53 protein-coding genes, 1 other RNA gene and 2 pseudogenes are annotated in these 57097 nt (G+C 66.0%); 27 read left to right on the top strand and 29 right to left on the bottom strand.

Features of this window, described 5'->3' with window-relative positions:
• Positions 1-27: 27 nt before the first annotated feature.
• On the bottom strand, positions 28-1104 hold the full coding sequence (locus tag ACLQI9_RS04630; RefSeq protein WP_442381972.1) for a glycerate kinase family protein: 1077 nt from the start codon (positions 1102-1104) through the stop codon (positions 28-30).
• A 160-nt stretch (positions 1105-1264) separates the two neighbouring features.
• On the opposite strand from ACLQI9_RS04630, the gene ACLQI9_RS04625 reads away from it, so the two are divergent.
• From ACLQI9_RS04625 to ACLQI9_RS04605, 5 genes are all read left to right on the top strand, one after another.
• Positions 1265-1948 (top strand): DUF3043 domain-containing protein, encoded by a 684-nt coding sequence (locus ACLQI9_RS04625; RefSeq protein WP_442381925.1) that lies wholly within the window; start codon positions 1265-1267, stop codon positions 1946-1948.
• 28 nt (positions 1949-1976) lie between these two features.
• Entirely contained in the window at positions 1977-2510 is a 534-nt protein-coding gene (locus ACLQI9_RS04620) for a bifunctional adenosylcobinamide kinase/adenosylcobinamide-phosphate guanylyltransferase (RefSeq protein WP_442381927.1), read from the top strand.
• Positions 2511-2512: 2 nt separating this feature from the next.
• A complete protein-coding gene (gene cobT, locus ACLQI9_RS04615) occupies positions 2513-3571 on the top strand; it encodes a nicotinate-nucleotide--dimethylbenzimidazole phosphoribosyltransferase (RefSeq protein ID WP_442391182.1) in 1059 nt (352 codons plus the stop codon).
• Positions 3568-4311, top strand: a complete 744-nt coding sequence (locus ACLQI9_RS04610) for an adenosylcobinamide-GDP ribazoletransferase (RefSeq protein WP_442381929.1) — start codon at positions 3568-3570, stop codon at positions 4309-4311. Before cobT ends, ACLQI9_RS04610 begins: the two co-directional genes overlap by 4 nt.
• A gap of 130 nt (positions 4312-4441) precedes the next feature.
• The gene (locus ACLQI9_RS04605) at positions 4442-4849 is read left to right on the top strand and encodes a hypothetical protein (protein ID WP_442381931.1); all 408 of its coding nucleotides are present in this window, start codon (positions 4442-4444) and stop codon (positions 4847-4849) included.
• A 24-nt stretch (positions 4850-4873) separates the two neighbouring features.
• On the opposite strand, the gene ACLQI9_RS04600 is transcribed toward ACLQI9_RS04605, so the two are convergent.
• The 3 genes from ACLQI9_RS04600 to gcvT all read right to left on the bottom strand — a co-directional run bounded on the left by ACLQI9_RS04600 (position 4874) and on the right by gcvT (position 8891).
• Positions 4874-6490, bottom strand: a complete 1617-nt coding sequence (locus ACLQI9_RS04600; protein WP_442381933.1) for a zinc ribbon domain-containing protein — start codon at positions 6488-6490, stop codon at positions 4874-4876.
• Positions 6491-6664: 174 nt separating this feature from the next.
• Positions 6665-7771 (bottom strand): branched-chain amino acid aminotransferase, encoded by a 1107-nt coding sequence (locus ACLQI9_RS04595; protein ID WP_442381935.1) that lies wholly within the window; start codon positions 7769-7771, stop codon positions 6665-6667.
• A 22-nt stretch (positions 7772-7793) separates the two neighbouring features.
• Entirely contained in the window at positions 7794-8891 is a 1098-nt protein-coding gene (gene gcvT, locus ACLQI9_RS04590; RefSeq protein WP_442381937.1) for a glycine cleavage system aminomethyltransferase GcvT, read from the bottom strand.
• A 44-nt stretch (positions 8892-8935) separates the two neighbouring features.
• Between gcvT and ACLQI9_RS04585 the strand changes: the two genes are divergently transcribed.
• Together ACLQI9_RS04585 and ACLQI9_RS04580 are read left to right on the top strand one after the other, a co-directional pair.
• Positions 8936-10021 carry an adenylate/guanylate cyclase domain-containing protein gene (locus ACLQI9_RS04585; protein WP_442381939.1) on the top strand — a complete coding sequence of 362 codons (1086 nt, stop codon included), beginning with the start codon at positions 8936-8938 and terminating at the stop codon, positions 10019-10021.
• Between the two features lie 25 nt (positions 10022-10046).
• On the top strand, positions 10047-11591 hold the full coding sequence (locus ACLQI9_RS04580) for a leucyl aminopeptidase (RefSeq protein ID WP_442381941.1): 1545 nt from the start codon (positions 10047-10049) through the stop codon (positions 11589-11591).
• A 30-nt stretch (positions 11592-11621) separates the two neighbouring features.
• Here ACLQI9_RS04580 and ACLQI9_RS04575 read toward each other — a convergent pair whose 3' ends face one another.
• Both ACLQI9_RS04575 and ACLQI9_RS04570 read right to left on the bottom strand, forming a co-directional pair.
• Positions 11622-12362 (bottom strand): hypothetical protein, encoded by a 741-nt coding sequence (locus tag ACLQI9_RS04575; RefSeq protein ID WP_442381974.1) that lies wholly within the window; start codon positions 12360-12362, stop codon positions 11622-11624.
• Between the two features lie 23 nt (positions 12363-12385).
• Positions 12386-12751: a hypothetical protein gene (locus ACLQI9_RS04570; protein WP_442381943.1), complete on the bottom strand. Its 366-nt coding sequence runs from the start codon at positions 12749-12751 to the stop codon at positions 12386-12388.
• Between the two features lie 379 nt (positions 12752-13130).
• Here ACLQI9_RS04570 and sucB point away from each other — a divergent pair, with 379 nt between their 5' ends.
• Together sucB and ACLQI9_RS04560 are read left to right on the top strand one after the other, a co-directional pair.
• Entirely contained in the window at positions 13131-14909 is a 1779-nt protein-coding gene (gene sucB, locus ACLQI9_RS04565) for a 2-oxoglutarate dehydrogenase, E2 component, dihydrolipoamide succinyltransferase (RefSeq protein WP_442378139.1), read from the top strand.
• Between the two features lie 14 nt (positions 14910-14923).
• Positions 14924-15832, top strand: a complete 909-nt coding sequence (locus ACLQI9_RS04560) for a TIGR01777 family oxidoreductase (RefSeq protein WP_442378138.1) — start codon at positions 14924-14926, stop codon at positions 15830-15832.
• Positions 15833-15874: 42 nt separating this feature from the next.
• Here the strand turns inward: ACLQI9_RS04560 and ACLQI9_RS04555 are convergent, their stop codons facing one another.
• Entirely contained in the window at positions 15875-16756 is an 882-nt protein-coding gene (locus ACLQI9_RS04555) for a TIGR03854 family LLM class F420-dependent oxidoreductase (RefSeq protein WP_442378137.1), read from the bottom strand.
• A 113-nt stretch (positions 16757-16869) separates the two neighbouring features.
• On the opposite strand from ACLQI9_RS04555, the gene lipB reads away from it, so the two are divergent.
• The 3 genes from lipB to ACLQI9_RS04540 are packed head-to-tail and all read left to right on the top strand — an operon-like array spanning position 16870 to position 19291.
• The gene (gene lipB / locus ACLQI9_RS04550; RefSeq protein WP_442378136.1) at positions 16870-17568 is read left to right on the top strand and encodes a lipoyl(octanoyl) transferase LipB; all 699 of its coding nucleotides are present in this window, start codon (positions 16870-16872) and stop codon (positions 17566-17568) included.
• Entirely contained in the window at positions 17565-18512 is a 948-nt protein-coding gene (gene lipA / locus ACLQI9_RS04545; protein WP_442378135.1) for a lipoyl synthase, read from the top strand. Before lipB ends, lipA begins: the two co-directional genes overlap by 4 nt.
• Before the next feature lie 26 nt (positions 18513-18538).
• Complete coding sequence (locus ACLQI9_RS04540; protein ID WP_442378134.1) at positions 18539-19291, top strand: DUF4191 domain-containing protein; 753 nt, start codon at positions 18539-18541, stop codon at positions 19289-19291.
• A 105-nt stretch (positions 19292-19396) separates the two neighbouring features.
• On the opposite strand, the gene ACLQI9_RS04535 is transcribed toward ACLQI9_RS04540, so the two are convergent.
• Positions 19397-19861, bottom strand: coding sequence for an RDD family protein (locus ACLQI9_RS04535; protein WP_442378133.1), 465 nt, complete (start codon positions 19859-19861; stop codon positions 19397-19399).
• 200 nt (positions 19862-20061) lie between these two features.
• Between ACLQI9_RS04535 and glnA the strand changes: the two genes are divergently transcribed.
• Complete coding sequence (glnA, locus tag ACLQI9_RS04530; RefSeq protein ID WP_442391180.1) at positions 20062-21498, top strand: type I glutamate--ammonia ligase; 1437 nt, start codon at positions 20062-20064, stop codon at positions 21496-21498.
• 6 nt (positions 21499-21504) lie between these two features.
• Here glnA and ACLQI9_RS04525 read toward each other — a convergent pair whose 3' ends face one another.
• A complete protein-coding gene (locus tag ACLQI9_RS04525; protein ID WP_442391177.1) occupies positions 21505-21738 on the bottom strand; it encodes a hypothetical protein in 234 nt (77 codons plus the stop codon).
• A gap of 123 nt (positions 21739-21861) precedes the next feature.
• On the opposite strand from ACLQI9_RS04525, the gene ACLQI9_RS04520 reads away from it, so the two are divergent.
• From ACLQI9_RS04520 to ACLQI9_RS04510, 3 genes are all read left to right on the top strand, one after another.
• Positions 21862-23709, top strand: a complete 1848-nt coding sequence (locus ACLQI9_RS04520) for a fatty acyl-AMP ligase (protein ID WP_442380675.1) — start codon at positions 21862-21864, stop codon at positions 23707-23709.
• A 79-nt stretch (positions 23710-23788) separates the two neighbouring features.
• Positions 23789-25243: an aldehyde dehydrogenase family protein gene (locus tag ACLQI9_RS04515; protein WP_442380677.1), complete on the top strand. Its 1455-nt coding sequence runs from the start codon at positions 23789-23791 to the stop codon at positions 25241-25243.
• A 35-nt stretch (positions 25244-25278) separates the two neighbouring features.
• On the top strand, positions 25279-25743 hold the full coding sequence (locus ACLQI9_RS04510; protein WP_442380679.1) for a DoxX family protein: 465 nt from the start codon (positions 25279-25281) through the stop codon (positions 25741-25743).
• 8 nt (positions 25744-25751) lie between these two features.
• On the opposite strand, the gene ACLQI9_RS04505 is transcribed toward ACLQI9_RS04510, so the two are convergent.
• From ACLQI9_RS04505 to ACLQI9_RS04465, 9 genes are all read right to left on the bottom strand, one after another.
• Positions 25752-26879: an epoxide hydrolase family protein gene (locus tag ACLQI9_RS04505; RefSeq protein WP_442380681.1), complete on the bottom strand. Its 1128-nt coding sequence runs from the start codon at positions 26877-26879 to the stop codon at positions 25752-25754.
• Positions 26880-26979: 100 nt separating this feature from the next.
• Complete coding sequence (locus ACLQI9_RS04500) at positions 26980-27213, bottom strand: hypothetical protein (RefSeq protein WP_442380683.1); 234 nt, start codon at positions 27211-27213, stop codon at positions 26980-26982.
• A gap of 59 nt (positions 27214-27272) precedes the next feature.
• Positions 27273-28133, bottom strand: coding sequence for a TIGR03619 family F420-dependent LLM class oxidoreductase (locus ACLQI9_RS04495; protein WP_442380684.1), 861 nt, complete (start codon positions 28131-28133; stop codon positions 27273-27275).
• Positions 28130-28741 (bottom strand): PaaI family thioesterase, encoded by a 612-nt coding sequence (locus ACLQI9_RS04490; protein ID WP_442380699.1) that lies wholly within the window; start codon positions 28739-28741, stop codon positions 28130-28132. The genes ACLQI9_RS04495 and ACLQI9_RS04490 overlap by 4 nt, the downstream gene beginning before the upstream one ends.
• Positions 28742-28863: 122 nt before the next feature.
• Positions 28864-31842, bottom strand: coding sequence for a bifunctional [glutamine synthetase] adenylyltransferase/[glutamine synthetase]-adenylyl-L-tyrosine phosphorylase (locus ACLQI9_RS04485; protein WP_442391175.1), 2979 nt, complete (start codon positions 31840-31842; stop codon positions 28864-28866).
• An 85-nt stretch (positions 31843-31927) separates the two neighbouring features.
• Complete coding sequence (locus tag ACLQI9_RS04480) at positions 31928-33265, bottom strand: glutamine synthetase family protein (RefSeq protein ID WP_442380688.1); 1338 nt, start codon at positions 33263-33265, stop codon at positions 31928-31930.
• A 48-nt stretch (positions 33266-33313) separates the two neighbouring features.
• The gene (locus ACLQI9_RS04475; protein ID WP_442380701.1) at positions 33314-34876 is read right to left on the bottom strand and encodes an alpha/beta hydrolase; all 1563 of its coding nucleotides are present in this window, start codon (positions 34874-34876) and stop codon (positions 33314-33316) included.
• 90 nt (positions 34877-34966) lie between these two features.
• Complete coding sequence (locus ACLQI9_RS04470; protein WP_442380690.1) at positions 34967-36541, bottom strand: alpha/beta hydrolase; 1575 nt, start codon at positions 36539-36541, stop codon at positions 34967-34969.
• 44 nt (positions 36542-36585) lie between these two features.
• Positions 36586-37977 carry a WS/DGAT/MGAT family O-acyltransferase gene (locus ACLQI9_RS04465; RefSeq protein ID WP_442380691.1) on the bottom strand — a complete coding sequence of 464 codons (1392 nt, stop codon included), beginning with the start codon at positions 37975-37977 and terminating at the stop codon, positions 36586-36588.
• A gap of 183 nt (positions 37978-38160) precedes the next feature.
• Here ACLQI9_RS04465 and panB point away from each other — a divergent pair, with 183 nt between their 5' ends.
• Positions 38161-38991 (top strand): 3-methyl-2-oxobutanoate hydroxymethyltransferase, encoded by an 831-nt coding sequence (gene panB / locus ACLQI9_RS04460; RefSeq protein ID WP_442380693.1) that lies wholly within the window; start codon positions 38161-38163, stop codon positions 38989-38991.
• Between the two features lie 60 nt (positions 38992-39051).
• Entirely contained in the window at positions 39052-40548 is a 1497-nt protein-coding gene (locus ACLQI9_RS04455) for a CYTH and CHAD domain-containing protein (protein ID WP_442380695.1), read from the top strand.
• A gap of 681 nt (positions 40549-41229) precedes the next feature.
• Here ACLQI9_RS04455 and ACLQI9_RS04450 read toward each other — a convergent pair.
• The 4 genes and pseudogenes from ACLQI9_RS04450 to ACLQI9_RS04435 all read right to left on the bottom strand — a co-directional run.
• A pseudogene (locus ACLQI9_RS04450) lies at positions 41230-41565 on the bottom strand (DUF742 domain-containing protein); the annotation flags it as partial.
• A gap of 132 nt (positions 41566-41697) precedes the next feature.
• Positions 41698-42216 (bottom strand): annotated as a pseudogene (locus tag ACLQI9_RS04445) (peroxiredoxin); the annotation flags it as partial.
• A 389-nt stretch (positions 42217-42605) separates the two neighbouring features.
• Positions 42606-42991: RNase P RNA component class A (gene rnpB, locus ACLQI9_RS04440), an RNA gene on the bottom strand.
• A 48-nt stretch (positions 42992-43039) separates the two neighbouring features.
• Positions 43040-44326, bottom strand: a complete 1287-nt coding sequence (locus tag ACLQI9_RS04435) for a DUF222 domain-containing protein (protein WP_442380640.1) — start codon at positions 44324-44326, stop codon at positions 43040-43042.
• A 97-nt stretch (positions 44327-44423) separates the two neighbouring features.
• Here ACLQI9_RS04435 and ACLQI9_RS04430 point away from each other — a divergent pair, with 97 nt between their 5' ends.
• The gene (locus ACLQI9_RS04430; protein WP_442380638.1) at positions 44424-45140 is read left to right on the top strand and encodes a 2OG-Fe(II) oxygenase; all 717 of its coding nucleotides are present in this window, start codon (positions 44424-44426) and stop codon (positions 45138-45140) included.
• Positions 45141-45180: 40 nt separating this feature from the next.
• Here the strand turns inward: ACLQI9_RS04430 and ACLQI9_RS04425 are convergent, their stop codons facing one another.
• The 5 genes from ACLQI9_RS04425 to cobC are packed head-to-tail and all read right to left on the bottom strand — an operon-like array spanning position 45181 to position 50179.
• Positions 45181-46110: a DMT family transporter gene (locus ACLQI9_RS04425; RefSeq protein ID WP_442380636.1), complete on the bottom strand. Its 930-nt coding sequence runs from the start codon at positions 46108-46110 to the stop codon at positions 45181-45183.
• Positions 46111-46144: 34 nt separating this feature from the next.
• Positions 46145-47251 (bottom strand): bifunctional RNase H/acid phosphatase, encoded by a 1107-nt coding sequence (locus ACLQI9_RS04420; protein WP_442380648.1) that lies wholly within the window; start codon positions 47249-47251, stop codon positions 46145-46147.
• A gap of 5 nt (positions 47252-47256) precedes the next feature.
• The gene (locus ACLQI9_RS04415) at positions 47257-47991 is read right to left on the bottom strand and encodes a zinc ribbon domain-containing protein (RefSeq protein ID WP_442380634.1); all 735 of its coding nucleotides are present in this window, start codon (positions 47989-47991) and stop codon (positions 47257-47259) included.
• Complete coding sequence (locus ACLQI9_RS04410; RefSeq protein WP_442380632.1) at positions 47988-49127, bottom strand: Nif3-like dinuclear metal center hexameric protein; 1140 nt, start codon at positions 49125-49127, stop codon at positions 47988-47990. The genes ACLQI9_RS04415 and ACLQI9_RS04410 overlap by 4 nt, the downstream gene beginning before the upstream one ends.
• Positions 49124-50179: an Rv2231c family pyridoxal phosphate-dependent protein CobC gene (gene cobC, locus ACLQI9_RS04405; RefSeq protein WP_442380630.1), complete on the bottom strand. Its 1056-nt coding sequence runs from the start codon at positions 50177-50179 to the stop codon at positions 49124-49126. The genes ACLQI9_RS04410 and cobC overlap by 4 nt, the downstream gene beginning before the upstream one ends.
• 180 nt (positions 50180-50359) lie before the next feature.
• Between cobC and ACLQI9_RS04400 the strand changes: the two genes are divergently transcribed.
• The 3 genes from ACLQI9_RS04400 to ACLQI9_RS04390 all read left to right on the top strand — a co-directional run bounded on the left by ACLQI9_RS04400 (position 50360) and on the right by ACLQI9_RS04390 (position 52381).
• On the top strand, positions 50360-50992 hold the full coding sequence (locus ACLQI9_RS04400) for an HAD-IA family hydrolase (RefSeq protein ID WP_442380628.1): 633 nt from the start codon (positions 50360-50362) through the stop codon (positions 50990-50992).
• Between the two features lie 88 nt (positions 50993-51080).
• Positions 51081-51560, top strand: a complete 480-nt coding sequence (locus ACLQI9_RS04395; RefSeq protein WP_442380646.1) for a low molecular weight protein-tyrosine-phosphatase — start codon at positions 51081-51083, stop codon at positions 51558-51560.
• Positions 51560-52381 (top strand): SURF1 family cytochrome oxidase biogenesis protein, encoded by an 822-nt coding sequence (locus ACLQI9_RS04390; protein WP_442380626.1) that lies wholly within the window; start codon positions 51560-51562, stop codon positions 52379-52381. The genes ACLQI9_RS04395 and ACLQI9_RS04390 overlap by 1 nt, the downstream gene beginning before the upstream one ends.
• Here ACLQI9_RS04390 and ACLQI9_RS04385 read toward each other — a convergent pair.
• Positions 52353-53309 (bottom strand): cobalamin biosynthesis protein, encoded by a 957-nt coding sequence (locus tag ACLQI9_RS04385; protein WP_442380624.1) that lies wholly within the window; start codon positions 53307-53309, stop codon positions 52353-52355. The two genes, ACLQI9_RS04390 and ACLQI9_RS04385, sit on opposite strands and share 29 nt — an antisense overlap.
• 63 nt (positions 53310-53372) lie before the next feature.
• On the opposite strand from ACLQI9_RS04385, the gene ACLQI9_RS04380 reads away from it, so the two are divergent.
• Positions 53373-54188 (top strand): oxygenase MpaB family protein, encoded by an 816-nt coding sequence (locus ACLQI9_RS04380; RefSeq protein ID WP_442380622.1) that lies wholly within the window; start codon positions 53373-53375, stop codon positions 54186-54188.
• 3 nt (positions 54189-54191) lie between these two features.
• On the opposite strand, the gene ACLQI9_RS04375 is transcribed toward ACLQI9_RS04380, so the two are convergent.
• A complete protein-coding gene (locus tag ACLQI9_RS04375) occupies positions 54192-54338 on the bottom strand; it encodes a hypothetical protein (RefSeq protein WP_442380620.1) in 147 nt (48 codons plus the stop codon).
• A gap of 137 nt (positions 54339-54475) precedes the next feature.
• On the opposite strand from ACLQI9_RS04375, the gene ACLQI9_RS04370 reads away from it, so the two are divergent.
• From ACLQI9_RS04370 to ACLQI9_RS04355, 4 genes are all read left to right on the top strand, one after another.
• Entirely contained in the window at positions 54476-54871 is a 396-nt protein-coding gene (locus tag ACLQI9_RS04370; RefSeq protein WP_442380618.1) for a VOC family protein, read from the top strand.
• 73 nt (positions 54872-54944) lie between these two features.
• Positions 54945-55637: a cutinase family protein gene (locus ACLQI9_RS04365; protein ID WP_442380616.1), complete on the top strand. Its 693-nt coding sequence runs from the start codon at positions 54945-54947 to the stop codon at positions 55635-55637.
• Between the two features lie 9 nt (positions 55638-55646).
• A complete protein-coding gene (locus tag ACLQI9_RS04360; RefSeq protein ID WP_442391173.1) occupies positions 55647-56651 on the top strand; it encodes a zinc-binding dehydrogenase in 1005 nt (334 codons plus the stop codon).
• A 91-nt stretch (positions 56652-56742) separates the two neighbouring features.
• Positions 56743-57097 (top strand): metal-dependent hydrolase (locus tag ACLQI9_RS04355; RefSeq protein ID WP_442391171.1); only part of this gene is annotated, 355 nt, incomplete at its 3' end.

Genomic DNA, 57097 nt, shown 5'->3' with positions numbered 1-57097 from the left:
TTCACCCCGATGAAAAAACCCACCTCTTCAAAGGTACCTTGTCGGGCCTCTATTCCCGAGTCGCGCCGCTACGTAGGAGGCCAGGCCCATGAGCTGGTTGGCGGCGTCGGCCAAAGCCAGCCGCGCCGAACCGGCGTAGTCGGCGATCGCGTAGGCCGCCAGAATGCCCGCCGATCGCACCGCCAGACGGTCGAGTTCTACCTGACCAGCCATCACCACGATCGGTATGTCCTGCGATCGCGCCGCCTCGGCCAACGCGCCCACCACCTTGCCGTGCAACGACTGGTCGTCGAACCGGCCCTCGCCGGTGATCACCAAATCGGCGGCGGCAATGTCGTCGGCCAACCGCGTGTGCTCGGCGATGATCGACGCACCCGATTCACACCGGCCGCCCAGTGCCAGCAGCGCCGCGCCGATGCCCCCGGCGGCCCCTGCGCCTGCTTGTGCGCTGACCGACCGCCCGGCGGCTGCGTCCAGCTCACCGGCCCACTCGGTGAGCCGCTGTTCGAGCATGGCGACGGTGGCCGAATCCGCTCCCTTCTGTGGCCCGAATACCTCCGCGGCCCCCCACGGCCCCAGCAGCGGGTACTCGACGTCTGACGCGGCGATCAGCTCCACTCCGGCAAGCCGCCGCTGGCCCGCACTGAGGCCGCCCAGCTCGTCGACCAGTCCGCGGCCGCCGTCGGTACTGGCAGTGCCGCCTAAGCCAACCACGATCCGCGCGGCCTCCGCCCGCACGGCAGCGGCGATGAGCTGGCCAACTCCCCTGCTGTGCGCGGACAGCGCCGTTTGCGGCGTCGGCGGGCCACCGAGGCGGGCCAATCCGCACGCCTGCGCGCATTCCAGGTATGCCGTCGCCGAGTTGAGGTCCAGCACCCACTCGGCCTGCACGTTTTCGTCCAGCGGGCCGCATACCTCGAGTTGCCGTCGCTCCCCGAACCGGCTGGCCAGCACCTCGACAAAGCCTGGGCCGCCGTCGGATTGCGGCGCAATGGTGTATTGATCGGCGGGGCGCACGCGGTTCCAGCCCGTCGCAATCGCGGCGGCGGCCTCGACCGCGGTCAGGCTGTCGCCGTAGCAATCGGGGGCAACCAGCACGCGCAGGGTCGGCACCAGGTCCGCGGCGGGTGCGATACCGCCGACGTCAGCCGCCGACCCGCTCATCTCAGCCAGCGTAGGGCCCGCTGGGGAAAGGTGCACCCTCGCCAGATCAGGGTCCGCACCGTCTACCAGACAACATCCGGTGCGAAGTAACCTGGCGAACGTGAAACTGCTGGGTCGTAAGAAAGATGTGGACGCCGCCGGTGACCAGGCCGGTGGCCAGACGCCGGCGGAGGCGGGAGAAGCCTCCGAGTCCGCGTCCCGTGGTTCGCAGACAACCGCCCCCAAGGGCCGCCCCACGCCGCGACGTAGCGCCGCCGCCCGCCGCAAGGGCCCGGTCGCTCCGGCGCCGATGACCTCCTCGGAGGCCCGCGCACGGCGAAAGTCGTTGGCGGGGCCCAAGCTCAGTCGTGAGGAACGCCGGGCTAACAGTGCAGCGCGTCGCGCGCAGATGACGGAACGTCGGGAGCGCATGATGGTCGGCGACGAGCGCTACCTGCTGCCCCGCGATCAGGGCCCAGTGCGCCGGTTCGCCCGGGATTTGGTGGACGCCCGCCGCAACGTGCTCGGGCTCTTCATGCCTTCGGCCCTGACTTTGCTGTTCGTCATGTTCGCCGTCCCACAATTGCAGCTGTACATTTCACCTGCAATGACGTTGCTGATGGGTCTGATGATGCTCGACGGGATCATCCTGGGCCGCAAGGTCACCAGACGGGTCGACGAGAAGTTTCCGGACAACACCGAAAGTCGTTTGAAGCTGGGGCTTTACGCAGCCGGCCGAGCTTCCCAGATGCGCCGGATGCGAGCGCCGCGGCCCCAAGTCAAGCACGGCGCCAGTGTCGAGTAAACGTCGTCGGAAAGCCGCTTGAGCTGCCGTGCGAACCCTGGTGCTCGGCGGAATCAAGTCGGGCAAGTCCCGCTGGGCGGAGACAGCCATCGCCGAGTCGCTGGGACCGGTTGAGCCGGTGCGCTACCTGGCGACCGGGTCGGTAGCGGACACCGACCCGGCTTGGTTGCGACGGATCGCGCAGCACCGGGATCGGAGGCCCGGGCACTGGTCAACGGTGGAAAGCAACGACATTCCAACACAATTGCGCCAGTCATCGGCCGCGCCCACCCTCGTCGATGACGTCTGCGGCTGGCTGACCGCCACTTTGGACCGCCGCGGATGGGAGCACGGCTCGGTGTCGGGGGACGTCGACGAGATGCTGGCCACGGTGGCCGCGTTCAATTCGCCGCTGGTCCTGGTCAGCCAGGAGGTCGGGCTGACGGTCGTGTCGGCGACCGCGTCCGGCCGCCGGTTCACCGATGAGTTGGGCGCACTCAACCAGCGGCTGGCCGCCTTATGCGATCGGGTGGTGCTGATGGTGGCCGGGCAGCCGTTGTGCATCAAGCCGCCGAGGATCTGACGATGTTTCCAGCGGTCGTGCCGCCCGATACGGCTGCCGCCACGGCCGCCCGGGGCCGCCAGGACACGCTGACCAAGCCGCCGGGCGCACTGGGCCGTCTCGAAGATCTGTCCGTCTGGGTGGCATCGTGCCAAGGCAATTGTCCGCCAAAGCAATTCGAGCGCGCGCGAATTGTGGTGTTCGCCGGCGATCACGGGGTCGCCCGATCGGGGGTATCGGCCTACCCGCCAGAGGTCACCAGCCAGATGGTCGCCAACATCGCCGCCGGCGGCGCCGCTATCAACGCGCTGGCTGACGTCGCCGGGGCAACGGTGCGCGTCGCCGACTTGGCCGTGGACGCTGACCCGCTCTCACAGCAGATCGGCGCGCATAAGGTGCGGCGTGCCAGCGGCGACATCACGAAAGAGGATGCGCTGACCCACCAGCAGACCGTCGACGCGATTAACGCCGGCCGGCAGATCGCCGACCAGGAGGTCGACGCCGGGGCGGATCTTCTCATTGCCGGTGATATGGGCATCGGAAATACCACTGCAGCAACGGTTCTGACCGCAGCGCTGACGGGTATCGAGCCGGTCGCGGCGGTCGGCTACGGAACCGGAATCGACGACGCCGGGTGGTCCCGCAAAACGGCGGCGGTGCGCGATGCGTTGTTCCGGGCCGAGCCGGTGATATCCGATCCGATTGCGCTGCTGCGGCGTTGCGGCGGCGCTGATCTGGCGGGAATCGCCGGCTTCTGCGCGCAGGCCGCGATCCGGCGTACCCCACTGTTGCTCGATGGCATGGCGGTGACGGCTGCTGCGCTGATCGCCGAGCGCCTGGCTCCAGGAGCCCGGCTGTGGTGGCAGGCCGGTCACCTCTCGACCGAACCGGCGCACGCGCTGGCCCTGGCCCAGCTCGGGCTCGATCCAATAGTGGATCTGAGAATGCGGCTGGGCGAGGGTACCGGCGCGGCGGTGGCGCTGCCGGTGCTGCGGGCCGCAGTAGCCGCGTTGACATCAATGGCCAGCTTTGCCAGCGCGAACGTTTCCAACCGCGTCGACCGCTCTGCCCCCTCATCGTGATCGGCTCGCTGGCAACGGCTTTCGCGTTCGAGACCGTGGTCCCCCTGCCCCGCGCATCGGACCGGCCGCTAGGCGGCGGGGCGATGACCGCGCTGCCGGTCGTCGGCGCGGCACTCGGTGCGCTGGGCGCGGCCGTGGCATGGGCGAGCGCGCTGGTGTTCGGCTCAGGCAACCCGCTGACCGGCCTGCTCGCGGTAGCGGCCCTGCTGGCGGCGACCCGTGGCCTGCACATCGATGGCGTGGCCGACACCGCCGACGGGCTGGGTTGCTACGGGCCGCCGGAACGCGCGCTGCAGGTGATGCGCGACGGGTCGACCGGACCGTTCGGGGTGGCCAGCGTCGTGTTGGTGATCACACTGCAGGGGCTGGCTTTTTCGGCGCTGCACGCGGCCGCGATCGTCGTCGCCGTTTCCGCCGGCCGGGTCGCCGCCGTGCTGGCCTGCCGCCGGTCGTTGCCGGCGGCTCAGGGCAGCACGTTGGGCGCTGGGGTCGCAGGCACCCAGTCGGCGCCGGTGATCGCGGCCTGGGTCATCGTGCTGCTCGCGGCGGCTCTGGCCGCAGGTCGGCAGCCGTGGCAGGGGCCGGTGGCGGTGCTGGTCGGGCTCGGTTGCGGTGCGGCGCTGATCGGGCATTGTGTGCGCCGTTTCGGCGGCATCAGCGGTGACGTGCTAGGCGCCGCAATCGAATTGACCACGACAGTGACTGCGCTGCTGCTGGTCGGATTGGTCCGCTTCGACTGACGGCACGTCTGACACAAGGCCGCGCGGAGCGCGGCTAGAATTACCACCACAATCGAGTCTTTTGCACTTGGCAAATTGGCACAGCCCCGCTGAGACTGCTCAACGTGGCGAACCGCCGTAGGGGGTCGATGTGGGTTCACATCCGGTATGGCAGCCGTTCACCCGGGTCGGAACGGTCGCCGCCGAACAGCGAAACACACCGTGGACATGGACGTCGCAGTCGGGTCAGACCATGCAGGCCAACCCCGGGGACTGGCAGGTCGAGGCGGGCGGGCAAACGTGGTCGGTACGCGACAACATCTTCCAGAACAGCTACGAGCATATCGATGGCAACCAATGGCGAAGGCGCGGAAACGTTTTCGCTCGACCAGCGCAGCCGGGCGAGACAATCGAAACCCTGGAGGGACCCGCGACAGCCTTTGAGGGCGACTGGGTAGTGCGAGGCGCCGACGGTGAGGAATGGCCGGTTCCCGCGCGCGAGTTCGCGGAGCGGTATGCCGAACCCGACGCACCCGCAACCGCGACCGCGGACCCGTAGCCCTGGTGTCGACGAACCGGGTCGCTACTGCATCGACAGCATCATTTGCGCGGCGTCCGGAAGGGCCGCTTTAAACGTGGCCTGACTCCCGGCGTAGAGATTGAAGAGGCCCGACACGCCGGTTACGGTGTTGTACAGCGTCACCCATCCGCCGTAGATCTGGTCCGTACCCTGGTTGGTTTGGAGACTGGCGGTGTAGTCGACCTCGAACAGCTGATTGAAGTTCTTGCCCTGCAACGGCTCCGGCTCCGCCGGGGTTTGCTTGACGTTGGTCAATCCGGAGCTCTGGATGTTCTGGTTGATGAGGAAGGTGGATTCTTGTCTGACGTCCGAAGTGTTCTCGCTACCCGCGTCAACGAACAGGCCCGCGCTTTGGTCGCTATTAATGAGGTCGGCGGACTGCTGACCTTGACGGGTGACTGTCCAGCCGGGAGCCACGGTCATATTGATTCCGTGCACCAGGTTGACGGTGGTGGCGGCGCCGGCCGCCAGCGATCTGGTGGTCGACGCCAAAGCCACGCTGCCCCAAGGGCTCTGACCAGGTCGGCCAATCGTGCGGTGGATAGACCCGGCCGATGAAGCACTGTGCGGAGCGATCCTGCTGCTGCCGTCCTGACCCGGCGGCGTGGGGTGCGTTGCCGCACCGCTCATTACCACCACCGCGCTGACCACCGCAGCGATCACGACGACTATCGCTACGATCCCGGCGGCCAACCCGGCATGCAACCGGTGCTCAGCGTGGCCGGTCGCCGGCACACCCGCATCCGGCCCAGTGTCAGCGAGCAACGCCTCGTGCAACCCATCACGAGCCGCGGCCAACCCCGCTCCCGCTAGCACGAACGCCGCCAAGGCGGTCAACACGATCCCGCGTGTCCCATACGGCTGCAACAAGGTGGTCGCCAACTCATAGGCCACCACCAACACCAATCCCTCGATCACGCCGGCGACCGGGCTGACCCCCAGCCGGCGCAACCCCAACACACCGACGGTGGCCGCCGTCGCCAGCACAATCGGCTGCAAAAAACCCAGCGTCAAAGAAATAAACGCCACGTGCGCCGGATCCCCAGCCGTGGCCTGCACATGAGTGAACGCGCCGTGCTGGACCACCACACTGAGCCCCAACGACAATGCCGCACCACTGAGCGAACAAGCCACCACGGCATCCATCGGATGCCGGAATGCCGAGCGCGCGCTGACCACCAGCGGGGCGATCAGCACCGCCACAAACGCCGCCACCGGTACCAGCAGACCCAGCTCGAGAATCCGAGGAACCGGCGGCAGGTGATAGCCGGTCGAACCCGCCGCCACCAGCTTGATGAAATGGGTTTCCAGCAGCCCGACCCCGACGCCGAGCAGCAGTGAAAGCGCAAAGGACACAGCGATCACCGTCAGCGGTTCGTCGTGCCACAACCGGTGATCGTGGATGTAAACCAGCACCGCCGCCGGCAATGCCACTGCCGTCAACACCAACGCGACCGGCAGCGAGCCCAACGCTGCTGCGATCAACGCGGCCAACAACGCCAATGCGGTGACATTGCGGTACACATGATGACGCCCCGGATGCAGGTGCGGCATCAGCGTCCCGATCACCGCCACTTGGCGACGCGACCCCTGCGGCGTCGGGCTACTCGGGCTGACCATCTCATACCTCCGGCGATAATTGGCGGGCCGCTCACCGCGCTAGCGGGAGCGCATACGCAGCCGCCAGGGGCGGATTTGCGCGCAGAAGCTTACGGCCAAATTCGGCGCAATACGGCCAAATCATGTCATCGACCAAAATCGTTGCCCCGTGATCGAGTCCGGGCAGCCCGGCTTTCAGCCCAGCCGCGACATCCAGCCGTGGGTGTCGGCGAACGTTCCGCGCTGGATCCCGGTCAACGTGTCGCGCAGCGCCATCGTCACCTCACCGGATTCGCCATCGCCGATGGTGAATTCGCCTTCGCCGTACTTCACGTGCGAAATCGGAGTGATGACCGCGGCAGTGCCGCAGGCGAACACCTCGGTGATCTCGCCGGCGGCGGTCTTCTTCTGCCACTCGTCGATATCGATCTTGCGTTCCTCGATGGCAAAACCGGCATCAGTTGCCAACTGCAGCAATGAATCCCGGGTGATGCCCGGCAGCAGCGAGCCGGACAGCTCAGGGGTGACCAGCCGGGCCGATCCGCCGCTGCCGAACACGAAGAAGATGTTCATGCCGCCCATCTCTTCGATGTAACGGCGTTCGACGGCATCCAGCCACACCACCTGTTCGCAGCCGTTGTCCGCGGCTTCGGCTTGCGCCACCAACGACGCGGCATAGTTTCCGCCGAACTTCGCCGCACCGGTACCGCCCGGGCTGGCGCGCACGTATTCCGTTGACACCCAGACGCTGACGGGTTTGATGCCGTTCTTGAAATACGCACCGGACGGTGAGCCGATCACGAGGTAGCGATACCGCTTGGCCGGGCGCACCCCCAGCCCCGGCTCGGTCGCGAAGACGAACGGCCGCAGATACAGCGACTCTTCGCCACCGGCCGGCGGAACCCAGGCTTTATCGACGGCGATCAGTTGCCGCAACGACTCGATGAACAGTTCGTCGGGCAATTCGGGGATCGCGATCCGCCGCGCCGAGGACCGCATCCGCGCAGCGTTGGCCTCGGCGCGGAACGACACGATCGACCCGTCCGGCCACCGGTAAGCCTTAAGCCCTTCGAAGACTTCCTGCGCGTAATGCAGCACGATCGCCGACGGATCCAGCTCGATCGGGCCGTACCCGATGACCCGCGCATCATGCCAACCCTGCCCATCGGTGTAATCGATCGACACCATGTGGTCGGTGTGATATCTGCCGAAACCAGGGTCGGCCAGCATCGCTTCGCGTGCCTCGTCGCTAGTCGGGTTTGCGGTGCGTGAAACCGCAAACTCGAGGACGCCGCTGGTCATCATGCGATTGTATAACCGGGCGCTAACGGGTTTTTGGATCGACAAACGGTGGGCGCACCACTTCGCATTCAACCGCGCGGCCCCGAACATCGACCGCGACGTGCTGGCCGTCCTCGACGCCCGCGTCGGTGTCGATCAGCGCCAGTGCGATACCGGTTTTCAACGTCGGAGAAAACGTGCCCGACGTGGTGACCCCGACCTTGGTGTCGCCGTCGAGCACGGTCAACTCCGGCCGCAGCACACCGCGACCCACCGCGCGCAGGCCGCGCAGCAGCCGCCGCGGACCCGCCTCCTTCTCGGCCAGCAGCGCGTCACGGCCGAAGAACGCGCCCTTCTTCCACCCGATTGCCCAACCACATCGAGCCTGCAGCGGCGAGATATCGGCCGAGAGTTCGTGACCGTGCAACGGATAACCCATCTCGGTTCGCAACGTGTCACGCGCCCCCAGACCGGCAAGCTGCCCGTCGGCTCGCGTCACCGCGGCAGCCAGCGCGTCGAACACCACACCGGCGGATTCCCAGGGCGGCAGCAGCTCGTAGCCCTGCTCCCCGGTGTATCCGCTGCGGCAAACCCGCACCGGCACGTCCGCGAACGCCGCGTCGGCATAGCCCATATAGTCCATATCGGTCGGCAGCCCCAATTCAGCCAGAACCTCCGCCGACCGCGGCCCCTGCACGGCCAACACTGCGTAAGAGCGATGCTCGTCGGTAATGGTGAGCCCCGCGGGCGCAGCTTTTTGCAAGGCCGCGACCACCGCCGCGGTGTTGGCCGCATTGGGTACTAGAAAGATCTCGTCGGGTCCGACGTAGTATGCGATCAGGTCATCGATCGCACCGCCAGATTCGTTGCAACACAACGTATATTGCGCTTTTCCCGGCTCGATGCGGTTCAGGTCGTTGGTGAGCGCGGAGTTGACGAACTCTGCGGCGCCGGGTCCGCGGACCAACGCCTTGCCGAGGTGGCTGACGTCGAACAAGCCGACGGTGGTGCGGGTTGCGGTGTGCTCGCTGACAGTCCCGGCGTACGACACTGGCATCAGCCAGCCGCCGAATTCGGCGAAGCTCGCGCCGAGCTCACGGTGGCGGTCCTCGAGTGGTCCGTGCAATAAGTCATTGCTCACGACATTCGACCCTAATCCGGCTCGTCACTGGCAGACTTGGCCAGGTGGTCGATGTAGAGGCGCTGGAGGCCGCCGGAATCGCCGACGCCCGCTCGCGTGCAGGTCTGATCGAGTATTTGACTGGACTCGGTTTCACCACGGACGAGATGGTCGAGGCCGAGCGAAACGGCCGCCTGTTCGGGCTTGCCGGTGACGCCCTGTTGTGGTCCGGTCCCCAGGTCTATACCCTGCGGACCGCCGCAGATGCGATCGGTGTTGCTTTGGCGGACGTCGAACACGCTTGGGCCATGCTCGGCTTGACCGTCGCAGATCCGGATACCCCGGCGTTGAGTCAGGCCGATGTCGACGGCCTGGCGACCTGGGTGGCGATGAGGATGCAGATGGGCCCCGACGCCGCGGATGGTTTCTTGCGGGTCCTCGGAGCGAACGTGGCCCGGGTGGCCGAGGCCATATCGTCGATGATCCGGATGAGTCAGCCCAAAATGTGGCTCGGCCTTACTGGGGACGAACTCACCACCGCGCAGGTCTACCGCGAGGCCGCAGAGTTCGTCCCCCGCCTCGGGGCAATGATCGACGCCGTCTACCGCCACCATCTGGTCAGCACTCGAACGTTCATCGAGGGCGTGGTCAGCGGCCCGTCGGCGAGTCTGGAGTGCGGCGTCGGTTTCGCGGATCTCTCCGGCTTCACTGCGCTAACCCAAATGCTGACACCCGCGGAGTTGTCGACAATGCTCACCGAGTTCGGCGCCACCGTCAGCGACGTGGTGCACGCCGATGGCGGGCGGGTGGTGAAGTTCCTCGGCGACGCCGTGATGTGGGTGAGCTCGAACCCGGAGCGGCTGGCGAAAGCGGCCGTCGACCTCGTCGACCATCCGCGCGCACGCGAGGCGGGACTACAGGTCCGCGCCGGCCTCGGCTACGGCCAGATCCTGGCCATCAACGGCGATTACTTCGGCAACGCGGTTAACCTGGCGGCCAGGCTCGTCGCCGCGGCGGGACCGGGGCAGATCCTCGCCGCACCGGAAGTCCACGAGCAATTGCCCGACTGGCCGGCAATCACCCAGGATCCGTTGATACTCAAGGGTTTCGACGAACCGGTGACCTGCTACGACCTCAGCCGCGGCCGATGACCGCCAATCGTTATGGTTAATGCTTGTGAGCACACAACCCGGTTATCTCGCCCCAGCTGTCACCGTCGCCTCCTCGTTGCCGCGTCGCGGCGCCGGGTCGGCGGTGTTGATCGTCCCGGTGGTCTCGTCAGGTCCAGAAGGCACAGAGGATCAGCCGGGGGCCGTCGTCGCCGCCGCTGAGCCTTTTCTGCCGGTCGAGGCGGTCGCCGAAATCGAGGCAGGCTTGCGGGCGCTGAACGCCACCGGCGCCAGCGAGCAGGTGAACCGGCTGGTGGTGGACTCGCTGCCGGTGGCCAGCGTGCTGACGATCGGCCTGGGTAAGCGGCGCGATGAGTGGCCCGCCGACGTGATTCGCCGTGCGGCCGGCTCGGCGGCGCGCGCGCTGGGCAGCGCCGAGGCCGCCATCACCACGCTGACAGCCTTGGACCTGGAGGCAGCGGTCGAGGGGCTGATTCTAGGCAGCTACCGGTTCACCGCGTTCCGCACCGACAAGACCGCCCCCAAAGACCCCGGTCTGCGCAAGATCACCGTGTTATCCACCGACAAGGGCGCCAAAACCCAAGCCGCCCATGCAGCGGCGGTCGCGACCGCCGTCGCCACCGCCCGCGACTTGGTCAACACCCCGCCCAGCCACCTGTTTCCGGCTGAATTCGCTGATCGTGCAAAGACTTTGGGTGAATCGGTCGGCCTTGAGGTCGAAGTGCTCGACGATAAGGCGCTGCAAAAAGGTGGCTACGGCGGGGTGGTCGGAGTCGGCAAGGGTTCGTCGCGGCCACCGCGGCTGGTGCGGCTGACCCACCACGGGTCGCAGTTGGCCAAAAAACCGAAGCGGGCCAAGAAAGTCGCCCTGGTCGGCAAGGGCGTCACGTTCGACACTGGCGGCATCTCGATCAAGCCGGCGGCGTCGATGCATTACATGACCGGCGACATGGGCGGTGCCGCCGCGGTCATCGCGACCGTGGCACTGGCGGCGCAGTTGCAGCTGCCGATCGACGTGATCGCCACCGTGCCGATGGCCGAGAACATGCCGTCGGCGACCGCCCAGCGCCCGGGCGACGTGCTGACGCAGTACGGCGGGACGACCGTCGAGGTGCTCAACACCGACGCCGAGGGCCGGCTGATCCTCGCCGACGCGATCGTCCGGGCGTGTGAAGACCACCCGGACTACCTGATTGAGACGTCGACCCTGACCGGTGCGCAGACGGTGGCGCTCGGCGCGCGTACGCCGGGGGTGATGGGCACTGATGCGTTCCGCGACCGGGTGGCGGCCATATCGCAGCGGGTCGGCGAGAACGGCTGGGCGATGCCGCTGCCCGACGAACTCGAGGACGACCTGAAGTCGACAGTGGCCGACCTGGCCAATGTGAGCGGGCAACGCTTCGCCGGGATGCTGGTTGCGGGTGTGTTTTTGCGCGAATTCGTTGCCGACGGCGTGAATTGGGCACACATCGACGTCGCCGGGCCGGCCTACAACACCGGTAGCGCGTGGGGTTACTCCCCCAAGGGCGGCACGGGTGTTCCGACCCGCACCATGTTCGCGGTGCTGGAAGACATCGTTGAAAATGGCTAGCAAACAGCTAACCAGCGCCTCAGCGCGAGGCTAGCGGTGCACTACCGGCCGCTGGAACCATTTCAGCTTCTGCCGCCAGGATTGCGCTGAAGTCAGTGCGAAACCGGCGCCGCACGCACATGCGAACAGCCAGACCAGCGCCGCCCCCAGCGGACCTTGAAGCGGGGGAATCAGCGCGGTGATCATCCGCACCACGCAAGCAGAAATGCCGCTGGCCGAGGCGACCAGATAGAGGTTCGCGATGTTCCTCGAGCGCGGGTCCTTGCGCAGCACCAACAGCGCTCGCGAGCCGAACACCAGCAGGTAAGAGAGCGTTCCACAGAGTAAAAGCCAATACACGGTCAGCCAGAAGTCGGTGCGTAGCGCAAAGAAATCGCTCGCGTAAATCCTGCTGCCATAACTCAACGAGAACGTTGCCAACAACAGCGGAATGCACAACGTCGCCGGTCGTTCCACATATTGCTTGAACGACTTCTGTAAAGCGTCGTTCTCTTCAAGCCGACCGACCGCGTTATAGACGATCGCCGAGGCCGCGACGACGTAACAGTCGTGCCCGACGTAGTTCTGCAGGTTCCACTCACCGGTGATGTTGTGTAGGACAACGCCCAGCGTCTCGGCACACAGCGGGGACATCAAGGCGACCGCGCATCCCTGCAGGGCGATATTGAGCGTGGCGGCCACCTCCCACCGGCAATGCCAGGTGACTCGCCGTATCCAGAGGCTCCACGCGATGGATGCGAGGGTGATGATGATGAGAGCAGAGAGACCCACGAGATATCCGTCAGCAGATAGTGTTAGAGCGGGGGTGCGTCTTGCCGCGGGCGCCACTGCGCGATTTTTGTCGGCTGCACGGTCTTCAGCTGAGTGGCGGTTGAGCCGTGCGGCATAAGGGCGCCGCCGCGGATCTCTTCAGCCAGTGCGGTGATCTCTTCCGGGTCGATGAACCGGTAGCGGGTGAGCAGCTCGGCGCGGTTGATACCGAGGTTGGCGGCGGCAACGCGCAAGTTGTCCGCGGTGATCAAGGTTCCCTTGTCCAGCTGGTCGTAGTACGTGGACCGCGGCAGTTCCATCGCGGTCCAGATCTCTTCTCTGCTGAGGGAACGGCCGGCCAGGTAGGAGAGCACCGTGGCGAGTTCTTTGCCGCTGTCATCTGGGTACACGGGAAACAAGATAATCCAGATTCTCGGCATCTTCATCCAAAACGCGTCAAACGCCGAGTGTATTTAACCCCGCGGAAACCAACCGTATCCGCGCCTATGGAATAGAAGTCCAATTTATTGGACTTTCATTATTGGGCTTGCGTTTAATTTGTTAGTCGTTACTCGATCCTTCACCGTGTTCCGGACACGTGCCTGAGATCAATCGGCGAGGCGACCGCGCCCCCTGCTGGACCGGCTCCGCCCTGGTTGTGTGCCAACGGGGCCGCAGTGACAGGATGGTTTCGGTAATCCGCTTGGGTGCAGCTTCCGGTACATCACGCTGTGGTAAGCCAGAGGTCGATCCGCGCCCACCGACCGATCCATCGAGGAGTCGACAGAGATGGCCTTCTCAGTTCAGATGCCGGCACTCGGTGAGAGCGTGACTGAGGGAACGGTAACTCGCTGGCTCAAGCAAGAAGGCGACACTGTCGAACTCGACGAACCCCTGCTGGAAGTGTCCACCGACAAGGTTGACACCGAGATTCCATCGCCGGCGGCGGGAGTGCTGACGAAGATCGTTGCGCACGAGGACGACACCGTCGAGATCGGCGGCGAGCTGGCCGTCATCGGCGACGCGGCGGAAGCCGCCGAAGGTGGCGGCGCCGAGCAACCCGCCGCCGAGGCAGCACCTGAACCACAACCGGAGCCGGAGGCCCAGCCCGAACCAGCACCGCAACCGCAGGCCGAGCCTGAGCCGGCCCCTGCGTCGGCAGCCGGCGAACACGACGCGACTGGCACGTCCCAGCCGGTGCTGATGCCTGAACTCGGCGAGTCCGTCACCGAGGGCACGGTGACCCGGTGGCTGAAGAAAGTCGGCGACTCGGTGGAGCTGGACGAGCCGCTGGTGGAAGTTTCCACCGACAAGGTGGACACCGAGATTCCCTCCCCGGTGGCAGGCACGCTGATCAGCATCACCGCCGAGGAGGACGTCACCGTGTCGGTCGGCGGCGAGCTCGCCCGGATCGGTACCGGCGCCGCGGCAGCCAAGCCCGCACCCGAGCCCCAAGCCTCACCGGCCGCACAACCCGAGGCAAGGCCAGCACCCCAACCAGAGCCCGCGGCGAAACCCGTGCCGCCAGCCCAACCCGAGCCGACGCCAGCGCCCCAGGCCAAGCCCGAGCCGGCACCCCAACCTCGGGCCGAGTCCGCGCCTACGACCGGCGCGGCAAGCAGTCCGTACGTGACACCGCTGGTCCGAAAGCTGGCTGCCGAGAACAACATTGATCTCAACGAGGTAAGTGGAACCGGGGTCGGCGGACGCATCCGTAAACAGGATGTGCTGTCGGCCGCGCAGCAGAAAGAAGAAGCCAAGCAAGCTCCGGTCGCAGCGCCGGCCGCCGCGGCCCCGGCTGCCCCGAAACCGAGCGCCCCCGCACCGGCGCCCGCGCTGGCACATCTGCGGGGAACCACACAAAAGGCGAGCCGGATCCGCCAGATCACCGCCAAGAAGACCCGCGAGTCGCTGCAAGCCACCGCACAGCTCACCCAGACTCATGAGGTCGACATGACCCGGATCGTGGCGCTGCGAGAAAAAGCCAAGGCCGCGTTCGCCGAACGCGAGGGTGTCAACCTGACCTTCCTGCCGTTCATCGCACGCGCGGTGATCGATGCGCTCAAAGTGCACCCGAACATCAATGCCAGCTACAACGAAGACACCAAAGAGATCACCTACTACGACGCCGAGCATCTCGGCTTCGCGGTCGACACCGAGCAGGGCCTGCTCTCCCCCGTCATCCACAATGCCGGTGACCTGTCACTGGCCGGGTTGGCGCGCGCGATCGCCGACATCGCTGGCCGCGCCCGGTCGGGAGACCTCAGGCCCGACGAGCTGTCCGGCGGGACCTTCACGATCACCAACATCGGCAGCCAAGGCGCACTGACGGACACCCCGATCCTGGTGCCGCCGCAGGCCGCGATGCTGGGCACCGGCGCGATCGTCAAACGGCCGCGGGTCGTCGTCGACGACACCGGCAACGAATCCATTGGGGTCCGTTCGATCTGCTACCTCCCGTTGACCTACGACCACCGGCTGATCGACGGCGCCGACGCCGGACGGTTCGTGACGACCATCAAGCACCGGCTCGAGGAAGGCGCGTTCGAGGCCGACCTGGGACTGTAGACAGGGCTTGAAGCGTGACCGCCACCGTCGCCATTGCAGGCTCATCCGGGCTGATCGGCTCGGCGCTGGTAACGGCGCTGCGTACGGCAGACCATCGGGTTCTGCGGATCGTGCGCCGCGCGCCGGCGAATGCCGGTGAGCTGCACTGGGATCCCGACAGCGGCGAATTCGACGCCGGCGCGTTGAGCGGAGTCGACGCGGTGGTCAACCTGTGCGGCATCAATATCGGACAGCGGCGCTGGTCGGGGGCTTTCAAGCAAAACCTGCGCGACAGCCGCATCACGCCAACTGAAGTGCTGTCCACGGCGGTCGCCGACGCCGGTGTCGGGGTGCTGATCAATGCCAGCGCAGTCGGCTACTACGGCGACAGCAAAGACCGAGCGGTCGCCGAAACCGATTCGGCGGGAACGGGTTTCCTTGCACAGCTGTGTAAAGACTGGGAAGCGGCCACCGCACCAGCCCAGCACGCCGGCACCCGCGTGGTGCTGGCCCGCACCGGACTGGTTTTGGCCTCTGCGGGCGGTGCGCTGCGCCGGTTGCGGCCGCTGTTCTCGGTCGGCCTTGGTGCACGCTTGGGTAACGGCCGCCAGTACATGTCGTGGATCAGCCTTGAGGACGAGGTCCGGGCGCTGCAGTTCGCGATCTCCGACAGCCGGCTCTCCGGCCCGGTTAACCTCACCGGGCCGGCGCCCGTCACCAATGCCGAGTTCACCACCGCACTGGGCCGAGCGGTAAACCGGCCCACCCCGCTGTTGATGCCGGGTTTCGCGGTGCGCGCCGCGCTCGGCGAGTTCGCCGACGAGGGCCTGTTGAGCGGGCAACGTGCGATCCCGGCTGTGCTGGAACACAGTGGCTTTGAGTTCCACCACAAGACCGTCGGTGAGGCGCTGCGGTACGCCACTGCCAGGCTTGCCGTCGCCTAGGCGCCTAACCGACCGGGTCGTTGCGACGGCTTCCGGCCGCTGTCAGTTCTGCCGGTCGATCAGTTCAGCCACGAACCGATCGATGAAGCCGTCGATTGATCCTTGACCCGCCGGTCGTATGACGAATTTAGTCAGCCCCGCATCGAGGTACGCATCGAGTTGGCGGTGCAGTTGGTCCCAGCCGACGGCTATCAGCTCGCCGGGATCGAGATCCGGGCGGCGCCGGCGGGCAGCTGCTGCCAGCTCGCCCGTCAACTCACCGTCGGCGACGGCCAACGAGATGCCGAAGTGATCGGGTTCGATGTGCCGACCAGCCTGCGCGGCGGCATGTTCGATCGCCTCGCGCCCCGCCCGCGCCTCGGGCGGCGTGAGGAAACTGCCCAACCAGCCATCGGCGAACGTGCCAATACGCCGGAACGCAGCCGGCGCCGAACCGCCCAACCAGATGTCAAGCGGAGGCACCGGCCGCGGTGCCACCGCCGACGCGCTCACCGTGAAGTACTTGCCGCGGTGGCCGACCGAATCCTCGACCAGCGCTGCGCGCAACACCCGCAGCGACTCATCGAATACGGCGGCGCGCTCACCATCGGGGACGACGAACACCTCACGCTCGGCCGCGATCGCCGAACGCAACCCGAACACGGGGAGAACCCGCCTCGGCGCGAGGGCCGCCAGCGACGCCAGCTGCTTGGCCACCAGCACCGGATGGCGCCCCGGCAGCACCGCCACTGAAGTGCCCACCTTCAAGCGTTCTGTCCGGGCCAGCGCGTAGGCCATACCGACCACCGGATCCACCGCAGGCGAGTACACCAACTCCGAGAACCACAGCGAGTCGATCCCGCTGGCCTCCAAGTGATCAACGATGTCGGCGAGCTGACCGGGACCGGTCTGCGCACCGAGCCCGACCCCGAAGCGAACCTTCACGGGCGTCTCCCTTCACGTTGTTGCGCGCGTGCCGATCTCAACGCGGCCGCAGGCCGATTTGTGCCCATGCGCCCGGAAGGTGCGGCGGATCAATCGGGAGTACCGTCACGGACGTGAGCTCCATTCGCTCGAGCACCGTCCCTGTCGATGTCCGCCAGCTCGGCACGGTCGACTACCAAGTGGCGTGGCAGCTGCAGCGGGAGCTGGCCAACGCCCGGGTCGCGGGCGGCACCGACACGCTGCTATTGCTCGAACACCCGTCGGTCTACACCGCCGGACGCCGCACGTGCGAGCAAGAACGACCATCGGACGGCACGCCGGTGATCGACACCGACCGGGGCGGCAAGATCACCTGGCACGGCCCCGGGCAGCTCGTCGGCTATCCGATCGTCGGCCTGGCCGAACCGCTCGATGTGGTGAATTACGTTCGGCGCATTGAGGAATCGCTGATCAAAGTCTGCACCGGGCTGGGTTTGGAAGTGGGCCGCGTCGACGGCCGTTCCGGCGTGTGGTTGCCGGCCGGCGGCGGTAGGCCTGCGCGCAAAGTCGCCGCCATCGGCGTGCGGGTCTCGCGGGCGACGGCGCTGCACGGGTTTGCGCTCAACTGCGACTGCGACCTGCACGCGTTCGAAAGCATCGTCCCGTGCGGCATCACCGACGCCGGGGTGACGTCGCTATCGGCCGAACTGGACCGCCGGGTCGGTGTCGACGACGTCCGCTCGGCGGTGGCCGACGCGGTGTGCGACGCCCTGGACGGCCGGCTCGCGGTTCACTGGGAGCCAACCCCGGCCCGCGTAGCATCGAGGTCGTGACCGTCACTCCCGAAGGTCGGAAGCTGCTGCGTCTGGAAGTGCGCAACGCGGAGACACCGATCGAGCGCAAGCCGCCGTGGATCAGGACCCGGCTGCGGATGGGGCCCGAGTACACCGAGCTGAAAAGCCTGGTCCGGCGTGAGGGTCTGCACACCGTCTGTGAGGAGGCCGGCTGCCCCAACATCTACGAATGTTGGGAAGACCGCGAAGCCACCTTCCTGATCGGCGGTGAGGTGTGCACCCGCCGTTGTGACTTCTGCCAGATCGACACCGGTAAGCCCGCCCCCTTAGACCGCGACGAACCACGACGGGTGGCCGAGAGTGTCCAGGCGATGAGCCTGCGGTATTCCACCGTCACCGGGGTGGCCCGCGACGACCTGCCCGATGGTGGCGCATGGCTGTATGCCGAGACCGTGCGCGCGATCAAGAGGCTCAATCCGTCCACCGGTGTCGAGCTGTTGATCCCCGATTTCAACGGCGAACCGGACCGGCTGCGGCAGGTCTTCGAGTCGCAGCCGGAAGTGTTGGCCCACAACGTCGAAACCGTGCCGCGCATCTTCAAGCGAATTCGCCCGGCGTTCTCCTATCGGCGCAGCCTCGGCGTGCTCACCGCGGCGCGGGAGTTCGGGTTGGTCACCAAAAGCAACCTGATTCTCGGGCTCGGCGAGTCGCAGGAGGAGGTACGCACCGCGCTGGCCGATCTGTGTGAAGCCGGGTGCGACATCGTCACCATCACCCAATACCTGCGCCCGTCGGCGCGGCATCATCCGGTCGAGCGCTGGGTCACGCCCGAACAGTTCGTCGAGCATTCGGACTACGCCGAGCACCTGGGATTTGCCGGGGTGCTGGCCGGGCCCCTGGTGCGTTCGTCATACCGTGCCGGGCGGCTCTACCAGCAGGCCAGCATGCGGAGGCAGGAGACGCGCACCGGGCCTCCGCGCTGAGCCGGACTTCCGTATTCTTGGCGGTTATGGCGAGACTCCGTAATGCCAACGCGACCAAGGCCGCCAGAGCCGAAGCGAAAGCGGCCCGCAAGGCGGCCGCCAAAGAGCGACGTAGTCAACTCTGGCAGGCGTTCAACATCCAGCGCCAAGAGGACAAGCGGCTGCTGCCGTACATGATCGGTGCGTTCGTGCTGATCGTGGGGGTGTCAGTGGCGGTCGGAGTGTGGTCCGGCGGGTTCACCATGGTCACGATGATCCCGCTGGGCGTGGTGCTGGGCGTGTTGGTGGCTTTCATCATTTTCGGTCGGCGTGCGCAGCGGTCGGTGTACCACAAGGCCGAGGGCCAAACCGGCGCCGCCGCCTGGGCGCTGGACAACCTGCGCGGCAAATGGCGCGTCACCCCTGGTGTGGCGGCCACCGGCCATTTCGACGCCGTGCACCGGGTGATCGGCCGACCCGGGGTCATCCTGGTCGCCGAGGGGTCGCCGGCGCGGCTCAAACCGCTGCTTGCCCAGGAGAAGAAACGCACCGCCCGACTGGTCGGCGATGTCCCGATCTACGACGTCATCATCGGCAACGGTGACGGAGAAGTTCCACTGGCAAAGCTCGAGCGCCACCTCACCCGGCTGCCCGCCAACATCACCGCCAAGCAGATGGACTCGTTGGAATCGCGGCTCAGCGCGCTGGGTTCCCGGGCCGGGACGGCCGCTATGCCCAAGGGCCCGCTGCCCGGCACCGCCAAAATGCGCGGCGTCCAGCGCACGGTCCGCCGCCGCTAGTTCGGCAATCAGAATCAGCGCGGCGACGATGCAGTGGGGGCACCCCCAGCCGCGCAGCGGCGAGGGGGACGCGCAGCGCGATGAGGAGAAGCCGGGCAATCACAGTCAGCGCCGCACCAGGGCGGTGCCGGTCAGGCGGTCCTGCATCCCGCGGCCGTCGACGTCGACGAACAGTGCGGGTATGACGAGTGCGATCATCACCCCGCGCACCGCGGCGCGGCCTAAGCCGACGTGCAATCGGTCGTCGACGGACGCCACCTGCATTCCCAGGGCGAACTGGCCAGGCGTGAACTCGAACAACCGGACGGCGAGCGCTCCGAGCACCAACCAGACCGCCAACACCGCCGAGGACAGCACTTGCACGGAGATGAGCCCGAGCGTCATACCGAGCGCAGCGATGCCGTACGCGAGCAACCAATCGACGAACAGCGCCGCCAACCGGCGGCCCAGGCGGGCCAGCGAACCCGGCCCGCGCTCGGGCAGGCCGAGCGTCTCACCCGGATATCCCTGCGGCTGCCCCGATTCGGCTGGCTCCTGACCAGATAGCCAGGGTCGGTTGCTGCGGGCCATAACCCCCACAATAAGGTGAGATCCGCCCAGACCCGGCGCCGATCCGCGCTGTCGCGTAACGTCGGTGCAACGCAGGGTTGACCCCAAGGCAACACCGCGTCCTATAGCGTCTGGTCGGGCGATCAGTTACAGCCACGTAAAGGAGAGCCCCTTCAGTGACCGCAGTAGATTCGAAGCTCGCAGCAAAGGAGAGCGCTTCGGTGTCCGAAAAAACGGCCGATGACATCATCAAACTCGCCAAGGACGAGCACGTCGAATTCGTCGACGTCCAGTTCTGTGACTTGCCGGGCATCATGCAGCACTTCACAATTCCGATCTCATTTTTCGACGCGGACATATTTGAGAACGGGATCGCCTTCGACGGCTCGTCGATTCGCGGCTTCCAGGCGATCCACGAATCCGACATGCTGCTGCTACCCGACCCGGACACCGCCCAGATCGACCTGTTCCGCCAAGCCAAGACGCTGAACCTCAACTTCTTCGTGCACGACCCGTTCACCCTCGAGCCGTACTCGCGCGACCCGCGCAACATCGCCCGCAAGGCCGAGAACTACTTGGTCAGCACCGGCATCGCCGACGCGGCGTACTTCGGCGCCGAGGCCGAGTTCTACATCTTCGACTCGGTCAGCTTCGACTCGCGCACCAACGGCTCGTTCTACGAGGTGGACGCGATCTCGGGTTGGTGGAACACCGGTGAGCCGTCCGAGAGTGACGGCAGCCCCAACCGCGGTTACAAGGTCCGCCCCAAGGGTGGCTATTTCCCGGTTGCTCCGGTCGACCACTACGTCGACCTGCGCGACAAGATGCTCCAAAACCTGATCACGGCCGGCTTCAGCCTGGAGAAGGGCCACCATGAGGTGGGTACCGGCGGTCAGGCCGAGATCAACTACAAGTTCAACACGCTGTTGCACGCGGCCGACGACCTGCAGCTCTACAAGTACATCGTCAAGAACACCGCGTGGGCCGAGGGCAAGACCGTCACGTTCATGCCCAAGCCGCTGTTCGGCGACAACGGCTCCGGTATGCACTGCCACCAGTCGTTGTGGAAAGACGGCAGCCCGCTGATGTACGACGAGACGGGCTACGCCGGTCTTTCGGACACCGCCCGCCACTACATCGGCGGCCTGCTGCACCATGCGCCGTCGCTGCTGGCCTTCACCAACCCGACGACGAACTCCTACAAGCGGTTGGTTCCCGGCTTCGAGGCCCCGATCAACCTGGTCTACAGCCAGCGCAACCGCTCGGCGTGCGTGCGCATCCCAATCACCGGCAGCAACCCGAAGGCCAAGCGGCTGGAGTTCCGTTGCCCCGACTCGTCGGGCAACCCGTATCTGGCGTTCTCGGCCATGCTGATGGCGGGCCTGGATGGCATCAAGAACAAGATCGAGCCGCAGACACCGGTGGACAAGGACCTCTACGAGCTGCCGCCGGAAGAGGCCGCGAATATCCCGCAGGCTCCTACCCAGCTGTCCGCGGTGATCGACCGCCTCGAGGCAGACCACGAATACCTCACCGAGGGAGGCGTTTTCACGCCCGACCTGATCGAGACGTGGATCAGCTTCAAGCGCGAGAACGAGATCCTGCCGGTCCAGATCCGGCCGCACCCCTACGAGTTCGCGCTCTACTACGACGTGTAACGCGGGCTAACTGTCGGCGGCTGGGGCGTGGCCCCGGCCGCACACGCGGCGATGTGGATATACGTACTTCGCCGCGACCTGCTCAAGATGCCACGACGCTTCTTTGCCGGTCGCTTTTTCCAGCCCGAGGAGCAGTTCACCGCCGAGGGTCACAAAGCCCATCAGTAGCTTCATGGCTCCATCCGGTTCGTCGGTGACGTTCTGCTCCAGGTGAACTGGTTGCCGGGGTCGCCGGTCCACGCCGTCATGACTTCAATCGCTCGGCGAACGTTCTCGCGCACAAGATTCTCGGTCCGATCCACCGACCAAGCGTCGCATCCCGGGCCGGCCGAGGCTATCCGATGCGCGCCTAGACTTTCGGTTATGGATTGCGGTTCCGGGCAAGAACACACGGGTGGTCTCGGACTGCTCCAGATCGAAGACTGCCTGGACGCCGAGGGCGGCGTCGCATTGCCCCCGGGCGTCACGCTGATCTCTCTGATCGACCGCAACATCGCCAAGGTCGGCGAGGCGACGGCGTATCGCTACCTGGACTACGCCCGCGCAGCCGACGTGCACACCGACGAAGTGACCTGGACCCAGTTCGGAGCGAGGCTGCAAGCCATCGGTGCGCGCGTGCAACAAGTCTCAGGTCGCGGCGAGCGGGTTGCGATCCTCGCGCCGCAGGGCATCGACTACGTTGCGGGTTTCTATGCGGCGATCAAGGCGGGAACCATCGCGGTGCCGTTGTTCGCTCCCGAATTGCCCGGGCACGCCGAACGTCTCAATACGGCGCTTCGCGACTCGGAGCCCACGGTCGTCCTCACCACAACGGCGGCAAAACAGGCGGTCGAGACCTTCTTGACCAACCTTTCCCATCGCCGCCGACCGCACGTCGTCGTCATCGATCAGATCCCGGATGCTGCGGGAGAACAGTTCGTCCCCACCGAACTCGGCATGGACGACGTTTCCCACCTGCAGTACACCTCGGGCTCAACCCGGCCGCCGGTCGGCGTGGAAGTCACCCATCGTGCGGTCGGTACCAACCTGGTACAGATGATCCTGTCGATCGACTTACTGGACCGAAACACCCAGGGCGTCAGTTGGTTACCGCTCTACCACGATATGGGTTTGTCGATGATCGGTTTCCCGGCGGTGTACGGCGGACACTCCACGCTGATGTCGCCGACGGCGTTCGTCCGAAGGCCACAGCGGTGGATTCATGCGTTGTCCACCGGCTCGCGAGAAGGCCGTGTCGTCACCGCCGCGCCGAACTTCGCCTACGAGTGGGCCGCGCAGCGTGGCCTGCCCGCGCAAGGCGACGACATCGATCTCAGCAACGTCGTGATGATCATCGGTTCCGAACCGGTCAGCATCGATGCGATCAGGACATTCAACAAAGCGTTTGCGCCCTATGGGTTACCGCGCACAGCGTTCAAGCCCTCGTACGGCATCGCGGAGGCGACGCTGCTCGTCGCGACCATCAGCCCGGGCGCTGAGGCGACGGTCGCGTATTTCGATCGCGAAGAACTGAGCACCGGCCATGCGGTTCGCGTCGCGGCGGATTCCCCGAACGCCGTGCCGCAGGTGTCGTGCGGCCAGGTGGCCCGCAGTCTGTGGGCCGTGATCGTCAACCCTGATACCGGCAACGAACTGCCAGATGGTGAAGTTGGCGAAATCTGGTTGCTAGGCAACAACATTGGTCGGGGCTACTGGGGGCTGCCCGACGAGACCCGCGCGACGTTCGGCGCCGAATTGGGATCGCGGCTCGGGCAAGGCAGCCACGCTGAGGGCTCGACCGTCCACCGCGCCTGGCTGCGGACCGGCGACCTCGGTGTCTATCTCGACGGTGAACTCTACGTCACCGGCCGGATCGCGGACCTGGTGACCATCGATGGCCGTGACCACTATCCGCAGGATATCGAGGCCACCGCCGCCGAGGCCTCGCCGGTGGTACGTCGTGGCTACGCGACGGCGTTCTCCGTGCCGGCCAACGAATCGCCGGGCCGTGAAGTCCTGGTGATCGTTGCCGAGCGTGCCGCGGGCACCAGCCGTGTCGATCCGCAACCGGCGATTGACGCGATCAGGCAGGCGGTGTTGCAGCGACACCGCCTGCGCGTCGGCGATGTGCTTTTGCTGCCGGCTGGCGCTATCCCCCGCACTACCAGCGGCAAGCTGGCCCGCCGGGCCTGCCGTTCCCAGTACCTCAACGGCGAACTGGGCGTGCGCTAGTCGAGGCGCACCGATCTTGACCACGCAGCGCCAACAATGCTAAGCAGGTGCTCAGCATCTAAGCGAAGGAAGGGATCAGATGACGCTGCAGACGGTTCTGGACGACATGCGCAAGCGCCCCGGCGCGGGGGAGGTCATTCCGGTCATCGATCCCGTAACCGAAGAGCAGATCACCGAATTCACCGACTGCGGAGAAGCAGCGGTCGACGAGGCCGTCGCGCGGGCGAAGGCTGCCTTCGAGTCTGGCGTCTGGTCTCAGCTGCCCGGTCGCGAGCGGGCCAAGGTGATGTGGCGCATCGCCGATCTGATCGACCAGCATGCCGATGAGTTCGCCGAGCTCGACTCGCTCAACACCGGCATGCCGTTAATGCAGGCACAGTTGCAGATTCCGACGTGCGCGGAGTTCTTCCGCTACTACGCCGGTTGGTGCACCAAGCTCAACGGCAGCGCGTATGACGTGAAAACCAGCGGCATTGCGTCAGACACCTATGTCGACATGCACGCCTACACCCTCAAGGAGCCCTTCGGGGTGGTTGGGCTGATCTTCCCCTGGAACGGCCCGATCTTCAACGCGAGCGCCAAGCTTGCGCCGGCGCTCGCCGCGGGCTGCAGCATACTGGTCAAACCCGCTGAAGAGACGCCACTTTCGGCATTTCTCCTCGACAAGCTCATCGCCGAGGCAGGTGTCCCGGACGGCGTCGTGAATCTGCTGACCGGCTACGGCCACACCGCGGGCGCGGCGATCACCGCGCATCCGGACGTCGAGAAGGTCGCCTTCACCGGGTCGACCGAGATCGGTAAGGAGATCGTGCGGGCCTCGGCCGGCAACCTGAAGAAGGTCATGCTGGAACTCGGCGGCAAGTCGCCGGTACTGATCTACGCCGACGCCGATCTGCGCAAGGCCATACCGATGGCGTCGATGGCTATTTTCGTGCATTCCGGCCAGGGCTGCGTGTGCGGATCACGCGTCTTCGTGCAGCGCGGTGTCTACGACCAGGTTGTGGAAGGCATTGCACTGGTGGCGAATTCGATCAAGCTGGGCGGCCCCAAGGAAGAGGGCTGCGTCAGCGGGCCGCTGATCAGTCAAAAGCAGCTCACTCGCGTCATGGGCTTCATCGACGAAGGACGCACCGATGGCGTCGAGGTGGTCACCGGCGGGCACCGGCTCGACCGGAAGGGCTACTTCGTCCACCCGACCGTGCTCACGAATGTCGACCGCGGGATGCGGCTGTACCAGCAGGAGATCTTCGGGCCGGTGGTCACGGTCCTGCCGTTCGACGACGATGACGAAGCGGTGACGATGGCCAACGACACTACCTATGGTCTGGCCGCGACAGCCTGGACGAATAACCTCAGCCGCGCCCATCGTCTGGCGAAGCGGCTGGAGGCCGGAACCGTAACGCTGAACTGCCAATTGGTCTTCGACCACACCGTGCCGTTCGGCGGTTACAAGCAGTCCGGTTGGGGCCACGAGTTCGGTCGCGAGGGTATCGAGGCTTACCTGAAGACGAAATCGGTCTGGGCCCAGCTTTAACCACGTAGACGCGTCGAAGGCCGTATCGTCGGCGCATGGCTCACAATCTGGAGGCACGGCTCAATTCGTATTGGCCGATCGCACTGACGGTTTTCCGAGTGGTGATTGGGCTGCTATTCCTCTGCCAGGGCCTGACCAAGGTGTTCGGTTGGCCTGACGCCGCACACAAGGCCGCTGTCGGCGAATGGCCGTACTACTACGCTGGATGGATCGAACTGGTCACCAGCCTGCTGATCATTGCCGGCCTGTTCACCCGGCCTGCGGCGTTCATTGCATGCGGCGAGATGGCGTTCGCCTACTTCACCCAGCACCTGCCGCACGGATTCTTCCCGATCACCAACGGCGGTGAGCTGGCGGTACTGTACTGCTTCGGCTTCTTGCTGTTGATCTTCGCCGGCGGCGGCCCCTACGCCCTGGACACCCGGCGCGGTCGCTGGCGCTCGGCAGGCGCACCTCGGCGGACGGGCTGGCGACGAAATCGCAGACCCCTCCGCCGCTGATTCGGCACTTACCGGACCGTCGCGAAGAACGCGCGGACGTCGTCGACGAATAGATCCGGCTGCTCGAATGCCGCGAAGTGCCCACCGCGCGGCATCGTCGACCAGTGCGTGATGTTGTAGGCGACTTCACACCAGCGTCGCGGGGTGCGCAGGATCTCCTTGGGAAATGCGGCGACACCGGTGGGTAGGTCGACACGGCCATCCGTGGCGAAGTCGTTGAAGCTCTCCCAGTAAAGGCGCGCTGAGGATGCGCCGCTGCCGGTGGTCCAATAAACCATCACGTTGTCGAGCAGTTCATCGCGGCTGAGCGCGTTTTCGGGATGCCCGTCGCAGTCCGTCCACGCCCAGAACTTCTCGACGATCCAGGCCAGTTGTCCCATCGGCGAGTCGACGAGCCCATAACCCAGCGTCTGTGGCCGGGTGGATTGCTGCTTGGAATAGCCGGTTCCCCATTTGCGGTGCTCGACGAATTCCACCAGCGCTTGTTGCTCGTCCTCGGTGAGCTGCCCGCCGGAATCCTTCCCAGGCCTGGCGATCGGCATGTTCAGATGGATCGCGATGCAGTGGCCACGGTTGCGGCCGATTTGCGTCGTGACGGCCGCGCCCCAGTCGCCACCCTGTGCGCCGTAGTGGTCATAGCCAAGCCGGGACATGAGCGTGTCCCAGGCCCGCGCGATCTTCTCGACGCCCCATCCGGTCCGAGCGGGCTTGCCCGAGAACCCGTACCCGGGAAGCGACGGGCACACCACATGGAAGGCATCCTCGGCGCGTCCCGACGCCGGATTGACCAGCGGCTCGATCACCTTCTGAAACTCCACGATCGATCCCGGCCAGCCATGGGTGATCACCAACGGCAAAGCGTCCTCATGCGGCGATCGCTGGTGAATGAAATGAATATCGAGGCCGTCGATCTCGGTGGTGAACTGATCGAATCGGTTCAACGCGGCTTCGCGCGACCGCCAGTCGTAACCGTCAGCCCAGTACGCCGCCAGTTCACGGGTGTAGGCCAGGGGTATGCCCTGGCTCCAGTCATCGACACACTCGGCTTCCGGCCAGCGGGTGTGCGCCAAGCGGGCCTGCAGATCATCGAGAACTTCGGATGGGACATCGATGCGAAACGGCTTGAGTTCGGACATACCGTTCATAGTGCAGGCAACGGTGTGCGCCAGGTGTCAGCGGGCGGGCAGATGATCCCGCAGACCCGACGTTAGCCCAGAATCCGCCGACGCCGCGGCGTCAGAGAATGCGCCGAGGCGACCGGCCCATGTAGTAGCCGGCCGGGAAGGACATCTCGATCACTCGAAGCTGGTCGTTGGCTTTCGACTCGAGCTCGAGGACCACGCAGCTCTCGTCGAAAGCCTTCGACTCGAGGACTGTGTAATGCTGGCCGCCACCGTGGACATCGGTTATTGGGTCACCTGAGCGCAATGCCTCTACCGGCACTAATTCGGGGTTTCCGTGTAACTCCACCCCAGACACGTTATGCCAAACCAGCGGGCGACGGAACGGTTTCACTACCACCGGCCGCCTCACCCGTCGAGCGCGAGGTCCTTGCGGAACTTCTTCATGCCGTCCACCTTCTCGGCCAGCGTGGCATCCGGTCCGGCGTAGAACATCCACGGCATGGTGAGGATGCCGGTGATGCCGGCATCCTCAGCGCGCTGGTAGTCGGCGACGGTGATGGCGTCGGTCAACGGTGTGAGGATAGTGAAATCATCCATGGCCAAACCATTTTCGACCCGAAGCTCACGCAACCGGGCTGCGGCCGCGATCGCGCGGTCGGTCTTGATCAGGTCGCCGATCCAGCCGTCGTGGCGGGCCGCGCGGCGCAGCGCGGTCTCACTGAGCCCGCCGACATAGACCGGTATCCGCGGTGGCGTCGGCTCCATCTCCAATCTCGGAGTCTGATAGAACGCGCCGTCGAACTCCGTCCAGTCCGGCGACCACAGCGCCCGCATCAGCTCGAGCATCTCGTCGGTGCGTTTACCCCGGTCCGCGAAGTGCTGCTGCATCAATTCGAACTCGTCGGCGCACCAGCCGACGCCAACACCGAGCTCCACCCGCCCGTCGGCCAGATACGCCGCGGTGCCGATGGCTTTCGCCGCCGAATAGGGGTTGCGCATCGCCGGGATATAGACCGTGGTGACGAATCTCAGTCGCGTCGTGACCTGGGCAAGCGCGCCGACCAGCACCCACGGGTCAGGCCACTCGGTGAACGGCGGCCAGCGTCGCTGCCCGTCTTTGGTGTAGGGGTACGGGGTGCCCAGGGTCTCCAGGTTGACGATGTGGTCGGGGATCCCGATGCCGTCGTAACCCAGGTCGTCGGCGGCCTTTGCGACCTCCACGATCTCTCGGGTATTCAGGTATGCGCTGCTGATGTAGAACTTCATCCGGCGTCCCGCGCCCACACCGGCCTGATGAAAATTCCTTCCGCTTCGACGGTGATGCCCTCGGCGTCGGAAAGATGGCCGGACACAAAGGATTTGACTCCTTCGGTGCGCTCGACGCCAGCTTCGGCGCGAAGTCTGCCCAACGGAGTGCCGCGCACAAATCGCAGGGTGAGGGTTCCGGTGAACAGCGGTTTGGTCAGGCCCTGACTCGCAGCTTCGCCGAGTACGTGGTCGAGCATCAACGCACACACGCCGCCGTGCACCAATCCGGGCGGGCCCTCGAAGACAGCGCCGAGGCTGAACTCGCTCCAGCACCGGCTGCCGTCACCCTCGTGGTGGATGGTCAGCGGCGGGGCGAGCGGGTTGCGCAGGCCGATCACCGCGTTGCTCCAGACCACGGGCCGCCCGCCGACCGCATAGCGCACCACCTGCACGTCATCACGCTGCCTGCTGCGCAAGGCCTTCGTCGCCGCCTGGATCGCGGTCCGCGCGATGCTGACGGCGTCCTGGTCGGCCTCGGTGCGAACGGTGGCGTCGATGAGCTCGCGCACCGCGTCGGTCAGCGGACCGTACAGCCCGGCGAGCCGGTCGTGCTCGTCGGCGCTCATCACCTCGTGAGGTATCTCCACCGAAACCCGCCTCCTGACGCTAGTGGCGGGCGTACTGGACTAGCCGGCCTATCCGTCTTTACTAACACCGAGGTGCGCGGCGGAGTGCAGCCGGGGCTGGCTCATTCGTCGAACACTTTGTGCACGACAGCTTTTGCGCGGCGGGTCACCCGTAGGTAGTTGTCCAGGAATTCGCCGCCGTCGCCGTTCTTTTCCCAACCGGCAGCGACCGCGACGGTGTTGAGCTGGCGTCCGGGTCCCGGTAGCTGGTCGGTCGCCTTACCCCGAACCAGTACCAGCGCGTTGCGAGCCCGAGTCACCGTCAGCCAGGCCTGCCGCAGCAGGTCGGCGTCCTCGGCGGAGATCAAATCGGCCGCGACGATGGCGTCCAGGCTCTCCAGCGTGGAGGTGTTGTGCAGGGCCTGGATCTCGTCGGCATATCGCAGCTGGAGCAGCTGCACCGTCCACTCGATGTCAGCCAGGCCTCCACGCCCGAGCTTGGTGTGGGTCGCAGGGTCGGCGCCGCGCGGTAGCCGCTCGGAGTCCACCCGGGCCTTCATGCGCCGGATTTCGAGAACCGCCTCTGCGGACACACCACCGTCGGGGTAACGCGTCTTGTCGGCCATCAGCAGGAATCGCTGGCCGAGATCGGCGTCACCGGCGATCGCGTCCGCCCGGAGCAACGCCTGGATTTCCCAGGGCTGCGCCCATTGGTCGTAGTAAGCGGCGTATGACGCCAGCGTGCGGACCAGTGGACCACTGCGGCCCTCGGGCCGCAGGTTGGCGTCGATCTCCAACGGCGGATCCGCGCTTGCGGTGCCCAACAGCGCCCGAACCTGCTCGGCCACCGACGCCGCCCAGCGCACCGCCGCCGAATCCTCAACGCCCGCGGCCGATTCGCAGACGAACAGCACGTCGGCGTCGGATCCGTAGCCCAGCTCGCGGCCGCCGAGCCGGCCCATCCCGATCACCGCAATGGCAGCCGGGGCGCCACCCCCATCGGGAAGGTTGGCGCGGATCACCGCGTTCAGGGCGGCCTGCAGCACCGCGACCCACACCGAGGTAAGCGCGGCGCAGACTTCGGTGACCTCGAGCATCCCGAGCAGATCGGCTGAGGCGACCCGGGCCAGCTCACGCCGACGCAGCGAGCGGGCGACGGCGATGGCGCGGACCGGGTCGGTTTGCCGGCCCGCCGAGGCCACCAACGCACCGGCCACCGTCTCGGGGTCGACATCCAGTAGCTTCGGCCCGGACGGCCCATCGCCGTATTGCTGAATGATCTCCGGTGCCCGCATCAGCAGGTCCGGCACGTACGCCGAGGTGCCGAGCACATGCATCAGCCGCTTGGCTACCGCCGGCTTGTCCCGCAGCGTGGACAAGTACCAGCGGTGCACGATCATCACTTCGCTGATCCGGCGGTAGGCCAGTAGCCCGCTGTCCGGGTCAGGGTTGTCGGACAACCAGTCCAACAGCCGGGGCAGCAGCACCGATTGCACGCGACCGCGACGGCCGCTCTGGTTGATCAGCGCGGACAGGTGGGTCAGCGCGCTCTGCGGAGCGTCGTAGCCAAGGGCGGCCAGCTGGCGCTCTGCGGCGGCGGGCGTCATGCCGTGGGAGAACTCCAGGCCTTCCGGCGCGAGCGATTCCAGCAGCGGTTGATAGAACAGCTTGGCGTGTAGCCGCGACACCCGCAGGTTGTGGCGTTTCAGCTCTTCGCGCAGCACCCCGAGCGCGTCGTGGCTCCCGTCGGGCCGGACGTGGGCCGCACGCGCCAACCAGCGCAGCGCCTCGTCGTCGTCGAAGGCCGGCAACATATGGGTGCGTTTGAGGCGCTGCAACTGCAGCCGGTGTTCCAACAGCCGAAGGAACTCGTAGGAGGCGGTCAGGTTGGCCGTGTCGTCCCGCCCGACGTAGCCACCGGCCCCGAGTGCGGCCAGCGCGTCCACCGTGGACGCCACATGCAGCGACTCGTCGGTGCGACCCTGCACCAGTTGCAGCAGCTGCACCGCGAACTCGACGTCACGCAGGCCGCCGCTGCCGAGTTTGATCTCGCGACTTCGGACATCGGCCGGCACCAGCTGCTCGACCCGCCGCCGCATCGCCTGAACCTCGCTGACGAAGTGTTCACGCTCGCATGCGGTCCACACCATCGGCATCAACGCGGCTATGTATCGCTTCCCCAACTCGGCGTCGCCGACGGCCGGCCGGGCTTTCAGCAGCGCCTGAAACTCCCAGGTCTTGGCCCACTGCTGGTAATAGGCGATATGCGAGTCCAGGGTGCGAACCAGCTCGCCGTGGCGGCCCTCCGGGCGCAGCGCGGCGTCCACCTGGAAAAAGGCCTCCGACGCCAGCCGCATCATCTCGCCGGCCACCCGGGTGGATACCGCGTCGGCGTGCTCGGCGACGAAGATCACGTCGACGTCGCTGACGTAGTTCAGCTCGCGGGCCCCGCATTTGCCCATCGCGATGACCGCCAGCAGGGGTGGTGTGGCGTCGCCGCAGACGGTGGCCTCGGCCAGGGTTAGGGCACCCGTCAATGCGGCGTCCGCGATGTCGGTCAAGTGGGCGCCGACGGCGCTGAAGGACAGCACCGGCTCGTTTTCGACTGTCGGCGCCAAGTCCAGCGCGGCCAGCACCAGCACCCGGTTGCGGTAGAGGATGCGTAGCCGCGACACCATCGAGCCTGGGCTACTTGACGATTCCGCGACACACTCGGTGAAGGCGTCCCGCAATTGCTCGGCGGACGGCAGCTTGACGTTGCCCCGCAGCAGATGCCACGCCTGCGGATTGGCGACCAGGTGATCTCCCAAAGCGAGCGACGACCCGAGCACGGCGAACAGCCGGCCGCGCAGGCCGCGGTCGCTGGCCAGTGCCGCATTGAGCTCGTCCCAGTCGTCACCGAGCGCTTCGACCAACCGGACCATCGCGCACAGTGCAGCGTCGGCATCCGGTGCGCGCGACAGTGACCACAGCAGGCCGACATGCGCTTCGGTATTCCAGCCGAGCTTCGCCAAGTTGGCGCCCGCACGCTCGTCGACCAACCCGAGCCGACCGAGGCTGGGAATTTTCGGCCGCTCCGTCACGGGTTGCTTCACGTCCACGACGGTAGCGCAGATCCCCTGGGACTTGGCTATGCCCTTCAGCCAGCGCTGCAAAGAAACCTATAGGGAACGGTTATAGAGACGGTTATAGAGACAAATAAGTCTTCAGCTCGAACGGCGTTACGTGTCTGCGGTAATTCGCCCACTCCGTGTGCTTGTTGCGCAGGAAGAAGTCGAAAACATGCTCTCCCAAAGCTTCTGCGACGAGCTCGGAGCTCTCCATGGCGCGAAGCGCTTCATCCAGGCCGGTCGGCAGCTCGCGGTAGCCCATCGCGCGGCGTTCCTCGGGCGTGAGGTCCCAGACGTTGTCTTCTGCTTGCGGGCCCAAGACGTAGTTCTTCTCCACGCCGCGCAGCCCGGCCGCCAGCAGCACGGCGAACGCCAGGTAGGGGTTACAGGCCGAGTCGGGGCTACGCACCTCGATACGTCGCGAAGAGGTCTTGTGTGGGCTGTACATCGGAATACGGACCAACGCCGACCGGTTGGCTGCCCCCCACGACGCCGCGGTGGGTGCCTCACCGCCCAGCACCAGCCGCTTGTAGGAGTTGACCCATTGGTTGGTAACCGCACTGATCTCGCTTGCGTGCTCGAGGATCCCGGCGATGAACGACTTGGCAACATCGGAGAGTTGCAACGGATCGTCGGGGCTGTGGAATGCGTTGACCTCGCCTTCGAACAGGCTCATATGGGTATGCATGGCCGAGCCGGGGTACTCCCCGAATGGCTTGGGCATAAACGTCGCCCGCATCCCCTCTTCCAGCGCGACCTCTTTGATGACATAGCGGAACGTCATGACGTTGTCGGCCATCGACAGCGCGTCCGCGAAGCGCAAATCGATCTCTTGCTGACCGGGCGCGCCTTCATGGTGGCTGAACTCCACCGAGATGCCCATGAATTCCAGGGCGTCAATCGCATGACGGCGAAAGTTAGAGGCGGTATGCACCGCCTGGTCGAAGTAGCCGGCGTTGTCGGCCGGAACGGGCATCGACCCGTCCTCCGGACCGGGTTCCAGCAGGAAGAACTCGATCTCGGGATGCACGTAGCACGAGAAGCCGAGGTCGTTGGCTTTGCCCAGCTGGCGCCGCAGCACGTGCCGCGGGTCGGCCCACGACGGCGAGCCGTCGGGCATCGTGATGTCACAAAACATCCGCGCCGAATGGTGGTGGCCGGAACGGGTCGTCCAGGGCAGCACCTGGAAGGTCGACGGGTCGGGATGAGCCACGGTGTCGGACTCCGAGACCCGGGCAAACCCCTCGATGGACGATCCGTCGAAGCCGATGCCTTCCTCGAAGGCGCCCTCAAGCTCGGCCGGCGCGATCGCGACCGACTTAAGGAAACCGAGCACATCGGTAAACCACAACCGGACGAACCGGATATCCCGTTCCTCCAGCGTGCGGAGCACGAATTCCTTTTGTCGATCCATGACTTGAACAGTATGCATCGACCGTTAAATCTGTGTTACCGCTGCGACCTAGCACCGTAAGTTTCCTGGTGCGACCCCGTCGACCAGGTAGCTAGTCACCGCGTTGTCGACGCATTGGTCACCGTTGAACACCACGGTGTGTTGTGTGCCCTCATAGGTGATCAGCGGGGCGCCGAGCTCGCGCGCCAGGTCCACCCCGGCCTGATAGGGGGTGGCCGGGTCGTGGGTGGTGGACACGACAACGACTTTGCCCGGAGCAACCGGCGCTGCCGGTGCCGGCGACGACGTCGCGGGCACCGGCCACAGCGCGCACAGGTCACGCGGCGCATACCCGGTGAACTGTCCGTAGGACAGGAACGGCGCGACTTGGCGCATCCGGCGGTCGGCGTCCACCCAGGCCGCTGGGTCTTTCGGCGCGGGTGCGTCGACGCAGCGGACCGAGTTGAACGCGTCCTGCGAGTTGTCGTAGTGCCCTTTGTCGTTGCGGCCGTAATATTCGTCGGCCAGCATCAGCAGGTCACCGGGATCGGTACCTCGCGTCAGACCGAGCAGTCCGCTGGTCAGGAATTTCCAGAACTGCGGCGTGTAGAGCGCGTTGATGGTGCCCATGGTCGCGTCTGCATAACTCAGTCCGCGTGGATCCGACGTCCGGGCGGGTTTGCTCACCAGCGGGTCGACCAGCTGGTGGAAGCGGTTGCCCCATTGGTTGGGGTCGTTGCCCAGCGGGCAGTCCGACGAGCGAGCGCAATCCGCCGCGTAATCGTTGAACGCCGTCTGAAACCCGGCCTGCTGGTTGATGTTCTCGTCGATCGGGCCCACGCTCGGGTCGATCGCACCGTCCAACACCATCGCCCGAACGTGCTCGCCGAACCGCTCGACGTAGGCGGTCCCCAATTCCGTGCCGTAGCTGAATCCGAGATAGTTGATTTGGTCGTCGCCCAGCGCCTGCCGCACCACGTCCATGTCACGTGCGACGGACGCTGTCCCGATGTTCTCCAAGAACGCCGGCCCATTCCGGGTGAGGCAACGCTGGGCCAGCTGCCGATACACCTCTTCGATGTGTGCCACGCCCGCCGGGCTGTAGTCGACCATCGGTTCGCGCCGGTAGGCGTCGAAATCCGCGTCGGTCTGGCAACGCAGCGCCGGCGTGGAGTGGCCGACGCCGCGGGGGTCGAATCCCACCAGATCGAAGCGGCGGCTGATCTCGGAGTCCGCCAGCTGTGCTCCCAGCGCGGCGACCATGTCGACCGCCGAGGCCCCGGGCCCACCAGGATTGACCAGCAGCGCTCCGATCCGCGGACCAGTCGCCGGAATTCGGATTACCGCGAGCTCAGCTTGGGCGCCACCCGGGTTGCCGTAGTCGACGGGGACCGGAACGGTGGTGCACTGCGCGCTGGGAACGTCGTCGGGGTGACTGAGTAACAGTCCGCAGCTGCCCCAACTCAATTGCGGCGCCGACGACGGCTGCGGCACCGCCGAACTCGGCGTTGGGCCGGCATCGGATTCCGGCGTCGCGCTTGCTAACGGCGTCGTTGCCACGGCTGCCACTATCGGGAACCCCAACGAAAGCAACGCACAGAACAACCGTCTCATGCGCCACATGGCTGCCAATCGTCCCACGCATCGGCCACGGGTAATGATCCCCAATGGTCACACCTTGGTCTCGTTATCTCCTGCGCGCCCGTTATCTCTTGCGCGCGCCTAACATTTCGCGCCATTCGCCGGCACCGCGCCGCCGACGAGGTATGCCGTCGCATAGTCGTCGACACAGCTGTTGCCCTGGAAGACCACCGTGTGCTGGGTGCCGTGGAAGGTGAGTAGCGAACCGTGCAGCTCATTCGCCAAGTCGACGCCGGCTTGATACGGCGTCGCCGGGTCCCCGGTGGTCGACACCACCAGGGTCGGCGCCAGACCGGGAGCAGAGATGGCGTGCGGCTTACTGGTCGGCGGCACCGGCCAGAACGCACAGGTGCCCAATGGGGCGTCGCCGGTGAAGTTCCCGTAGCTCATGAACGGTGCAACCTGGCGCGAGCGGCGGTCTTCGTCGGTGACCTTGGCGCGATCCTTGACCGGCGGCTCGTCGACGCAGTTGATCGCCACCCTGGCATCGGTGGCGTCGGTGTAATGACCGTGCTTGTCGCGGCGCATGTACAGGTCGGCCAGCTCAAGCAGGGTATCGCCGCGGTGGCCGGCCAGCTCGGTCAATCCCTCGGTCAAGTGATGCCAGAAGGTCGGCGAGTACAGCGCCATGATTGTGCCCACGATGGCGTCGCTGTAGCTCAGGCCGCGTGGATCTGTGGTGCGTGCCGGCCTGCCGATCAGGGGGTTGTTCTTGTCGACGAGCGGGTTGACCAAGCTGTGGTACGCGTCAACGGCTTTGGCCGGGTCGGTGCCCAGCGGACAGTTCGGAGACTTGGCGCAGTCTTTCGCATAGTCGTTGAACGCGTCCTGAAAGCCCTTGGCTTGCCGCAGATCTGCTTCGATGGAGTCGGCATTCGGGTCCACCGCACCGTCCAGGATCATCGCGCGGACGTTCTTCGGGTAGGCCTCGGCATAAGCAGCGCCGATTCGGGTGCCATACGAGTAGCCCAAGAATGTCAGCTTGCTGTCGCCCAATGCCTCGCGGATGGCGTCCATATCCCGGGCGACGCTGACAGTTCCGACGTTCGCGAGAAATTTCTTGCCCATCTTGTCGACGCAACGGCGGACGAAGGCCTTGGTCTCGGCTTCAATCTGCGCCACCCCCGCCGGGCTGTAGTCGACCTGCGGCAAGGTGCGCAGCCGGTCGTTGTCGGCGTCGGAGTTGCACCAAATCGCCGGCCGCGAAGCCGCCACCCCGCGTGGATCAAACCCGACCAGGTCGAACCGCTCTCGAACCCGCGGCGACATCGACTGCAGAAGGCCCAAGGCAGCCTCGATGCCGGACTCGCCGGGTCCGCCGGGATTGATGAGCAGCGACCCGATTTTGTTTCGAGTCGCCGGAAACTTGATCAGTGCCAGTGTCGTGGCATCACCGTCGGGGCGCCGGTAGTCGACGGGTACGGCAAGCTTGCCGCACTCGGCACCCCCTGGGAGCTTGATCACCGAGGTACCGCCGCCGCCGGTGACACGACACGGTCCCCACTCCACCGGCTGACCGATTCTTGGCCCAGACAGCACCGCACGACCACTGACGATGTGGGTGCAACTGGCCACAGTCGCCACGACGACTGCCATCGCGGTCCAGATCAGCATCGTGCGCGCGATCTTGCCGCGGCGAGGGATCCCCATGCCCACCTATGCTGCCATGCGCTGACGCATGGCCCCGGCAACCGGGCGCTCTACCGGGTCGCGAGCAGCAGTTCTTCCACCCCGACCGCGAAGTCGTCGGCCAACTCCCACAGGTCCGGCACCAGCTCCCGGCAGGCGATGAGGCCCACGTCCAGTTTGCCGTTCAACGACATCACGGTGACGTTCAGACCCGAGCCGTGGAAGATCGGACCCAGCGGATACATCGCCTTGACCTCGTTGCCCAGCAGATACAGCGACGTCTGCGGACCCGGCACGTTGGAAACCACCAGGTTGTGCACCGGCCGGCTCTTGGTCAGGCTGGTGCGGGCGTAGGCCCGCATCGCCATACCGAACACCGCCGGTGCGGCGAACTGCGACCAGTCCTGCAGCAGTGAGGCGCTGATCGCCGAACTATGTTCCTTGGCAACCGAATTCGCTTCAGCGATGGACTTGAGCCGCTCAGCCGGGTCAGCGATCTGGGTTTCCAACCGGGAGAACATTCCCGAAACCTGGTTGCGCCCAGGGCGATCGGACCGTCCGTGTACCGATACCGGCACCATCGCCACCAACGACGAATCCGGCAGCTCACCACGGTCGAGCAAAAATTGCCGCAGCACGCCGGACACCAGCGCCATCACCACGTCGTTGACCTTGACGTCGAAATGGCTCTTGACGGTCTTGACGTCGTCGAGATCCAGTTGCGCGTAGGCGACGTTGCGGTGTGCGGTGATGCTGGCGTTGAAGGTCGTCGGTGGCGCCGCGAACGGAGCAGCCATCGTCAGCCCGCTACGCGCCCGCAGCACTGTCTTGACCACCGACTCCACGGTTTTCGGCAGCACATTGGCCAGGTGCAGCGGCCGGGATGCGAACTTCGCAAAACCGGTGACCGCGATCTGGAGTTGATTGGCGTCGCCGACTCCCTCTACCGGTTCGGGTGGCGGTGCGTCGGCTTCGGTACTGCACAGCTGCGACATCAAATTTGCACCGGTCACACCGTCGACGCACGCGTGATGCACTTTGGTCATCACCGCCAGACGGCCACCTTGCTGGGCATCGGTGCCGGCGACCCCTTCGATGACCCACATCTCCCACAACGGCCGCGTGCGGTCCAGCGGCAAAGAGGCGATATGACCGCAGATCTCGGACAGCTCGTTCCGCCCACCGGGTGGCGGCAGGCCGATGCGGTGCAGATGCCGACTCACGTCGAAGTTGTTGTCGTCCACCCAGACCGGATGATCGAGGTTCAGCGGGCTGTCCGCGAGCTTCTCGCGGAACTGCGGCATGGCCTTGATCCGGACCGCCAACTCGTCGCGGAGCCGATCAAAGGTGTAGCCGCCCGGCATCGTGGACGTGTCGAGATCGAGAATCGAACAGACATGTAGCGGCTGCGATTGGGTCTCCAAGTACAGAAAACTGGCGTCGAGCCCGCTAAGCCGCTGCATGCGCCGATGGTATGTCTGGGACCGGACGGCGGAGCGGGAATGGTTGCGATGGGTCTTGGTGTGAGGAAGTCCACTGGAGCGGATGTGCACTTCCGCGGCGACAGGTGGCAGACTGGCACCGTCAGACGAACCCGGGGACCCGCAGGGCCACGAGGATCGACCCCACCAGAACTAGGGACAATGATGTCTGAGCACGCTGTTTACGGCGCTACCGCACCGCGGACCAAGGTCCGTGTCCATCACCTGCAGAAGATGAAGGCCGAAGGCCACAAGTGGGCCATGCTGACGGCTTACGACTATTCAACCGCCCGAATCTTCGACGAAGCGGGCATCCCGGTACTGCTGGTCGGCGACTCGGCCGCCAACGTCGTCTACGGCTATGACACCACGGTGCCGATCTCGATCGACGAGCTGATTCCGCTGGTGCGCGGCGTGGTGCGGGGCGCACCACACGCTCTGGTGGTGGCCGACTTGCCGTTCGGTAGCTACGAGGCCGGACCAGCCGCCGCGCTCAGCGCCGCGACTCGATTCATGAAGGAAGCCGGCGCGCATGCGGTCAAGCTGGAAGGCGGCGAACGAGTCGCTGAGCAGATCGCTACCCTGACCGCCGCCGGTATTCCGGTGATGGCCCATATCGGCTTCACCCCGCAAAGCGTCAACGCCCTGGGCGGTTTCCGGGTGCAGGGCCGCGGTGACGCCGCCGAACAGACCATCGCCGACGCGATCGCCGTTGCCGAGGCCGGTGCGTTCTCCGTCGTCATGGAGATGGTGCCGGCCGAGCTTGCCACCCAGATCACCGGCAAGCTGACCATTCCCACTGTCGGCATCGGCGCCGGACCCAATTGCGACGCCCAAGTGCTGGTTTGGCAGGACATGGCCGGGCTCACCAGCGGCAAGACGGCCCGGTTCGTCAAGCGGTTCGGCGACGTCGCGGGCGAATTGCACCGCGCGGCAACCCAGTACGCGGAGGAAGTGGCCGCTGGGACGTTTCCCGCCGACGAACACAGCTTTTAAAACGCCGGTTCTTGGGGAACGCTAAAGAAACATGCGACAGAGGATTCACTAGAAGCGACGATGCCTGACAACGCCCCGAGTCCGTCGCGTTATCTAGAGGTAGAGCGCAAGTTCGACGTCGGCGAGTCCACGAGCTCGCCATCATTCGGCGGTCTGGCCGACATTCTCCGGGTCGAGCGGCTCCCGACTCAGTCACTGGACGCCGTGTACTTCGACACGCCGGCGCGTGATCTGGCGTCCAGACGAATCACGTTGCGCCGTCGCACCGGCGGCGTCGATGCCGGTTGGCACCTGAAGCTGCCGGCCGGACCCGACGCCCGCACCGAGGTTCGCGCACCGCTGGATACCGCGAACGACAGCGAGGAAGACATCCAGGAAGAAGTGCCGACCCAGCTGGTGGACGTGGTGCTGGCAATTGTTCGGAACCGCCCACTGAGGCCGGTCGCGCGGATAACCACCACTCGGTATGTCCACGAGCTCTACGGCGCCGACGACGCGGTGCTGGCTGAATTCGCCGACGACCATGTCACCGCGTCGAGGGCCGCCACCCCCAATGCACCCGAAGTCGAGCAGCGGTGGCGGGAGTGGGAGCTCGAACTCGCTCAGCCCGCGGCGAACACCGAGCTGATGGCCAAGCTAGGCGATCGACTGCTTGGCGCCGGTGCGGCGCCCGCAGGACACGGCTCCAAGCTGGCGCGGGTGCTCGGCACGACTCCGAACGACCTGGCTGCCCGCACCGCCGACCCGCTACATCGGGCAGTCGCCGAGCAGCTCGACGAGCTGCTGGTGTGGGACCGCGCGGTGCGCGCCGAGGCCGACGACGCCGTGCACCAGATGCGGGTGACGACCCGCAAGATCCGCAGCCTGCTACAAGCGTCGCCCAATTCGTTCGCTCTGCCCGATGACCTCCTCGACGAGCTGCGCGAGCTGGCCAATGTGTTGGGCGAAGCCCGCGACGCCGAAGTACTTGCGGGGCACTATCGCAGTGCCCTGGACGGCTTGCCGCCGGAGCTGGTCCGCGGACCCGTCCGGGAACGATTGATCGACGGCGCCGAAGAACGCTGTCGGACCGGGTTACGGCATTCTTTGGCCTCGTTGCGCTCACCGCGGTATTTCCGTCTGCTCGACGCCTTGGAGGCGGTGGTCGCGAAAGCCCCGCCAGCCGAACAGGAGCCCGACCCGGTGACCGCCGCCAGCAAGAAGGTGCACAAGGCCGCCAAGGCCGCACAACGGGCTGGCGACCAAGATCGCGACGACGCGATACACCGAATTCGCAAGCGTGCCAAGCGACTTCGCTACACAGCTGCGGCGACGGGCGCGACGAAGGTATCGAAGCGGGCGAAAAAAATACAGTCGTTGCTCGGAGACCACCAGGACAGCGTGGTCAGCCGCGCGCACCTACTGCAGCAGGCCGAGGCCGCACACGCCGCAGGCGAGGACACATTCACCTATGGGCTGCTCTACCAGCAGGAGAACGACTTGGCGCACGAACGCCGCCAGCACCTCCGGCCAGCGCTGCGCAAGCTCTTTAAATCGGTGCGCAAGCTGTCGAGCTGAGCCGGCAGGGCGGGCGAGCTGGCCTGTAAGCCGGTGATTGTTATCTGGGCGTTTAGCACTTCGAGCTGTGTTGGTAGCGCTGAATATGCCCAGGTCACGGCGTTGGTTGTGTTGGCCAGTAATGGGCGTCGCTAAATCTGCTGCGGACGGACTGCGGACGGAACCGAACTCGCCCTAGTCCGCGTCTGAGTAGGTATTCGGGCCGCCTCGTTGTCTCCTCGGACCGGGCTGGATCGTCAACGGGCGTTGCGCGCTTCCGCGCGCCGCACAATTCGCAGTAATAAGTCGGCCAACTGGACGACTTCCACCGCCTCTACTGGATCATTATTTGCAACGTGGAATGATGCGCAGAATCTCGAGGGATCGGCGCGCTTAGTGCTGGCTTCCGGGGTGCGTCAGCGACATCCATCCCAAATTCAGCCGAACCACTCGAATACGACGGGCTCGAATATGCGGCATTACCGGTATCCTTGAATCCCATTGCCGTATGGGCACTTTCGGTGCCGAATAATGCCGGGCGCTTCTTCTTCGACGCTGCAGGAGTTCGATGCCGACTTGGTCGACATCGCTAATGTTCGTGGAGAACTAGCTGTGGTGTCTCAGGACATTGGTGACACGGAGTTACAACGCTGTAGCGACCCGACGGAGAGTGAATTCCGTGCACGGGCGGCGCCCCACCCCTCAGAGTGCTCGTAGGCCACGCAGGGTCCTTCTTATCAGTTCACGTCGTTCGTCTATTGTCATCGAGTCACCGAGGGGGGCTTGCACCCGCAAATAACCCTGTGTCACCAGGTCGTCGACCAGGAACCGCGTCGCACCGAGCGGCAAGGACAGACGAGCGGCGATCTCTGCGACCGAGGGGCTGTGCACGCACGACGTCAGGATCTGGCCCCGCACATCATTTCTCCGCCAGCGCGGCGGCTTCGCTGTGGTGTTGAGCGCTTCGACCGGAGCCTCGAGTGCCAGTTCGACACCAGAGCCGGTACGGCCTGCCGTCAGCGTGTATGGCCGGACCAAGCTCGGCTCGTCCGCGGTTTCCGGTTCTGTGAACCAGTCGCCGATCGGTTCGCCCTTGCCCTCCGACTGCTGATGCGCGTCGGTGTGCTTCTCCCGGACATGTGGCGAACTATGCGGCACGTTGTGGTTCTCCAAGAACCACAAGGTCTGGTCGGCGTGCACCGATGCGCGCACCTCGCTGGAGACGACCTTGAGTATGGTGCGGTCGGTGTCGATGACGAATGTGGTCCGTCTGACCGGCAGCAGCCGGGCCAGCAGGCCACGGCGCCGAGTGTGCCGACCACGCCAGGCCGCCTCACGCGCCACGACGGATCTACGCAGCTTGGCGAGCCTGCCTCGGCGCACCCCGAACAGCTCGGACACCACGCCGTCCGCGTCGGAGAGCAGCGGATAGTCGAAAGAGCGCTGTTGGGCGAAGTGGGCCTGCTTGTCGACGGTGTCGGTGCTGATGCCCACCCGCTGGGCGCCCACCCTGGCGAATTCGTCGCTCAGGTCCCGAAAATGACAAGCCTGGGCTGTACAGATCGGTGAGGACGCTATTGGGAAGAAGAACAGCACAACCGGCCCTTCGGAAAGGAGCGCGGACAGCGTCCGAGGCCGACCGGTGTGATCATACAGAGTGAAGTCAGGCGCCTTCTCGCCCGCGATCATCGGCAAAGAGTAACGCGGGGAAGCTCTGCGCGACGCACGACTCGGATAATTCGGTCATCGCCGAACAGCTACCAGGTGGGAACCGTGATCGGCTCGGCCACGCCGAGGATGCCGGGAACCATCCGCGGGCCGCTGCCGGGACCGGGTTTCACGCGCTGCGCCATTACTATGCAAGTTTGCTGATCCGTCACGGGGAGAGTGTTGAAGACGGTCCAGTCACGTCTCGGCCACGCCAGCGCGGTCGAGACGCTGGACACCTACAGCCATCTGTGGCCCGATTCTGACGACCGGACGCGGGACGCGATTGACTCGGTGCTTGGATTTCCTGCGCACCAACTGCGGACCGAGGCGACACAAACTAGCTAAACACGCAGTTCAGAAGCCTAGGGCGGGCGAGCTGGCCTATAAGCCGGATTCTGTTCCGCACTACCTCGTAGCGCGGCGGCGACCATCCATCTGGACACACCGTCACCGGGTGCCTCGAGCGGCCTACCCGCAGGCTCGGGCGAGCAACCCTCTAACACCTGCGCGACCGCACCGTGGTGCGATCTTCTTGGCCTTGCTTCGGGTGGGGTTTGCCGAGCCATTCCGGTCACCCGGAATGCTGGTGCGCTCTTACCGCACCGTTTCACCCTTACCACCACGAGGGCGGCGGTCTATTTTCTGTGGCACTTTCCCGCGAGTCACCTCGGATTGCCGTTAGCAATCACCCTGCTCTGTGAAGTCCGGACTTTCCTCGACTCGATGTGCGAGCCGCGGCCGCCCAGCCAACTCGTCCGCGCTAATACGGTACTCGTTGCGCAATGCAGGGGCCAGCGCCTGTCTACGCGGCATGTAATTCCGAGATTGCTATCCCGACGGCGATTTCCATCTCACTGATTTCCATCCGCACCGGCGCTCGTGGCAGCGGAGGCGCTCCCGAGCGATACTGCGCGCCCGTCGGAGTGGTGAATTCCACTGTGTGCCTAAACGTTTCATTGACGCTCGGTTCGACGCGCCAGCCCCCTACCTCTTTGACGTAGTTGCATCCCTCGCATAATCCGAGCCCGTTCCCCGCACTCGTTTCGCCACCGCCGGCCCAGGGTCGCGCATGGTCGCGGTGGCGGATCGGCGCGTCGCAGAAAGGCGTGCGGCAGCGCTGATCCCGTAGCCCGATAAAGGCAGCCAGCCCGCGGGGAAACAACCGGGCCCGCGACTCCATGGCCACCAGCGCCCCGGATCCCGGATGAGCGTAGAGCCGGCGCAGCGTAGCGCGCGACCGTGTATCAGTGACCGCGCCCGAGACCAATCGGCGGGCGACCGCCGCCGGGATGGGACCGTAGCCGAAGACATTTGCGGGTGCGCTGGAACCGCCCAACAGAGTCTCGTCCGATAGCACCAGGTTGACCGCGATCGGCGTGGCCGTCGCTGCGGTTCGCCCAGTGACCCGCTCGACCAGCGTGTCGGCCATCACCTGGCCACGTGAACGTCCGTCCACACAAATATCGGCCTCCCGTCGCAGCGCCGCGTATACAGACACACCTTGGGCCACAGGCAAAAGCGCCGTCACATACGTCATCGTGTCGGGCGCGGGCCGAATGGTCACCGTGCGTTCGGTTTCGGCTTTGGCTGCCCGGTCGACGACCGCGTGCGGATCGAGCCGGTAAGCGATCGTCTTGGCCGCCGCCGCTACCCGCGCGTCGCCCATGCCGTCCAGGCCGGCCGGGTCGGCGCACAACTCGGCATCCAGGGCGCGCCGGTCCTCGATGTCCAGGCAGGCGCTTTCGCGCACAATGAGGGTCGCCCGCCACTCCGTCAATACCCCGGCCTCCAATGCGGCCAGGGTGTGCGGCATCTCGTGCACCAGCGCTTTGGCGAAGCCGAGATGGCGGCTACCCCGCGCAGGTGAATCTCGTCGGGCCAGCGCGATCTCGCTGGCTACCCCGCGTCCGCGCCGCGCGGCCGGTACACCCGCCGCGGCCTCGGCGGCTCGGCGTGCCTCGTCCAATGCAGCCGCGGCTCGAGCCTGGCCCGCCGCTGCGGCCGATTTGACCCGTTCCAGCTCGGCGATGCGCTCGACCAGCGCCGATTCCTCGCAGGCCGGATCGAGCATCGCCAAAATATCGAACATGTGTTCGAGTATATATGACGGCGCCGACAAGAATGGTCCTCACGTCCGAGGCATCCTTATCGTCTACAGAAGAGCGATCGAAGGGAGGACACAGCTGATGCCGGCGACCCGATGGGACAACCGCGTCGACGCCGGCGACTGGCAGTCCATCGCCGCTGCCGTCGACGACGACGGCGGAGCGCTGCTGCCCCGGCTCTTGACACCCACCGAGGCCAAACGGCTGCGCAATCTGTACGCGAGAGATCAACTGTTCCGCGCCACCATCGACATGGGGCCTCGTCGCTACGGCTCCGGCCAATATCGGTATTTCCGCGCGCCCTATCCGGAACCGATCGAGCACCTGAAGCAGGCGCTGTATCCGCGGCTGTTACCGATCGCCCGGGATTGGTGGGCCAAGCTGGGCCGGGAAGCTCCGTGGCCGGACAGCCTCGACGAATGGCTGGATATGTGCCATGCCGCCGGCCAGACGAGACCGACGGCCCTGGTGCTCAAATACGGGACGAACGATTGGAATGCTCTGCACCGAGACCTCTACGGGGACTTGGTGTTTCCGCTGCAAGTGGTGATCAACCTGAGCAACTCGGATACCGAATACACCGGCGGGGAGTTCATGCTCGTCGAACAGCGGCCGCGAGCCCAATCACGCGGCACCGCTACCCAACTGCCGCAGGGCCACGGTTACCTGTTCACTACCCGCGATCGGCCCGTGCGGTCGCCTCGCGGCTGGTCGGCTGCACCGGTGCGCCATGGCCTGTCCGTCGTGCGTTCGGGCGAGCGCTACGCGTTGGGGCTGATATTTCACGACGCCGCCTGAACGGCGCAGCGTATGCCCAGACCGGCCGATCGCCTGGCACCTATGCAGTTGAAGTCGCGTCCGATGCCGATTGTGGGAGTGATGCCGTCGGATCGACGACCTGCGTTGTGCGAGGAACCGATTCACGGCCCAGCGCGATGGTGGCCGCCGTCATCGCGGTCACTGCTACCGCCAGTATCAGGGCTCCGGCACTCCGGACAATCAGATGCTCACCGAGTATCACGACACCCAACAGCACCGCCACCATGGGCTCACCGACCAGCATGATCGGTACCGACGCTTGCAATGCGCCGGCATGAAATGCCGACTGCTGCAACACCGTTACCGCGACGGCCAGCACTATGAGCAAATAAGGCGCCGGCACCGTCAGTAGCCCACGCCACCCGTGCACGGCGAGGTGGTGAGTGCTGACTTTCGTCAGAACCGCGATCATGCCCACCAACACAGCGACGGCGGTGGCCAACAGCATGGCACGCGTTCGACCAACGGTTCGATGGGCCGCCACCACACAGAGGATCACCACCGGGACTGCGCCGGCCAGCGCCACGCTCCACGCGGGTACGGGCGGACGATAGTGGCCTTCGCGCGGCTGTCCGACCAGAACGAAAACGATGAGCGCTGCGGTCAGCAGCAGCGCCCAACACCAATCAGCTGCAGTCACATGCTGTTTGGAGAACCTCGCACCCAGCGGCAGCACGAACAACAGCGAGGACACCAGCAGTGGCTGCACAAGCAACAACGATCCATGCGCCAACGCGATCGCCTGGAAGGCATACCCGCCGACCGCAACCAGTGTTCCCGCCCACCATGCCGGCTGTCGAACCCACGATGTCACAATTGCGCCCGCGTCGTCCCGGTGGGCTGCCTCTTCTTGGATCGCGCGCTGCCGGATAACAATTCCCACCGCAGCAAAGAATGCAGCAAGCAGTGCCGATCCGATCGCGACCGCATGATGTGTGGCCCACTCCATGAATGCCTGCCTGCCTACCCGATGTCCGCGACGTCTAACTCAGATACCCGGTCTGGTTGACCAGCCGCACCGATGACGCGCCGTCCGGGTAGAACTCGGCGATGCTCAACGAGGCCAGGTCCAGATGTAGCCGGTAAAGGATGCTTGGCCCGACGTCGAGGGCTTGTCGCAGCAGCATTTTGATCGGGGTCACATGCGACACCACCAGCACCGTGGTGCCGCCGTACTCTGCCACGATCCGGTCCCGCACCTGGCAGACCCGCTGGTTGACGTCATCGAAGCTTTCCCCACCCGGGGGTTCTGTGCTGGTGTCGCGCAGCCACCGTCGATGTAATTCGGGATCGCGTTCGGCTGCCTCAGCGAACGTCAAACCTTCCCATGCGCCGAAATCGGTCTCGATCAGATCGTCGTCGACGGTCAAGTCCAGGCCCAGGGCTTTGGCCGCCGCCGTCGCGGTGTCGTAGCAGCGTTGCAGGGGCGAGGCGACCACTGCCGAGATGCCGCCACGCTGCCCGAGATACCGGGCCGCCGCATCGGCTTGCCGCCGCCCAAGCTCGGTCAGCCCCGGATTGCCGCGTCCCGAGTAACGCCGCTGCACCGACAGCTCGGTCTGGCCGTGACGCAGCAACAACAGCCGGGTGGCACTACCGCGCGCGCCGGTCCAGCCCGGCGGCGACGGGTTCTCGCTTGGTTGCGCCGTCGTCGCCGAATCGTCGTTCTTTGGCTGCTCTTCCGCCGCTGCGGCGGCGTCCATCGCCTCGTTGGCCAGCCGATCGGCGTAGGAGTTCTGTGCGCGCGGAACCCATGTGTAGCCGACCCGCTCGAACCGTGCAGCCAGCGCGCGGGCCGTGGCGTTGAGCTCCGCGAGGTCGGGATGCTTGACGCGCCAGCGCCCGGACATCTGCTCGACCACCAGCTTGGAATCCATCGACACCGCGACCTCAGTGGCCTTCAGTTTCGCCGCCTCTTCCAAACCGGCTATCAGGCCGCGATATTCGGCGACGTTGTTGGTGGCATGACCGATCGCCTGCTTGCTCTCAGCCAAAACGGTCGACCGGTCCGCTGTCCAGACCACCGACCCGTAGCCCGCCGGCCCCGGGTTACCGCGCGACCCGCCATCGGCTTCGACAATTACCTTCAACACCATCACTGACCAACGCCTTTGACTCGCAACAAGATTGCGCCGCACTCGGGACACCGCAGCACATCATCTTCTGCGGCCGACGAGATCCTAGACAACTCACCGCGGTCGATCTCGATCCGGCAGGCTCCGCAACGACGGCCCAGTAGTGGCCCCGCACCGGGGCCGCCGCCGGCACGCTGTCGTTCGTAAAGCGCGATCAGCTCGGGATCCAACGCGGCGGTGAGCTCGTCGCGCCGCGTCGCGTGAACGCGCCGGTTTTGGTCGATTTCGTCGAGTGCGCCGTCGAGAGCCTGCTGCGCGGCGGCCAAATCGGCTTGCAGCGTTTCAATCGCCGCCGCCTCAGCGGTCTGTTGCGATTGCAACTGCTCGCGGTGTTCCATCACCTCCAACAGCGAATCCTCCAAGCTGGACTGGCGGCGTTGCAGGGTATCCAGCTCGTGCTGCAACTCCGATAATTGCTTGGCGTCTGCTACCGATTGGAGCAACGAACGGTCCCTGTCCTCACGCTGGCGCACCGCGTCGATCTCCGACTCGAACCGTGACACCTGAGCGTCCGTGTCTTCCAACGCGATTTGCAGAGCGCCCAGCCGGTCATTGGCTGCGGCCTGGTCGGTTTGCATTCGGTCAATATCCTGACGCTCAGGAATGTGGCTGGCACGGTGCGCGATCCTGGACAGTTCAGCGTCCAGCTCCGCAACTTCCAGCAGCGAGCGCTGCTGCGCGACTGCGGCTTTCATCGCTGCTCTCCCCCGTTGTCGTTGTCAACATTCCACGGATCGGTGCGGATGGAGCACACACGTACCGTAAGGGCGGCACCGAAAGCCGACCGCAGGACGTCCCGGGCCTGTGCACACCAAGGGTATTCGCTGGCCCAATGCGCGACATCGATCAAGGCCACATCGGAAGCGCGACGGTGCTCGTCGGCGGGGTGATGGCGCAAGTCGGCGGTGACATAAGCCTGCACGCCGGCGGCCGCTGCGGTGTCGAGCAGCGAGTCCCCGGCACCTCCGCATACCGCGACGCGCGACACGGTCATGTCTGGATCGCCCGCGGCCCGCACTCCCCACGACGTTTGGGGCAGGCTTGCCTTGACGCGGGAGACGAACGCGCTCAACGACTCTGGCTGCATCAACGAGCCTATTCGCCCTAACCCGATGTCGGCGGGCGGCGGCGCCAGCGCGACGATGTCAAATGCCGGTTCCTCGTAGGGATGCGCCGCGCGCATCGCCACGAGCACCTCCCGCCGTGCCCGCGCAAGTGCGATCACTTCGACTCGGTCCTCGACCACTCGCTCCGCGGTGCCGACGCTGCCGATAGCCGGGGACGCCCCGTCCTCCGGCAAAAACTGGCCGGTGCCGGTGACGCTCCAACTGCAGTGGGAATAGTCGCCGATTCTTCCGGCGCCGGCCGCGAAAACCGCCTCCCGCACCGCCTCCGCGTTCTCCGGCGGTACGAATATCACCCACTTGTCCAGATCGGGCACCGCGGGCGACGGTTCCAGCACCGACTCGACGGTAAGCCCGAGCGCTTGCGCCAATGCGTCGGACACGCCCGGCGATGCCGAGTCGGCGTTGGTGTGTGCAGTGAACAGCGAACGGCCGGAGCGGATCAGCCGGTGCACCAAGGCACCTTTGGCAGTATTGGCCGCCACCGTGTCCACCCCACGCAACAGCAGCGGATGGTGAGCCAGCAGCAGTCCACCGTCGGGAACCTCGTCGACCACCGCAGCCGTGGCGTCGACTGCGATCGTCACCGAGCTCAGCACGTCGTCGGGATCGCCGCAGACCAGGCCAACCGAATCCCACGACTGGGCAAGCCGAGGCGGGTAGGCCGCGTCCAGCACGTCGATGACCTCGGCCAGCAGCACGGTCATCGAAGTACCCCACTCTTCGCCATGTCGGCGATCGCCTCGACGAGTACCGGCCACTCGGGTCGGACCGCAGCCCGCAGATATCGTCCGTCCAATCCGACGAACGTGTCACATCGCCGCACCGCAATTCCGTTGGCGTGCAGGTGCTTTCGCACCAATTCGGCATCCGGAACGGTGAACAGGACGAATGGTGCACAGCCATCGACTGGTTCGACACCCACTGACCGCAGGCCGGACACCATCTCGGTGCGCAGCGCCGCCAGCCGCCCGGCGTCCGCCGCGGCTTCGGCCACGGCGTCGGGCGCACAACACGCCGCGATGGCCGTCAGTTGTAGCGTGCCCACCGGCCAGTGGGCGCGTTGAGCGGTCAGCCGGGCCAGCACCTCGGACGCACCCAGTGCGTAGCCCACCCGCAGGCCCGCCAGCGACCACGTTTTGGTCAGGCTGCGCAATACCAGCACGTCGGGCCGCGGGTCCTCGGCCAGTGATTCCGGCTCGCCGGGAACCGAATCGGCGAACGCCTCGTCCACCACGACGATCCGCCCGGGTCGGCGCAACGCGAGGATCTGCTCGCGGGAGTGCAGCACCGACGTCGGGTTCGTGGGGTTGCCTACCACGACGAGATCGGCATCGTCGGGCACCTGCGCGCCGGCCAGGCCGAACGGCCGATCGAGCACGACGTGGTGCACGCGGACACCGGCCGACCTCAGCGCCACCGCCGGCTCGGTGAACGACGGCGCGATCACCGCCGCCAGCGTCGGGCGCAGGTTGGGAAGCAACGCGAATCCCTCGGCGGCCCCGGTCAACAGCGCGACCTCGTCGCGCTCACGGCCGTGACGGTCCGCGACGGCCTGTATCGCCGCGCGCTCGTCGTCGGCGCCGGGGTAATGCGCCAGATCCGGCAACCGTGCGGCCAGCCGTTGCACCAGCCAGGCCGGCGGTTGCGCGTGACGGACGTTGACGGCGAAATCGAGCATGCCCGGTTCGGCGGCCTGATCGCCGTGGTAGCGCGCCGCCGCGAACGCAGTCGCCGCGCTCGGATCCAGACTCGCCACGTCTGAAACACTAACGACTTCGCGACGAGGCCAGGTATCGGGACACCGTCAAGGGCAGGTCGCATCATCTTGGACAATGGGGACGTGACAGGCAGGATTTCGGCGGAGCCAAATTGGCCGCCTCCTCGGGACGCCGCTTCACGGCGCGCATCGTCACCGGCCGTCGCAAAGCCGCAGCTGGTGATCTTCGACCTTGACGGCACGCTGACCGACTCCGCTGACGGCATCGTGTCCAGCTTTCGCCACGCGCTCGGCCAGATCGGCGCTGCCGTGCCCGAGGGCGATCTGACCAGCCGGATCGTCGGCCCGCCGATGCACCACACCTTGTCCGCGATGGGGCTGGGCGAGCACACCGATGCCGCGATTGCCGCCTACCGTGCCGACTACACCACCCGCGGCTGGGCGATCAACAGCCTCTTCGACGGGATTGGCCCCTTGCTGGCCGACCTGCGAGCGGCGGGCATCCGGCTCGCCGTGGCCACCTCCAAGGCGGAGCCGACCGCACGGCGGATTCTGGCGCATTTCGGGCTTGACGAGCACTTCGAGGTCGTCGCGGGAGCCAGCGTCGACGGCACCCGCGCCACCAAGGCTGACGTACTGGCACACGCGTTGGCACAACTGCAGCCGCTTCCGGAACGGGTGCTCATGGTCGGCGACCGCCTTCACGATGTCGAAGGCGCGACCGCACATGGCCTCGACGTGGTCGTGGTCGGCTGGGGATATGGCCAAGCCGACTTCGCCGATGCCACCGCGACGAGCGGTGCGGTGCACGTCGCGACGGTTGCCGAACTGCGGAGGGCGCTAGGTGTCTGAGTCCGATTGCCCGACTCGCCCCCGCAAGCGGGAGGTGCCCCCACCTCAGGCCCAGACGGGCCTGCATCGTCGTCGGGCTGAGCGCAAGCTGCACATCACGTTCGTCTGCACCGGCAACATCTGCCGGTCGCCGATGGCCGAGAAGATGTTCGCCCACGAGATCTGCCAACGCGGTCTGCGCGACGCAGTGCGGGTGACCAGTGCGGGAACCGCCGGCTGGCATGTGGGCAAGTCCGCCGACGAGCGGGCCAACCGCGTACTGCGCGCGCACGGCTACCCCACCGACCACCGCGCAGCGCAAATCGGCATCGATCACATCGAAGCCGACCTGGTGGTCGCTCTGGCCCGCAACCACGTCTGGCTTCTCCAGCAACTTGGTGTCGACGCCGACCGCATCCGGATGCTGCGATCCTTCGACCCTCGATCCGGCGCTTATGTTCTCGACGTCGACGACCCCTATTACGGCGACCACGACGACTTCGAAGCGGTTTTCGCCGCCATCGAGGCCTCTTTGCCGGGTCTGCACAACTGGGTCGACGAGCGACTCGCCCAAGACGGACCTCCCTGATGCGTCGGCTCACGTTTCTCCTGCGGCCGGGCTGGGTGGCGCTGGCGGTGGTGGTCATCGCGTTCACCTACTTGTGTTTCAGCGTGCTTGCGCCGTGGCAGCTCGGGAAAAACACCAAGACGTCTCGGGAGAACAACCAGATCCAGCAATCCCTGACAACCGCACCGGTGCCGCTGAAAACTCTGTTGCCGCAGCAAGATTCATCGGCACCCGACGCGCAGTGGCGCAGGGTGACAGCAACTGGCCACTACCTGCCGAATAAACAGCTGGTGGCCCGGCTGCGGGTGGCCGACGGGGAGCCGGCGATGGAGGTGCTGTTGCCTTTCATGGTCGACGGCGGCCCCAGCGTCTTGGTCGACCGCGGCTACGTGCGGCCCGCGCAGGGGTCGCGGCTACCATCGGTCCCCCCGCCTCCGCGTGAGACGGTGACCATTACGGCGCGGCTGCGCGACTCCGAGCGGCCGGTGATGGACAAGGAGTCATTTATCAGTGACGGTGTGCGGCAGGTGTATTCGATCGATGTCAGCCAGATAGCGACGCTGACCGCAGTCCCGCTGGCCGGGTCATATCTGCAATTGGTGGACAACCAGCCCGGCGGGCTCGGCGTGATCGGGCTCCCCCACCTGGATGCCGGGCCGTTCCTGTCCTACGGCATCCAGTGGATCACGTTCGGCGTCATCGCACCGATCCTGCTGGGCTATTTCGCGTACGCCGAGATCCGGGCCCGCCGCGTCGAGAAGAGTCAGACATCGCCGACGGAGCCCACTAAGCCCGCGACCGTCGAGGAGAAGCTCACCGACCGCTACGGACGGCGGCGCTGACAGCAAGGCACAGCGCCGTCGCCGCCGCCTGCACTGTCCGGGAGAGCCGCACCGCGCGGCGCAGGTCGGCCACCGACGGAGGCACTCCGTCGCCGAGGGTAGGCCGGATCTGCAATTCGTACTGGTACTGCGTCGGCCCGCCCAGGCGCACGCCCAGCGCCCCCGCGAATGCCGCCTCCACGACGCCGGCGTTGGGGCTGGGATGACGGGCGGCGTCACGACGCCAGGCACGCACCGCACCCGACGGCGATCCCCCGACCACCGGTGCACACAACACCACCAGCGCCGCGGTCAGCCGCGCGGCGACATAGTTAGCCGCGTCATCCAGACGTGCTGCGGCCCAACCGAATCGGGCATAGCGCGGCGAGCGATGGCCGACCATCGAGTCGAGCGTGTTGACGGCGCGGCATCCGAGGACCGCGGGCATGCCGCCCACCGTCGCCCACAGCAGCGCCGCGACGTGGGCGTCCGAGGTGTTCTCGGCAACCGACTCCAGCGATGCCCGCGTCAATCCCACGGCGTCGAGCTGCGCCGGGTCACGCCCGCATAGCGAGGGCAACAGCCGTTTGGCGCCGTCCACATCGTCGCGGCTCAAGAGATCGCCCATTGCCAAGCCGGTGCGCGCCAGGGACGTTCCGCCCAGCGCTATCCACGTCGCCACCGCGGTCGCGGCAACTGACCACCGCGGACCGCGGCGTCGAGCATCCCGCTGCACCGCAGCGCCGAGCAGGCTCACCGCGCCCACCAGCACGACGACGTGGGCGGCGCCGGCGATCCGAGTGTCGCGGTAGGTGACCCGCTCCACCGCCGCTGCGGCGGCACCGAATCCTGCGACTGGATGCCCCGCCCGCGGGTCGGCCAGCAGCAGGTCGGCCAGGCAGCCGGCCAGCACACCGGCGACCCGGGGATGCCGCGTCGGCCCAAACATTCCGGCAGCGTCTCACACGTGGTCTACTCGGTTGATGGAGACTTCTGGTGAGCAGCGGCCGCGATGAAGCGGAACGCCACCCGGGTCGCCGACTTGCTGAACCCCGCGGCAGTGTTGCTGCCGGCCGCGAATGTGATCATGCAGCTGTCGTTGCCGGGTGTCGGCTATGGCGTGTTGGAAAGCCCGGTCGACAGCGGCAACGTCTATAAGCATCCGTTCAAACGGGCGCGTACCACCGGCACGTATTTGGCCGTGGCGACCATCGGCACCGATGCGGACCGCGAACTAATCCGCGCTGCCGTCGACACCGCTCACCGGCAGGTGAGGTCGACGTCGTCAAGCCCAGTGTCCTACAACGCATTCGATCCCGCGCTGCAGCTATGGGTGGCCGCCTGCCTGTATCGCTATTTCGTCGACCAGCACGAGTTTCTGTACGGCCCCTTGGACGAGGCCACCGCGGATGCCGTCTACCAGGACGCCAAGCGCCTGGGCACCACCCTTCAGGTGCGCGAGGGCATGTGGCCATCGGACCGGGTCGCGTTCGACGACTACTGGAAGCGCTCCCTGGAAGACCTGCGCATCGATCGCCCGGTGCGCGAGCATCTGCACGGGGTGGCGACGATGGCGTTTTTGCCGCGGCCGCTGCACGCCCTTGCCGGATCGTTCAACCTGTTCGCGACGACGGGCTTTTTAGCCCCCGAGTTCCGCGCGATGATGCGGCTGGAGTGGGCAGAATCCCAGCAGCGCCGGTTCGAATGGCTGCTGGCCGCGGTGCGGCTGGCCGACCGGCTGATTCCACACCAGGCGTGGATTCTGGGATATCGGCTTTACCTGTGGGATATGCGGTTTCGTGCCCGTCGCGGCTGGCGAATCGTGTAGTGACTAGTTGAAGACGACGACCAACACGATGGCGACCATGCTCAATATCGCCATCAAAAACCACGGCTGCAGAAGCAAGGGGCGTTCGCGGGCTTCATCGGTCTTGGCCGGAAGGGAGGTCGTGCGTTCGGGCGTCAGCTGTGAAGTCATATAGCAAGCATGACTAATTAGTTGGCCGAAGTAAATGTGGCGCTCGCCTCATCGACGCCGCATTGCGACGTAGATCACACTGTTTACGCGGACCTGGTCGGACCGCCCACCGCTGACGCTCAGAAGGGAGCAGACCCGTGGCCTTTCCCGGACTCAACCACGTCGCAATTACCGTGCGCGACATCAAAATCAGCGGCCCGTGGTATCGGACGCTGTTCGGCGCCGACCCAGTGCTCGACGAGCACACCGACGCCGGATTCCGGCACCTGGTTTGGCTGCTTGACGGCGGCACGGTATTCGGAATCCACCAGCACGAGCTTTCGGCCCCCGACGAGCGGTTCAGCGAGTTCCGGGTGGGCCTGGACCACGTGGGTTTCGGCTGCGCCAACCGCGCCGAGCTGGAAAGCTGGATGGCCCGACTCAACGGGCTCGGCGTCCAGCACGGCGGGATCGTGGACGCGTCCTACGGCTCGGGATTGAGCTTTCGAGACCCGGACGGCAGCGCGCTCGAGTTCTTCGCGCCGCCGGGCTGACTGACTAAAAGCGTCCGGGAAGCGGATTGGCAAACCAGACCCCAGTCCCGTCGCGATGTGTCAGCATTACGACGTGAGCGTTCGCCGAATCGCGCATTTCCTGGCTGCCGCGGTGGTGGCCACCTCGATGGCGCTGCTGAGCGCACCGATCAACATCGGCCCCGCGTCCGCCGCTCCGTGCCCCGACGTTGAGGTGACGTTCGCCCGTGCCACCATCGAGCGGCCTGGTGTTGGCGGGGTCGGACAGGAATTCATCGATTCGCTGCGCTCGCAGGTTGGCGGTCGGTCCGTCGCGGTTTATCCGGTCAACTACCCCGCCTCGGAGGATTTCATCCCATCGGCAAACGCCGGTGCCGTTGACGCGAACGCTCATGTCGAGTCGATGGCCGCCAGCTGTCCCAACACCAAGTTGGTGCTCGGCGGATACTCCCAGGGCGCGATTGTGATAGATCTGATCACCATCGCCCAATTCCCGGTTGCGGGCTTTATCCCCGCGTCGCTACCGCAGGACGTGGCCGATCACGTTGCCGCGGTCGCCGTCTTCGGGAATCCGGCGGACAGATATCTGGGGGCGCCAATAGGCGCGATCAGCCCGTGGTATGGGGCTAAGGCCATTGACTTGTGTGCGCCCGGCGATCCGATCTGCACCCCAGGCGGGGGTTTGACGGTGCCAACGTACGACGAGATGTTCTCCGCGGCGCACCTTTCCTATCCGAGTTCCGGAATGCCGGCTCAGGCTGCGAGTTTCGTCGCAAGTCACCTGTAGCCAGGGGTCATGCGCGCGGTCGTCATCACCAGGCACGGCCCCCCGTCGGTGCTCAAGGTCCAAGACCGACCCGATCCCCCGCCGCCTTCGGCCGGCCAGGTGCGGATCACGGTGCGCGCGTCGGGAGTTAACTTCGCCGACCACCTCGCCCGCGTCGGGCTGTACCCCGACGCGCCGAAGGTGCCGAGTGTGGTCGGCTATGAGGTGGCCGGGACGATCGAGGCCGTCGGAGACGGCGTCGATCCGGCACGCGTCGGCGAGCGCGTCTTGGCCGGAACACGTTTCGGCGGCTATGCCGAAATCGTCAATGCCGCCGCGGACGACACCGTGGTGCTTCCGGAGTCGATGAGCTTCGAGCAGGGCGCCGCGGTCCCGGACAACTATGCGACGGCGTGGGCAGCGCTGCACGGTTACGGCTCGCTGCGCGCCGGCGAGCGTGTGCTGGTGCATGCCGCGGCCGGGGGTGTCGGCATCGCGGCGGTCCAGCTGGCCAAGGCCGCGGGTGCGGTCGTGCACGGCACCGCATCGCCGGGCAAGCACCGCCAGCTCGCCGCGCTGGGCGTCGACCGCGCCATCGACTATCACCGCGACGGGTGGTGGAAGGGCCTGGGACCGTACGACATCGTGCTGGATGCGTTGGGCGGCACCTCGTTGCGGCGGTCGTTCGACCTCTTGCGTCCGGGCGGACGGCTGGTGGCCTACGGCCTCTCGTCGTTGCAGCAGGGCGAAAAGCGGTCACTGCGGCGCGCGGCGCCACAGGCGCTGGCGATGGTGCGCGGGTTCAACCTGATCAACCAGCTCAACGACTCCAAGACCGTCATCGGCCTCAACATGCTGCGGCTGTGGGACGATCGCGGCACACTCGAACCATGGATTGGGCCACTGTCGGCGGCACTGTCCGACGGCACGGCAGCGCCCGTCGTGCACGCGGCTGTGCCGTTTGCCGAAGCCCCGGAAGCGCATCGGATCCTCGCGGCGCGAGAGAACGTCGGCAAGGTCGTCCTGGTGCCGTGAGCCGAGCACGTCCAGCGAGGATGGCACGCCCTACACCGACAAGTTGCAGAAGTGGTTGTCAGCGGGCACTAATCAGCACCCGGGCTGGTCTATGCGTTTGCAGCGATGGTGGCTCTACCGGCGCCTGGCCGACGTGGCCGCGCTCGAGCACTTCACTGCGGTGCTGGGCCAATGGTGGATCCAAAACCGTGGCTTGGACTACGCAGGAACCGACCCGGTCATGCTTGATCTGCTGCGCTGGCACGGAGCCGAGGAGGTCGAGCACCGCGCGCTGGTATTCGACGTCTACCAGAATGTGTGCGGGAGCTACCTGCTGCGCGCGTGGGCGATGCTGGTCACCGCGCCGGGGTTCTTGCTCGCGTGGTTCGTAGGGGTGCGTTTCTTAATGGCGCACGACCCAACCACCACCGCCAAACCGCGCTTGAGGGACTGGTTACGGGCTGCCC

Origin of the sequence: Mycobacterium sp. (genome assembly GCF_052143115.1) — a bacterium.
Taxonomy (GTDB): Bacteria; Actinomycetota; Actinomycetes; order Mycobacteriales; family Mycobacteriaceae; genus Mycobacterium.
Note: the sequence above shows the minus strand (reverse complement) of the source record. Positions and strands in the feature narration are given on the sequence as shown.

What these genes read in the sequence shown, in the direction of transcription:
- cobT (WP_442391182.1), top strand. Translation starts at nt 2,513, where the DNA reads ATGTTTCCAGCGGTCGTGCCGCCCGATACGGCTGCCGCCACGGCCGCC.
- ACLQI9_RS04600 (WP_442381933.1), bottom strand. Translation starts at nt 6,490, where the DNA reads ATGGTCAGCCCGAGTAGCCCGACGCCGCAGGGGTCGCGTCGCCAAGTG.
- ACLQI9_RS04595 (WP_442381935.1), bottom strand. Translation starts at nt 7,771, where the DNA reads ATGACCAGCGGCGTCCTCGAGTTTGCGGTTTCACGCACCGCAAACCCG.
- sucB (WP_442378139.1), top strand. Translation starts at nt 13,131, where the DNA reads ATGGCCTTCTCAGTTCAGATGCCGGCACTCGGTGAGAGCGTGACTGAG.
- ACLQI9_RS04540 (WP_442378134.1), top strand. Translation starts at nt 18,539, where the DNA reads ATGGCGAGACTCCGTAATGCCAACGCGACCAAGGCCGCCAGAGCCGAA.
- ACLQI9_RS04535 (WP_442378133.1), bottom strand. Translation starts at nt 19,861, where the DNA reads ATGGCCCGCAGCAACCGACCCTGGCTATCTGGTCAGGAGCCAGCCGAA.
- ACLQI9_RS04520 (WP_442380675.1), top strand. Translation starts at nt 21,862, where the DNA reads ATGGATTGCGGTTCCGGGCAAGAACACACGGGTGGTCTCGGACTGCTC.
- ACLQI9_RS04515 (WP_442380677.1), top strand. Translation starts at nt 23,789, where the DNA reads ATGACGCTGCAGACGGTTCTGGACGACATGCGCAAGCGCCCCGGCGCG.
- ACLQI9_RS04510 (WP_442380679.1), top strand. Translation starts at nt 25,279, where the DNA reads ATGGCTCACAATCTGGAGGCACGGCTCAATTCGTATTGGCCGATCGCA.
- ACLQI9_RS04505 (WP_442380681.1), bottom strand. Translation starts at nt 26,879, where the DNA reads ATGTCCGAACTCAAGCCGTTTCGCATCGATGTCCCATCCGAAGTTCTC.
- ACLQI9_RS04495 (WP_442380684.1), bottom strand. Translation starts at nt 28,133, where the DNA reads ATGAAGTTCTACATCAGCAGCGCATACCTGAATACCCGAGAGATCGTG.
- ACLQI9_RS04490 (WP_442380699.1), bottom strand. Translation starts at nt 28,741, where the DNA reads ATGAGCGCCGACGAGCACGACCGGCTCGCCGGGCTGTACGGTCCGCTG.
- ACLQI9_RS04480 (WP_442380688.1), bottom strand. Translation starts at nt 33,265, where the DNA reads ATGGATCGACAAAAGGAATTCGTGCTCCGCACGCTGGAGGAACGGGAT.
- ACLQI9_RS04465 (WP_442380691.1), bottom strand. Translation starts at nt 37,977, where the DNA reads ATGCAGCGGCTTAGCGGGCTCGACGCCAGTTTTCTGTACTTGGAGACC.
- panB (WP_442380693.1), top strand. Translation starts at nt 38,161, where the DNA reads ATGTCTGAGCACGCTGTTTACGGCGCTACCGCACCGCGGACCAAGGTC.
- ACLQI9_RS04455 (WP_442380695.1), top strand. Translation starts at nt 39,052, where the DNA reads ATGCCTGACAACGCCCCGAGTCCGTCGCGTTATCTAGAGGTAGAGCGC.
- ACLQI9_RS04435 (WP_442380640.1), bottom strand. Translation starts at nt 44,326, where the DNA reads ATGTTCGATATTTTGGCGATGCTCGATCCGGCCTGCGAGGAATCGGCG.
- ACLQI9_RS04430 (WP_442380638.1), top strand. Translation starts at nt 44,424, where the DNA reads ATGCCGGCGACCCGATGGGACAACCGCGTCGACGCCGGCGACTGGCAG.
- ACLQI9_RS04425 (WP_442380636.1), bottom strand. Translation starts at nt 46,110, where the DNA reads ATGGAGTGGGCCACACATCATGCGGTCGCGATCGGATCGGCACTGCTT.
- ACLQI9_RS04415 (WP_442380634.1), bottom strand. Translation starts at nt 47,991, where the DNA reads ATGAAAGCCGCAGTCGCGCAGCAGCGCTCGCTGCTGGAAGTTGCGGAG.
- ACLQI9_RS04410 (WP_442380632.1), bottom strand. Translation starts at nt 49,127, where the DNA reads ATGACCGTGCTGCTGGCCGAGGTCATCGACGTGCTGGACGCGGCCTAC.
- ACLQI9_RS04390 (WP_442380626.1), top strand. Translation starts at nt 51,560, where the DNA reads ATGCGTCGGCTCACGTTTCTCCTGCGGCCGGGCTGGGTGGCGCTGGCG.
- ACLQI9_RS04385 (WP_442380624.1), bottom strand. Translation starts at nt 53,309, where the DNA reads ATGTTTGGGCCGACGCGGCATCCCCGGGTCGCCGGTGTGCTGGCCGGC.
- ACLQI9_RS04380 (WP_442380622.1), top strand. Translation starts at nt 53,373, where the DNA reads ATGAAGCGGAACGCCACCCGGGTCGCCGACTTGCTGAACCCCGCGGCA.
- ACLQI9_RS04375 (WP_442380620.1), bottom strand. Translation starts at nt 54,338, where the DNA reads ATGACTTCACAGCTGACGCCCGAACGCACGACCTCCCTTCCGGCCAAG.
- ACLQI9_RS04360 (WP_442391173.1), top strand. Translation starts at nt 55,647, where the DNA reads ATGCGCGCGGTCGTCATCACCAGGCACGGCCCCCCGTCGGTGCTCAAG.